A 55448-nucleotide genomic window follows, 5' to 3' on the forward strand; every position below is an offset into this window, starting at 1 on the left:
CAATAGATGTTCTTCAGTAGCGCCCAGTGACTGAATGCGCAGATGCTGAACCATCAGCGTGCCAGTCTGACCTCGCAGGGCTTCGATCACCGACACTTTGGCCCCGTAGGCCTCATAGTTGAGCACCAGCTTGCTCGGAGGCAACGTCGCCCGCTGGGCATAGTCAATCAAGCCTTGCGCGAGTGGGTGCGCCATGCGGTAGATGTGCGCATCTTCGCTCCGACGCGGCAGTTCGTAACGGCCCAATGGAATCGTGGTCGCGTTTCCGTCCTGCACGCCGTCGGGCAAGCTGCTGAGTTGAAAACCCGTATCGTCTTCATCAAAGCTGGCGTGCCCGTTGAGAGCGGCACGCGTGAAGCGCATCAACAGGCGTTCCAGCCTGCCGAGCGAGGCACGGGCATCCATGTTGCGCAGGCGCAGCCGCTCCTGCACGTCTTCGTCGAAGTTTTCCAGCAGCACCTTGCGGGCGTTGAGCATGGCGTCGGAAATCTCGCCCGCCAGATCGAGTTGCAGTTGCTCGAAGGCGGTATGAATGGCCTCGGGGTGGCGGCAGGTCTGGTATATCTCGGCAATGCGGCGCTCGAAATCGACGCCGGACTCCACGGCACCCAGCACTTCATCGCTGGCCCCGAAGACGCCATCGAATAGCTGGAACTTCTGCGCCAGCAGTTCATAGACGCGCCGGTCGGCGTCGTTGTCCCGGTTCAGGAAGTTGACGACGACAACATCGTACTTCTGGCCGTAGCGGTGACAACGCCCGATACGCTGTTCGATCCTTTGCGGGTTCCACGGCAGGTCATAGTTGATGACCATCGAGCAGAACTGAAGGTTGATGCCCTCCGCGCCGGCCTCGGTGGCGATCATGATGCGGCCCTGCTCTCGGAAGTAGTCGACCAGCGCGGCACGGGTGTCGGCAGTGCGCGAGCCGGATACCCGGCCGGTGCCGGCATGCCGGGCAATCCACTCGGCGTAGATTTCCTTGGCCTTGGCATCGGTGTTGCTGCCGTTGAAAAGCACCACGCCGGAGCCATGTGCGGTGCCTGCCAGAAGCTTGAGCAAGTATTCCTGCGTGCGGCGGGACTCGGTAAAGACGATGGCCTTTTTCGCTGCGCCGAGTTCGTCCAGCTTTTTGAACGCGACATCGAGGGCTTGCAGCAACGCGGTACCCTTGGCGTTCTCCGTGATCGAAATGGCCAGATTGCGGAACGATTCGAGTTCGCCCACTTCGGCCCGGATGGCGGAAATCTCTGCGGCGGTCGATACCTTGGTGCTGGCCTCGACAGCGGTACCCAACTCGTCAGCCAGTTCGTCGAGGGCTTCGTAGTCCTGGTCGAGTTCGCCGGCAAGGTCGGTCGTCGCGGCTTTCTCGTCGAGCGTCTGGCCGAGTCGTTTGATGAGCGTTTCCAGTGCCCCGGCAATGGCGAAGGTCGACGACGCCAGCAGCTTGCGCAGGACCAGCGTTATCAGTTGCCGCTGGCTGTTGGGCAGCGCGTACAACGATGGCCGTTGCAGGAATTCCGAGACATAGTTGTAGAGCGTGGTTTCGTCGGCACCGGGTACGAACTCTTGCAGCATCGGAATGCGCCGGGTGTATTTGACGTAGGCCTCCACCTGTCGGCGCAATGTGCGTTTACAGATCGGAGCAATGCGGTTCTTCAGCGCATCGAAGCCGGCGACATCCTTGAGTTGTCCGAATTGGGCACGGAAGCTATCCAGATCGCCGAACACGCGCTCGTCGACAAAGCTGACCAGTCCGTACAGTTCCAGCAAGGAATTCTGGAGCGGCGTTGCCGTCAGCAAGACCTTGTGCGGCAGTGTCAGTGCATCGCGCAGGAGGCGGGCCGTCTTGTTTTCCGGCTTATAGACGTTGCGCAGGCGGTGTGCTTCGTCGATGACCACCAAGTCCCACGGTACGGACTGCACGTCCTTGGCTTTGACCGCCGCGAACTGATACGAGCAGATGAGTGCCGTGGCGCCGTTGCCTGCGAGGTCGAACGGGTTTGTCGCACCGTTCTTGATGGCCTGCCGGTAGGACTTGGCTTCAAGCAGGCCAGCGGCGATACCGAACTTGTCCGCCAGTTCCTGATGCCACTGCTTGCGCAGGTTGGCTGGGGTAATGACCAGAATGCGGCGCTTGTGCTCGGCCCATTTCTGCGCGATCAGCAAGCCGGCTTCGATGGTTTTGCCGAGACCGACCTCGTCGGCAAGGATGACACCCTTTGACAGCGGGTTGCTCGTGGCGAACAGCGCGGCGTCGATCTGGTGCGGGTTCAAGTCGACTTGAGCATCCAGCAACGCACCGGCAACGCGGTCCATGGAATTGGACGCGGCACGGCGGGTCAATTGATGCGCGAAATACGCTAGCTGGTGCGGGCTGTAGCTCATTGCTTGTCGTTTTTATTCCCTGTATGACGGATAGTACTATGGCGTCGGCCTACCGCCCCCAATGCCCCTCGAAGTCGAAGGAAAGTTGCCGCTGATGCCAGATGGCGAGAAGGTAAGTCGCGTCGCCAATCGGCGCGTAGAGCAGCAGGTAATCCTTGAGGACGTATTCGCGCAGCGCCTCCGGGTCTGATGTCAGCGCCAACAACTTTGCGCGGAGCGTCGCCAAGGCATTGGTGGTCTCGACGGAGCGCGCTTGCCGGGCCAAAAACGGTCTGCCCATTCCCGGAAAACGCTCAAGGTTGGGGATCACCGTATCGAGCAGTTCATCCAGCAAGCCGTCGAAGGCCTGCGGTGCTTCCACTTCGGTCAGGAAAAGCTCGATGCCTTCGAGGTTGCGCTCGAAATTCGCGGTGAATTTGACGACAGGTATTCTTGCCATGCTTGTTGCCGTTCCTCGTCTGTATCCCAGGTTGCTCGGTAAGCATCGACGTAGGACGCCGTCGCTGCCGGGTCAATGTCCCAACAGTGGCGACACAGCCGACGGTAGAGTTCGAGCGCAGGTGCCAAGCCGCAATAGCTGAGCAGGCCATCGAGGGTTTGTTCGACAGGCCGTTTGTCCTGGCTGCGGGTGCGCAACATGGCCTCAACGAGGGGCGCACTCGCGCACCGCCTGTTGATTGATGGCTGCGATTTCGGCGGCAAGCTGCGCGATGCTATCCGGTATCGGATCAACTGCCACGCCAACAGCCCTTGAATACGGTTCCGCGAAACCGGTGATCTCGACCAATTACGCGCTACGCGGACGCTTGAGGGCGGCAGTGGCGCTACGGGCGTCCTTCACCTTGCCAGCCGCAACATCGTCGAGCCCCTTGGAAGCGTCGGCGATCAGCAGCAGGTGAATGCGCTCACGCTCCAACTGGTGGTAGTAGTCCAAACGGTTGGCGTCGATCAGGGCGATGTAACTCTCGCCGTTCTTGGTGATGATCTTCTCGGCGCCGCCCTTGACCTCTTCAGCCAGTTCGGAGAAGTTCGCTCGGGCGTGCGAGAGAGGAATGACGTCGCTTGCGGAAATACCCATGATGGCCTCCTTTGTCGCACACGATGTGCAGTATTTTGTACATCATACGCTTCGACAGTCAGAGGCGAAAGTCGAACCGGATCGGCTCCTTCAGGCGGTTGGCCGGGAAATGACGGAATACAGACGGCCCGCGATATGGCGATCCCGCGCGTCAAAGACATCGAATAGCGGGGTGTCGTCCCTGTAGCGGTTGATCCATTCTTCGTTTGAGAACGCCATCACCAAGTCCGCTTCGCGCTGGAGATGGCCCTATCAAGGGAGGTGGCCCCGACCTGCCACGAAATCGAGAAGCTCGGGATCGCGGTGCGTACATGCTGGCTGAAGTTGATCGAGCAGGCAGGGTTGATGGTGTGTTCGGTGCTCGCCTTCCCGGCCGTTCCCGGTGGCCTGACGAAAATGACGTGACGGCCGATCTCGGTTTCTGGGTCGATGAAGCTCCAATGGGCGAGGAGTCTGGCAATCAGGCGGTCGTCCATGAACGAGTACGGGTCATTTCAACCGGGGGAAGCGGCATGAAACTTTGCAGCACAACGCCAAGAACCACGGCGGCTCTGGCGCGTCTGATGAAACAGGAGCCTGTTGTCGCCGAATATGGGAAAATGCCTATTTATCACTAGGTTTAGGCGCGTCTTTCATCCGAAAAGTAGGCAGGCGGTTTCGGCAATGGTCGATGACGGCATCGGCGACGGTATCCGACGTAAGGCAGCGACAACTACCGCACGGATATGGCATCGTGACACTATTGAACGTAATCGCACGCCACTGTGAACGCCAGCTTGGCGCATCCGCCACCGACGAACAGATATCCATTGCTTGGAGAAACACCGAATGAACGAGCAGGAACAGAGGGCCATCCTCACGCTCAGCCTGATGGCGGCATTTGCCGACGGCAGCAAGGACGAGGCCGAGCGCACCGAGCTAAAACGCATCGCCGAAGCGCTGGATGGCGAGGCATCGATCAACTTGGCGGCACTCTATCAGGACGTGCTCCTCAAACGGGTATCGATGTCCTCGGCCGCGGCGATGCTGAGTTCACCGGAAGCCCGCCAGCTGGCTTTTGAAATGGCCGTTTGCGTATGCGACGCCGACGGCGTTCAATCGGGGCCCGAACAGGCTTTTCTCGCCGATCTGCGCCGCGCGCTGGCGCTCGACGCCGAGCAGTCGGCCGCCTATTCCCGACAGGCGGAAGCCATCGCCTCCTTGCCGGTCGCCGCTTCGCCGGGCGAGAGCGCGCCGTCGATACCGGCCAGTGGCTATGCGTCTACGATGAGCGACGCGGAGATCGACAAGCTGATCCTGAATGCCGCGATCCTCAATGGAGCGCTCGAACTGCTTCCCGAATCGCTGTCGACGATGGCGATCATCCCGCTGCAGATGAAGCTCGTCTATCGCATCGGCAAGTCCTACGGTTTCGAGCTCGATCGCGGTCACATCAAGGATTTCCTGGCCACGCTCGGCGTCGGCCTGACTTCGCAGTACCTCGAACAGGCCGGGCGCAAACTACTCGGCGGCTTGCTCGGCAAGCTCGGCGGCGGTCTGCTCGGCGGTCTCGGCAAGCAGGCGGTGAGTTCGGGCATGAGTTTCGCCAGCACTTACGCGCTCGGTCATGTCGCTCGGCGCTACTATGCCTCGGGTCGCAGCTTCTCGGCACCGATGCTGCGCGAGAGCTTCGACAGCGTGCTCGGCGAAGCGAAAGGTCTGCAGGCGAGGTACTGGCCCGAGATCCAAGCCAAGGCGCGCACGCTGGATACGGCGAAAGTCATCGAAATGGTCAGACAGGGCTGATTTTCTCTCGGCAGCCAAGCACGCTGCCGCATGCGTCGAAGTTGGATTTCCTGTCCGGACGCCTCCGATGTTGACCTTCGATAATCGCTTCCTGCGCGAACTGCCGGGAGACCCCGATCTGCGCAATGAACCGCGGCAGGTCTTCGGGGCCTGCTGGTCGCCGGTCGCGCCGACGCCGGTGGCGGCGCCATCACTGCTCGTCTATTCGCGCGAGATGGCCGCCGAGCTCGGCTTGAACGAGGAGGCGATGGCGGCCCCCGAGTTGCTGGCGGCATTGGCCGGCAATGGCCTTCTGCCGGGCATGGTCAGCTACGCCACTTGTTACGGCGGTCATCAGTTCGGACAGTGGGTCGGACAGTTGGGCGACGGCCGGGCGATCCTGCTTGGCGAAGCGATCAGCCGACAGGGGCAGCGCCTGGAATTGCAGATCAAGGGGGCTGGCCCGACGCCGTATTCGCGGCGGGCTGACGGCAGGGCGGTGCTCCGTTCGTCGATTCGCGAGTTCCTGTGCAGTGAAGCGATGCATCACCTGGGCGTGCCGACGACACGTGCCCTCAGCCTCGTCGGCACCGGAGAAACGGTCGTGCGCGACATGTTCTACGACGGCCACCCGGTCGCTGAACCGGGCGCGGTGGTTTGCCGGGTCGCCCCTTCCTTCACCCGCTTCGGGCATTTCGAGCTGCTCGCGGCGCGTGGCGAGTACGCCTTGCTTCGACGTCTGGTCGATTTCACGATCGCGCGCGACTTTCCCGAAATGCTGGTCGATGGCCAACCTGAATTGTCCCGGTGGTTCCTCGAAATCTGCCGACGCACCGCCCACCTGATGGTGCATTGGATGCGCGTCGGCTTCGTACACGGCGTGATGAACACCGACAACATGTCGATTCTCGGTTTGACGATCGACTACGGTCCCTATGGCTGGGTGGACAATTTCGATCCCGGCTGGACACCCAACACGACCGACGCGTCGAGTCGGCGCTACTGCTTTGCGCGGCAACCGGCGATCGCGCGCTGGAACCTCGAGCGGCTGGCCGACGCGCTGGCCGGGCTGATGCCCGATCCGGAAGCCTTGGCGGTTGCCATCGAGCACTACGATCACGTCTATGCCAGCGAGTTCTGCCGGGCCTTCGCCGCCAAGCTCGGTTTGCGCGACTGGCGGCATGACGATAGCGATCTGCTCGAGGATCTGTTCGAACTGATGCGGCTCTCGGAAATCGACATGACCGAGTTTTTCCGCAGCCTGGCGCGCCTGGATATCGAAAATCCCTCGCCCGATGTCGTACAAGGCGCTTTCTATCGGGAGGACCTGCGCCGGCGCTTTACCGGCGACCTGGCGCGCTGGCTTATCCGTTACGCGGCTCGCTTGCGACACGATGGGCAGCCGGCGGAACAGCGCGCGGCGCAGATGAACGATTGCAACCCACGCTACGTCCTGCGAAACTATCTGGCGCAGCAGGCGATAGACCTCGCCGAGCGAGGGGATGCGCAAATGATTTACGACCTGCTGGACGTTCTGCGCCGCCCTTATGAGGAACAGGCCGGGCGCCAGGCATTCAGCGCCAAGCGACCCGACTGGGCAAGACACAGAGCAGGTTGTTCGATGCTGTCGTGCAGCTCCTGAGTTTGGCGACCGCTGCTCGCGCTAGAATGTAGTCTCCCGGAACCACCGGTACCGTCGAACAAGGAATTGCCATGCCCTTTACGCCCGACCTGGTCGATGAACTCAACACTCTGATCCATTTTGATCTGGCGAGCACACAGCAGGGAATCAAGATTCACAAGACTGCCAGCCCGGAAATCATCGCCGCAACGCGCCGACTGCACGATAAGGGTTTGCTGACGCAGGTGGACGGCGGCTATCTCACCAGCCTCGGCCGGGATGCGGTGGAACATGTACACGCCGCGCTGACCATCCTCACGTCGCTTCCCCTGGCACGCCCGATCGACGCTTCGTGAACGGAGACATGAGCTGTAGGGGCAACGCCGAGCTGAACAAGCGGGCGTTCCCGGGATGGATGGCCTGTGGCTGGCTATCGGGTTCGGCCGGCCGGGCAATGACAAGGATGCAGGCATGAGCGAGAGCCAATTTCGGTCGGCTGCCGGCGACATCGCGCGGCAGATTGTGGTGACCATCCGGAACACCTTGGTCGCGGCCCCGCCCCGCGGTACGCCAGCGGTCGGGGCCGTCGGCCGGCACGCACCCATACGCTGGCTGCTGCTGTGCCTGCTGCTGGCCGCCGGAACGCTCGTGCACGCGGCAGGCGAAGCGGGACGGCCACGCATTGGTCTGGTGCTCGGCGGTGGTGGTGCCCGCGGTGCGGCACATATCGGCGTCCTCGAGGTGCTCGAGAAAATGCGCGTGCCCGTCGATTGCGTTGCCGGCACCAGCATGGGTGCGCTGGTCGCCGGTGCCTACGCCAGCGGGATGAGCGCCGCGCAGATGCGCGACGCGCTGGCGAAGGCCGACTGGGACGACTTGTTCCAGGATGACCCGGCTTTTTCGCAACAGAATTTCCGCAAGAAGGCGAAAGACCGGCGCTTCCTGCCAGCTTCCGAGACCGGTGTCGGCCCGGATGGCATGCGGTATCAGTCGGGTATTGTCACCGGCCAGAAGATCAAGCTGTTTTTCAATCAATTGGTGCGCGACTATATGGGGGAACGCGAAATTGCCTCGCTCCCGCTACCGCTGTCGATCGTCGCGACCGACATCGTCAGTGGCCAGCGGGTCGTTTTTCGCGAGGGCAGCCTGTCGCGCGCCATGCGGGCCAGCATGTCGGTTCCCGGATTGATGTCGCCGGTAGAAATCGACGGCGAAAAGCTCGTCGACGGCGGCTTGGTCGACAACGTGCCGATCGCTGAGGCACGTTCACGCTGTCAGGCCGATATCGTCATCGCCATCAACGTTGGCTCGCCCTTGCTCAAGGCCGACGAGATCGGCTCGCTGCTCAGCGTGTCGGCGCAAATGGTGAATATTCTGACCGAGCAGAACGTTACGCGCTCGCTGGCAACGCTCAAACCGACCGATATCTACATCAAACCCGATCTCGAAGGCATTACGGCCGGCGACTTCAAACGCACCGCGGAAACAGCGGACCGAGGTGTCACGGCGACCGAGGCGCTGGCCGACCGCCTGCGCCCGCTGGCGATCAGTGACGCCGCCTATACCACCTGGTCGGAGAAAATCCGGTTTGCCAAGCGCGACGCGCCATCCATCGACGATATCGAGATCGTTGGCCTCAAGCGAGTCAACCCGGCAATGGTTTCACGTTACATCGAGCTGGCGTCGGGAGACAAGATCGACCCGGACGTGGTCAGACGCGATCTGCTGCGCGCTTACGGCGATGGCTACTACGAGGGAATCGACTACGCGATGGACAGCACGCTGCGCGGTCGCAACATTCTGCGCGTCTCGCCCATCGAGAAGAGTTGGGGTCCCGACTACCTTCGCTACGGCCTCAACCTGAACACCAACTTCAAAGTCGATTCGACCTATACGCTGCGTCTGGCCTACGACAAGACGTGGCTCAACAGCCTGGGCGGCGAGCTTCTCGCCTTCGCGGAAATCGGCTCACGATCGGGCGTCGGGATCGACTTCTACCAGCCGCTCGAAGACCGTCAGCGTTACTTCGTAGAGACCAACTTCCGGTTGAGCAACAAACTCACCGGTCTTTACGAGAACGACAAGAAACTCGCCGACTACCGGATCATGCAGACTGACGTCCACTTGAGTGGGGGGATCAATCTCGGGTTGCTGGGGCAGCTTCATGCCGGCTGGCAGCAAACCTGGTACCGGGCCCAGGTCGATACGGGATCGCCCTTGTTCCCCGAGGAGTCGAAAAGCTATCACGGCTGGTTTACCGGGCTCGAAGTGGATCAGACCGATCGCCTGTACTTTCCGACCAACGGTTGGTCCACCTCGACACGGTACTTCGCTTCGCAAACCGATGACTACAGCAAACTTACCGCCGAACTGAAGGGCTACGGCAGCGTCGGCGACTGGGTTCTCGCCACCAGGCTTTCCTACCAGGGATCGCCGGTCGGCAAGCTGCCGTACTACGATCTGGGAAGCCTCGGCGGAATGTTGAACATGACGGCTTTTGCCGTCGGCCAGTTGAAGGGCGACGACATGAGTTACGGCCAACTGCGTGCCGAGAAGATCATCGGCCGGCTGCCTCTTGGCTTGCGCGGCGACATGCGCCTCGGCGCTGCGCTGGAAATGGCCAAGATCAGTCGGCCGTTTTCGGAGACCGAGCTGAAAGGCTGGATCAACTCGTCCTCCGTCTACCTCGGAGGCGAGACGCCTCTCGGTCCGATTTATCTGGGCTACGGCTACTCGAGTTCGGGTTCGACCGGCGGCTACTCGAACTTCTACCTGTTCCTGGGAACGCCCTGATCTTCGGCCTCCGCCGTGTTATCAGGGTGCCGACGCCGAGCGTATCGGCGGCGCCGGTCGCCGCGCTTCCTGGCAGAAGCCTCGCGGCGCGGCCGGCCGGCGGCGCCCCCGTGAGTCGCCCGGCGAAGTCGTCGGTGTCAGCGGCCCAAGCTGCTCACCACCTGCGAGAAGGTCTGCGCAATCTCCTCGGTCTGCGCTTCGAGTCCCATCTGGCGCTGGATCCGCGACAGCGAGAAAACGCCGCACAGGATGTGGTGGTCCTCCTCGTCATGGTCCACGACCAGGCAGAACGGCGTCCCGAGTTCTTTGAGGGTGGCGACGACGTTACCCACCCGGGCATGCGCGACATCCCTGAGGTGCAGCACGTCGGCATCATCATGCTTGTTGATCATGACGTCACCGACGACCAGTTCGCCGGGACGGACAGCCATCCGGTGTGCGATGGCCAGTGGTTGGTTGCCGCGGGTGCCGGCCTCGGTGACGATTCCCAGCAACTGTTGCTCGTCGGTCACCAACAGGTAGGGCACGCGGCACAGGGTCATCGCCCGGTTGGCGTCGTCGAGCGAGGCGTTGCGCGAGATGGTGACGGGACTCAGGCGGCGGAAGTCGGTCATCACCTCCAAGGCGGGGGAGTTGGCGTCTACCGGGACGCTTTGCGCGGCTTTCGGGAGATAGCACGGGACGCCTCTCTTGAGCCGGGTCCACGGCAACGGCTTGTAGCGATTCTCGGGCATTTGCTGTTCCCTCCTGTCTGTGGCAAGGCGGGAATTAATACACGGATGCGGCGCCGCTGACAAGCGCGGCGCATCGATGGCAGCCGGATGGCGAGCCCCTCGACCGGTGCGCGAACGGCCAGTTTGCCGGCCCGGCCGGCCGCTGCCGGCAGGCTCCGCCAGGCGACGGCAGAATTGCGTCGCGCGAGTGATGAAGGTAGTATCCATGCCGCGCGCCGTACGATCGTCCATTCATTTTGCGCCCCGGCGTCCAACTCCGGACCGCTCGCTACCTGGTCACGACGGAAAAGAACCGGCTCCGCCTGTTGGCTCGGGTCGACATATCAATAACTTGGCAACATCCTCAACCGTTCCCAGAATGATTTCCCGCCTACTCAAGAAGATTTTCGGCAGCCGCAACGACCGGCTGATCAAGCAGTACTCGCAGGTCGTGCGGAAGATCAACGCGCTGGAAGCATCGATTGGCGCCTTGTCCGATGACGGCCTGCGCGACAAGACGGCCGAGTTCAAGGCCCGCGTGGCCAGTGGCGAAACGCTGGACGCCATACTGCCAGAGGCTTTTGCTGTCGTTCGCGAAGCGAGTAAGCGCAGCCTGGGAATGCGTCATTTCGACGTACAGTTGATCGGCGGCATGGTCCTGCATGATGGAAAGATCGCGGAAATGCGGACCGGCGAGGGCAAGACGCTGGTCGCGACGCTGGCTTCCTATCTCAACGCGTTGTCCGGCAACGGCGTGCACGTGGTGACGGTCAATGATTATCTGGCCAATCGTGACGCCGAGTGGATGGGACGCCTGCATCGCTTTCTCGGCCTGACCGTCGGTGTGAACCTGTCGCAAATGGCGCACGAGGACAAGCAGGCGGCCTACGCCGCCGACATCACCTACGGCACGAACAACGAGTTCGGCTTCGATTACCTGCGCGATAACATGGTCTACTCGGCGAGCGAGCGGGTGCAGCGCAAACTCAGCTTCGCCATCGTCGACGAGGTCGACTCGATCCTGATCGACGAAGCGCGTACGCCGCTGATCATTTCCGGACAGGCCGAGGATCACACGGATCTCTACGTCCGCATGAACAAGGTCGCGCCGCTGCTCAAGCGCTGCGAGGAAGAGAACGGTCCGGGCGATTACTGGGTGGACGAGAAGGGACATCAGATCCTGATGACCGAGAACGGCCACGAACACGCCGAGGAACTGCTCGCCAGCGCCGGACTGCTGCCCGACGGCGGCAGTCTGTACGATGCCAGCAACATTCTCCTGATACACCATCTGTACGCCGCCCTGCGTGCCCACAACCTGTTCCTGAGGGACCAGCAGTACGTCGTACAGAACGGCGAAGTGATCATCGTCGACGAATTCACGGGCCGCCTGATGTCCGGCCGCCGCTGGTCCGATGGCCTGCATCAGGCCGTCGAAGCCAAGGAAGGCGTGCGCATTCAGAACGAGAACCAGACTCTGGCCTCGATCACTTTCCAGAACTACTTCCGCATGTACAGCAAGCTGTCCGGCATGACCGGCACGGCCGATACGGAAGCCTACGAGTTTCAGCAGATCTACGGTCTCGAGACGGTGGTCATCCCGACCAACCAGCCGATGCGGCGGACCGACAACAACGATCAGGTGTTTCGTACCGCCAAGGAAAAGCACGAGGCGATCGTCGCCGATATCCGCGGCTGCCGCGAACGCGGGCAACCGGTGCTCGTCGGCACGACATCGATCGAAAACTCGGAACTCCTGTCGGCGCTGCTCGACCACGAAAAACTGCCGCATCAGGTGCTGAACGCCAAGCAGCATGCGCGTGAGGCCGAAATCGTGCGCGATGCCGGCAGTCCGGGCGTGATCACCATCGCCACCAACATGGCGGGTCGGGGTACCGACATCGTGCTCGGCGGCAGCATCGAGAAACAGATCTCGCAGGTCCGCGACGACGAAACTCTTTCCGCTGCCGAAGTCGAGGCGCGTATAGCCGAAATCCGTGCGCAGTGGCAGAAGTTGCACGACCAGGTCGTTGCGGCGGGCGGTTTGCACATCATCGGTTCGGAGCGCCACGAGTCACGCCGGATCGACAACCAATTGCGCGGCCGCTCCGGTCGTCAGGGCGATCCGGGTTCCTCGCGTTTTTACCTCGCGCTCGATGATTCGCTCTTGCGAATATTCGCCGGTGACCGCCTGAAAGCCATCATGGAGCGGCTCAAGATGCCCGAAGGCGAGCCGATCGAGCATCCCTTGGTTTCACGTTCGCTCGAGTCGGCGCAGCGCAAGGTCGAAGCGCGCAACTTCGATATTCGCAAACAACTGCTGGAATACGACGACGTCGCCAACGACCAGCGCAAAGTCATTTACGCGCAGCGCAACGAATTGCTCGAGAGTGACGACATCAGCGAGACCATTGCCGCGATGCGCGAAGGCGTGTTGCACGACATGTTCAGACTGCACGTGCCGGCCGACACGGTTGAGGAGCAGTGGGATCTGCCCGGCCTCGAAACAGCCTTGGCCGCCGAACTGCAGCAACACCTGCCGATCGTCGAGTGGTCGAAGAGCGAGCCGAATCTCAGCGACCAGGAGATGCTCCGACGAATCGTCGATCAAGTTGGCGCCGCGTACGCCGAGAAGGTGGCGCTCGTCGGCGCCGAGAACTTTTATCCGTTCGAGCGCAATGTCATGCTTCAGAGCCTCGATACTCACTGGCGCGAGCATCTGGCGGCTCTCGATCACCTGCGACAGGGGATTCACCTGCGCGGCTACGCGCAGAAGAATCCGAAGCAGGAGTACAAGCGCGAGGCCTTCGAGCTCTTCCAGCGGCTACTCGACAGCGTTCGCGCCGACGTGACCCGCCTCCTGGTCACGGTACAGGTACGCGCCCAGGATGTCGAAGAGAGCGTCCCGCACGCCGAAGTGCAGAATGTCCGCTACCACCACGCCGATTACGACGAGGCCCTGGGACTGGGGAGTGAGGGTGAGGCGGAGACGGCGACGAGCGCACGCAAGCCGATGCCCCATGGCGCCAAGGTTGGGCGCAACGAGCCCTGCCCCTGCGGCTCGGGCAAGAAGTACAAGTTCTGTCACGGCAAGCTGTCCTAGTCGTCGCCTACGCCACGGTGCCGCCGCCTGACCCCGGCTCGCCGCGTAGTTTTTGCTTTCGAGGTTGCCATGCCCGTCAACTACCGCACCCCCGCTCCCGAACAACTTTTTCCGGTGGCGGGCGTCCGCCTCGGGGTTGCCGAGGCGGGGATCCGCAAGCTCGAACGGAGCGACTTGACACTGCTCGCACTCGATGCGGGTTGCCGCGTCGCTGGCGTGTTTACCGCCAATCGTTTCTGCGCGGCCCCAGTCAAGGTCTGCCGCCGGCACCTGGAAATCGGCAGTGACATCCGGGCGTTGGTGATCAACACGGGCGTCGCCAATGCGGGTACCGGGAAAGCCGGCTGGCAGGCGGCGACGGAAAGCTGCGCCGCCGTCGGGCGGCTATTGGGGATCGAGGATCGCCAGGTACTTCCCTTCTCGACCGGCGTCATCCTCGAACCCTTGCCGGTCGACCGCCTGATCGCCGGCCTGCCCCGCTGTGCGGCGGACCTCGCGGCCGATCGCTGGCATGCCGCGGCGCACGCCATCATGACCACCGACACTTTGGCCAAGGCCGCTTCCCGGCGCCTCGACGTGGCCGGCAGAACGGTCACCATCACCGGCATCAGCAAGGGGGCGGGAATGATCCGGCCAAACATGGCGACGATGCTTGCCTTCATCGCCACCGATGCCGGTATCGCCGAGCCCTTGTTGCGGGAATTGGTGCAGGAAGCCGCCGAGGAATCCTTCAACGGCATCACCGTCGATGGCGATACCTCGACCAACGATTCGTTCATGCTCATCGCCACCGGACAAGCCGGAATCGACTTCAGCGACGCGACGGCAGCGGGCTATGCCGAACTGCGTGATGCCGTGATCGGCGTCGCCGTCGAACTCGCGCAGGCCATCGTCCGCGACGGCGAGGGGGCCAGCAAGTTCATCTCGATTGTCATCGAAGGCGGTCGTGACCGCCAGGCATGCAAGCGTGTCGGCTACGCGATCGCACACTCGCCGCTCGTCAAGACGGCATTTTTCGCATCTGATCCCAACCTTGGGCGAATCCTCGGCGCGATCGGCAATGCCGACGTGGCCGAGCTCGATGTCGAACGCGTCCGCGTCTGGCTAGCCGGCGCCGGCCGCGAGATCCTGGTGGCCGAGAACGGCGGACGCGCCGCCACTTACCGGGAAGAAGACGGCGCGCTGATCATGCGCGAAAGTGAAATCGGCATCCGTGTCGACCTCGGCTGCGGTAGCGAGACAGCTCGCGTCTACACCTGCGATCTATCGTACGACTACGTCCGGATCAACGCCGACTACCGTAGCTAGGCGTCCGCGCTGCCGTCGGATGCTCGGCGTCGGTCGGCGAGCCAGCGAGGCGCGGCGTTTACGCCCGCCGCAAGCGAACCAGCCGGAACCAACCGCCCGCCAGCGCCGGATTGTCGCCTTCGAGCTGCAATAGCGGCGTCTGTGCGAGCAGATCCTCGAGAACCACGTCGAGGCGGGTCGCAACTCGGCGCAGCAAGGGATTGAGCAGGCGGCGCACTGGCGCTCGTTGCCCGGGACGAAGAAATTTGTCGAAAATCAGCACAGTACCGCCGGGAGCCAGGACCCGTGCCGTTTCGCGCAGGCCGGCCAGCGGGTCGGGCAGCACGGCCAGGATCAGGTGCAGTACGGCGTGGTCGAAACTGCCGTCGGCAAAAGGCAGGCGCTGCGAGTCGCCCTGCACCCACTGAACATCCAGATCGCCAGTGCGCAACATGGCCCGGCGAAGCATCGCGTGCGTCAGGTCGATACCGGTGTAGCGGTGGCGCGTCGCCGGCAGCAGCGGTAGATCGAGACCGGTGCCGACACCGTTCAGCAGGATGCGCGCTGGCTCTCTGGGCAAGCCCGCCAGACTGCGAGTTCGCTGACCGCGGCTGGCCGCCGCCAACAGCGCATCGTAGAACGGGGCGATCAGCGTGTAACTGTGCGCGAGATTCAAGTTCGGCGAGTCAATGCAGAACGTGCGGAACGGCCAAGGTGAATTCACGGATCTCGGCGTCGAACTGTTTCCCGTCGATGGCCGTCAGCTGGTAGCTGCCACGCATCGTACCGACCGGCGTGCTGAGCTGGCAGCCACTGGTGTAGGAGAACTTGTCTCCCGGCTGCAGCAGCGGCTGTTGGCCAACGACACCGAGGCCGCGCACCTCGCGTACCTCGCCGCCGGCGTCGGTAATGATCCAGTGGCGCGAGATCAGTTGCGCCGCAACGGTGCCGACATTTTCGATGGTGATCGTGTAGGCGAAAACGTAACTGTCGTTCACCGGATCGGATTGCTCGGCAACATACTGCGGAGCAGCGCTTACCGCGATCTCGTACTTCTTGCTTTCGGCCATTGGCGCTCGATGTCGGGTCGATGGGAAACCGCATTGCACACCAAACCGTGCAGGCTGGCAAGCCTGTCGCGCCAAGGCCTTCTCGAGCCAGCAAACGCATGGCTCCGGCCATGAGGGTGTTTCGCGCTAGAATAGACCCCTTCTCTCACGCGGCCTCCCTCCATGCATGTCATAGCTCCTAGTATCCTGTCGGCCGACTTTGCGAGGCTCGGACAGGAGGTCGTGGATGTCATCGCCGCCGGTGCGGACTGGATCCATTTCGACGTGATGGACAACCACTACGTACCCAACCTGACGATCGGCCCGCTGGTCTGCGCCGCGATCCGTCCGCTGACGCAGGCGCCGATCGACGTACACCTGATGGTCAAACCCGTCGATCGCATCGTTCCCGACTTCGCCCGCGCCGGTGCCAACTTGATCAGCTTCCACCCGGAAGCCTCAGAGCACGTCGACCGGACGCTCGCCCTGATCCGCGAGCACGGTTGTCGAGCCGGTCTTGTCTTCAATCCGGCGACGCCGCTCGAGTTCATGGACTACGTCATGGACAAGCTGGACATCGTCCTTCTGATGAGTGTCAACCCGGGTTTCGGCGGACAGCAGTTCATTCCCTCGACGCTCGCCAAGCTCAGGGCCGCGCGCGCGAGAATCGATGCCTATCGGCAGGTCAGTGGGCGCCGCATCCACTTGGAAGTCGACGGGGGCGTCAAGATCGACAACGTTGCCGCAATCGCGCGCGCCGGGGCCGACGCTTTCGTCGCCGGTTCGGCCGTTTTCGGCGCCGGCCTGGAAAGCGACGCCAATCGCTACGACACGGTGATCGCGGCGCTGCGCGCCCAACTGGGAGAACTCTGATGCGCTCGTTGCTCGCCGTGCGTGCTGTTCTGATCGATCTCGATGGCACGCTGCTCGATACGGTGCTCGACCTTCATGCGGCCGCCAACGCCATGCTGCGCGACCTCGGCCGCGAGGAGATCGCCGTGGCGACGATTCGCAGCTTTGTCGGACGCGGCATCCCGAATCTCGTCAAGCGAGTTCTGGCCGGCAAGATGGAGGCGGCCGACAACGCCGCCCCACCGCCGGACGAGGCGCTGAGCAGCTTCAAACGCCATTACGCGGCAGAGAACGGTCGTCGTGCGGCGCTCTTCCCGGGAGTCGTCGAAGGCCTTGAGGCATTCCGGGCGATGGGTTTGCCGCTCGGCGTCATCACCAACAAGGCCGAAGCTTTTACCCTGCCGTTGATCGAGCGTACGGGTCTGGCGCCATATTTCGGAGTCGTCGTCAGCGGAGACCTGTTGCCAAGACCGAAGCCCGATCCGATGCCCCTCCTTTGGGCCAGTGGGCGGCTCGGCATTTCGCCCGCCAACGTGCTCATGATCGGCGACTCGGTGCACGATTGGCATGCCGGACGGTCCGCCGGTTGCCGGGTTTTCCTGGTGCCTTACGGCTACAACGAGGGGCGTGATGTCCACGAGCTGGATTGCGATGGTATAGTCTCGACCCTCGCCGAGGCCGCCCAGCGCATCGCCCAGGAATGACGGCCGCCGGTGGCCGGCGCACACTTAGGTAGAGGCAGCGGCCCCCCTGGCATGGGCGCGCCTTTGCTCTGCCGCGCCTCCGTTTGCGCCATCTTTCCCTGTGGAGTTCCGATGACCGAAGCCTATTTCAATCGCCTGGCTGCCGAGGGCTACAACCGCATTCCGGTGACCCTCGAGACCTTCGCGGACCTCGACACGCCGCTGTCGATCTACCTGAAGCTGGCCAACGTCGCCTACACCTATTTGCTCGAATCGGTGCAGGGGGGCGAGCGCTTTGGTCGCTATTCGATCATCGGCCTGGCCAGCCCAACGCGAATCGTCGTCAATGGCCATCAGGTTCTGGTGCTGAACGGCAATCGCATCGCTGAACGCGAAGACGACACCAATCCGCTCGACTTCATCGGCAAATACATGAAGCGCTTTCGCGCGGCGCCGACAACCGGCCTGCCACGCTTCTGCGGCGGGCTCGTCGGCTGCTTCGGTTACGACACCGTGCGTTACATCGAGACCCGGCTGACGCGCTCGCAGAAACCCGACGACCTTGGCATACCCGACATCGTGCTGCTTCTCTCCGAAGAGATCGCCGTAGTTGACAACCTGTCGGGCAAGCTGACGCTGGTCGTTTATGCCGAACCAGGCGTTCCTGGCGCCTATCAGAAGGCACAGGCCCGACTGCGGGAACTGCTGGCGCGGCTACGCGAGCCGGTGCGCATTCCCCCGGAAACGCCGCAGTCGTCACAACCGGCAACGTCGATCTTCGGCGAAGCACAGTTCAAGCGCGCGGTGAGCAGGGCCAAGCGCTACATCGGTGACGGTGACATCATGCAGGTGGTCCTCTCGCAACGCCTGAGCAAACCGTTGACGGCCCGTCCGATGGCACTCTACCGCGCCCTGCGCTCGCTCAATCCGTCGCCCTACATGTTCTACTTCGACCTCGAGGATTTTCACGTCGTCGGCGCTTCACCCGAAATCCTGGTTCGTCTCGAAGGCGATACTGTGACCGTTCGGCCGATTGCCGGAACCCGTCGGCGCGGCGTTTCCTTCGAGGAAGACCAGGCGCTGGCCGCCGAATTGCTGGCCGACGAAAAAGAGCGCGCCGAGCACGTTCAGTTGCTCGACCTGGGCCGCAACGACGCCGGCCGAGTCGCCCGTGTCGGGACGATCAGGGTGACCGAAAACATGATTGTCGAGCGCTACTCTCATGTCATGCATATTGTGTCCAACGTCGAGGCCAAGCTACGGCCCGAGCTCTGTGCGCTCGACGTGCTCAAGGCGACATTCCCGGCTGGAACGGTCTCCGGCGCGCCCAAAGTGCGGGCCATGGAAATCATTGACGAGCTCGAACCGGTCAAACGCGGTGTCTATGCCGGCGCTGTCGGCTACCTCGGGTTCAACGGCGACATGGACCTGGCGATTGCCATCCGTACGGCCATCGTCAAGGACGGCCAGTTGCACGTCCAGGCCGGTGCCGGCATCGTCGCGGATTCGGACCCCGCCTCGGAATGGCAGGAAACCGAAAACAAGGCGCGTGCCGTGCTGCGTGCCGCCGAGTTGGCCGAGCAAGGCCTCGATACCCGCTGCTGAGCAGCGCGCGTACGCCGTAAACCTCCGCATCCCGGCTCCCTTCCAGCCGCGGCTCGACTCCGGTCAGCGTTGTTCAGCGTACATCGTTCAGGGCTCAGACGGACTTCCCACACAGTTTGGACACGTACCGTGAAAAGAGAGCTCGGCACGTTTGCAGCGAAATCCCTGCGGCAGCGTCGCGGCGATCGTCGGCTGCAGCGCTTCGAGGCAGAAGACGGTACCGCAACGGGCGCAATGAAAATGCGCGTGCCCATGTCCCTCATCGACCCCGGCGTTGAAACGCCAGACACGGTCGGTACCGGCCACGCGGTGCGCCAACTCGTGCGTCACCAGCCAGTCCAAAGTGCGGTAAAGGGTCACCCGGTCGTGCTCGACGGCGCCGCTGTCGAGTGCCGCCCCGACTTCGTCGTGCGAGAGTGGGCGACCAGCGCGACTCAGGATATCCAGGACGGCAACACGCGTCCGTGTCGCGCGTCCACCGCGCGATACGATGCGCGACGCGGTGTTGTTGGCAACTGTTTCGAGCGATAAAGTCATTGGAGGACAAGTCGTGTGCGGGTCGCCGCCAGCGGCAAACAAGCATGCCGCCCGCTGGCACCGGAAACGTCGCCGGCATTTGCCGGGGCCAGAAGCCGCACCTGCCAGGTTCGCGGTTCCAGCCGCTGAGATTCCAAGTGCCCGTATTATGCTTCCATCTGCGGCGCCTGCTCAATCAGCCAGCAAAAACGGGCTTCGGATTGCCGAGGGTAATGATGCCGGAAGCGATGATGGCCATCGTCAGAATGCGCATTCCGTCGCCGTTTCCGGGGCCGATACCCGCCCCCTTGAACAAGCGGCTCAGATCCCTCCGAGGAGACGTTTCTGCGCGTCTTCCGGGCGCTGGACCCGAAGCAATCTGAGGGGGCTGCTTCCCGCCGCTGGGTAGCCGGGGTGGTCGGTACGCTCAGGCTTGGCCAGCATTTCCTGGGGAACGATCCCGCGTCTGAGTAGAGACTCCAGCTGGTTGCCGCCATAGCTCTGCGCCTCCTCCTCGGTGTCGAACGTGAAGAAGAATGGGCATGGAAGCAGCTCGTGCTTCACGCGCAGCTGAAACTTCTCCCCACGTTTCTGGATGGACGCCATGCGGGGCGATTGTACTCGCCTACACGCCCTGCACGATCCGTTTCCAGGTAGCAGTGCTAACTGGATAAGGTAGCACGAAGCGGATTTGAACCGGAATTAAACCCAGGAAGAACCCGGCGCATGGTTCGGGAAACGCGCAGACGATTGATTTATATTGTATTTTCTGGAGGCGCGAGCGGGAGTCGAACCCACCTACACGGATTTGCAGTCCGGTGCATAACCGCTTTGCTATCGCGCCGCGCCCATCTGACGACAGGGCCGCCTCAAGTCCGCAGGATGCGGAGTGTGTGGCAGAAGACTTGGAGCGGGAGAAGAGTCTCGAACTCTCGACCTATACCTTGGCAAGGTATCGCTCTACCAACTGAGCTACTCCCGCATGAAGCGAGTGCGCATTATAAGGGCCTGCCGACGGCTGTCAACCGACTTCTTCCCCCAACCCTTCGCAAACTTCGCGGCACCGCCCCGCTCCTAACGCCTGCGGTCCTCTTCGATCAGGTGCGGCCAAGCCATTCGCATGTAGTAGCCCATCGACCACAGTGTCAGAGCGGCAGCGACGTAAATCAACCAAGTGCCGGCCAGGAAGGTATCGAAGCCAGCGATCGGCGCCCTAAAGAGGAGCAGCGGAATAGCTATCATCTGGGCACTGGTCTTGATCTTGCCGATCATCGACACGGCGACGCTGCGGTGAGCGCCTATCTGCGCCATCCATTCGCGCAAGGCAGAGATCGTGATCTCACGACCAATGATGATTGCCGCGAGAATGGCGTCGAGACGGTGGAGTTGTACCAGAACGATCAGCGCGGCGGCGACCATCAGCTTGTCGGCCACCGGATCCAGGAAGGCACCGAAGGCCGACGTCTGCCGCCAGCGGCGTGCGAGGTAGCCGTCGAGCCAGTCAGTAACTGCCGCCACGATGAAAACGGCGGTCGCTGCGAGGTCACGCCCGGCGCTCTGGAACCAGGAGTCGGGAACGTAGTAGACAGCGATCATCAGTGGAATCAGAATGATCCGCAGCCAGGTCAAGAGAATCGGAATGTTCAGTGGCATCAATGCAACGCTGCGTAAATTTTCTCGGCCAATTCCCGGCTGATTCCTGAAACGGCCGTCAACTGATCGACTCCGGCATCGACGATGCCCTGCCAGCCACCGAAACGGGAAATCAAGGCCTTGCGCCGCCTGGGCCCGATCCCTGCGATGTCCTCCAGTCGCGAAGTCCGTCCCGCTTTGCCACGCCTCGCCCGATGTCCGGAAATCGCAAAGCGATGCGCCTCGTCGCGAATTTCTTGGATCAGATGAAGAGCGGGATGTTCCGCCGTCAATTGTAACGGCTGGCGGCCGTCGACGAAAACCAGTGTTTCCAGACCCGGCTTGCGCACCTCCCCTTTGGCGACGCCGAGCAGCGCTAGCTGCGACAAACCGAGCTCTTCCAGCGCTTCGGCGGCGGCCCGCAACTGCCCACTGCCGCCGTCGATCAGGATCAGCGCCGGTGCCGCGCTGGCGCTGTCGAGCAGCTTCTCGTAACGCCGCCGCACCGCCTGCCGTATCGCAGCGTAGTCGTCACCCGGTTGGATGTCCCGAATATTGAAGCGTCGATAGTCCGCCTTGCGCATCCCACCGCGCTGAAAGACGACGCAGGCAGCAACCGTCGCGTCGCCTTGTGTGTGACTGATGTCGAAGCATTCGATACGACAGTCCTCGTCGACCTCGAGGCCCAGTATCCGGCAAAGCGCGTCGAGGCGCTCTTCCTGCCTGGACAATGCGTTGCGCCGCGCGGCGATGGCCAGCCGGGCGCTCTGTTCGGCCATCTCGATCCAGACGCGCTGCAACGAGTCTCTGGCCGCCGCGAGTCTGACCGGCCGACCCGCCATCTCGCTGAGCCAACCCGCCACCTCGGCGTCGACCGGCGACACATTGACGAGAACCCGCGCCGGGATCGCGTGCGCCAGATAGTGCTGATAGAGGAAGGCCGTCAAAGCCTCGGAGGCCGACGAATCCCCCGAGTTGGCGGGAAACTGCGGCCGATCACCGAGGTGCCGACCGCCGCGGACCATCGCCAGGTTGACGCAAAGCACACCGCGGTCGTCAACGGCCGCGACGATGTCTACGTCACCACCCTTGCCGCTCTCGACATACTGCTTTTCCTGTACTTGCCGCAGCGATTGGATCTGGTCACGATAAACGGCCGCCTGTTCGAAAGCCAGCCGCTCGGCCGCCTCGTCCATCGCGGCCGACAAGCGACCGATGACATCCTGCTGACGGCCCTGCAGAAACAGCGCCGCCATCTGCACGTCCCGGGCATAATCCTCGGCCGCGATCAACCCGACGCAGGGGGCCGAGCAGCGTTTGATCTGGTAGAGCAGACACGGCCGCGAGCGGTTGTTGAAGACGGCGTTCTCGCACGTGCGCAGGCGAAACATCTTTTGCAGAAGATGGACACTCTCGCGCACCGCGAGCGCCGACGGAAAGGGACCGAAGTAGTCCGCCCGCTTGTCGGTCGCTCCCCGAAAGAAACCCAGCCGCGGCGCACTGTCGCGCGTCAGAACGATGTAGGGATAGGACTTGTCGTCGCGAAAGAGGATGTTGTACCGCGGCGCAAGGCTCTTGATGAGATTGTTTTCGAGCAGCAGCGCCTCGCCTTCGGAGCGTGTCACTGTCGTTTCGACGCGAGCCACCTGCGCCACCATCAGAGCGATGCGCGGGCTGGGATGATTGTCCCGAAAGTACGAAGAGACCCGCTTCCTGAGATTCTTCGCCTTGCCCACGTAGAGCACCCGGTCGTCGCTGTCAAGCATGCGATAGACGCCGGGCAACTCAGCCAGGGTGGCGAGCAGGGATTTGGTGTCGAGAGTTTCGTTCATGAGCGTGCGGGCAGCCGTCGGCCAACGGACTGACGTAGTATGGCTAGTTCGATGTTAGCATGCCCGGCCATGCCATCCGCACCGCTCGCCCCCCCCCAATCGAGCTGCCCACCCGACTGGGATCTCTTCTGCCGGGTGATCGACAACCTTGGCGACATCGGCGTCTGCTGGCGGCTGGCTCGCCAGCTCGCGGCGGAACACGGTCTACGCGTACGCCTCTGGGTCGACGCCCTGGACAGTTTCCGCTTGCTCTGCCCGACGGTGAGCGCCGAGTTGTCGATCCAGCATCGGCAGGGGGTCGAAATTCGCCGTTGGGCACTCGATTTCCCCGAAGTCAGCCCGGCGGCGGCCGTCCTGGAGACCTTCGCCTGCCACCTTCCGGAGAGCTTCGTCGAACGGATGGCGGCCCAGTCGCCGCCACCGGTGTGGATCAATCTCGACTATCTGAGCGCCGAAGAGTGGGTTTCCGACTGGCACGCCCTGCCCTCGCCGCACCCCCGCTTGCCGCTCGTGAAGCACTTCTTCTTTCCCGGCTTCACGCGCACGACGGGCGGCCTGCTGCGCGAGCGGGACCTACCGACTCGCCGGCAGGAATTCGCCGGCAGCGCCGCGCAGCAACTCGCCCTGTGGAACGACATCGGCTTCGCTCCGCCGCCCGCAGATACGCTCCTGGTCTCTCTCTTCGCCTACGACAAGCCGGCCATCTCCGACCTGCTCGCTGCCTGGGAAGCGTCGCCTGCGCCCATCTGTTGCCTGGCTCCGTTAGCCGGCGCGCTGCCGGCGATCGAAGCCCATGCCGGGAAGGCTCTCCGCGCCGGCGACCGCTTCCGGCGCGGCGCACTCGACCTTCGCATCCTCCCATTCCTCGAACAGAGCCGCTACGACGAGTTGCTCTGGCTCTGTGAACTGAACTTCGTGCGCGGTGAAGACTCCTTCGTGCGCGCACAGTGGGCCGCACGACCCATGGTCTGGCAGATTTACCCGCAACAGGATGAGGCACACCGGCGCAAACTGGACGCCTTCCTACGGCGCTACTGTGCCGACCTGCCGGTAAGCACAGCCAGCGCTTTGGGCGACCTGTGGCGAGCATGGAATTTTGAGCGCGTCACTACAATGCAGTGGAAAAGCTTTGCCGCCAGCCTCGGCATCCTGCGCCAACACGCGCGCCACTGGGCAGGCGAACTCGCCCGGCAGGACGATCTGTGTAGCCGCCTGCTTTGCTTCAAGGCTTCCCAGTTATAATGGTGAATTGATTCTTACCTGTTTGTGGAACGTACGATGAAAACCGCACAAGAGCTTCGCGCAGGCAACGTCTTCATGGTCGGCAGCAACCCGATGGTGGTTCTCAAGTCCGAATACGTCAAATCGGGGCGCAACGCCTCGGTCGTCAAGATGAAGATGAAGAACCTTCTGACCGACTCGCCCAGCGAGACCGTGTATCGCGCCGACGACAAGTTCGACGTCGTCCAGCTCGAACGTAAGGAAGTCAGCTACTCGTATTTCGCCGACCCGCTCTACGTCTTCATGGACAGCGAGTACAACCCGTACGAAATCGAAAGCGACTGCATGGGCGACGCGCTGAATTATCTCGAAGACGGCATGCCTTGCGAGGCCGTTTTCTACAACGGCAAGGCGATTTCGATCGAACTGCCGACCAGCGTGGTACGCGAAGTGGTCTACACCGAGCCGGCGGTCAAGGGCGATACGTCGGGAAAGGTGATGAAACCCGCTCGCCTGGCGACCGGCTTCGAACTGCCGGTACCCGCCTTCATCGAAATCGGCGACAAGATCGACATCGACACCCGTACGCACGAGTACCGCTCGCGCGTCAGGTAACCGCCGCGCCCCAGGCGTCGAGCCAGCCAGCGAGAGCGGCCGGCAAAAAGCGGTCGCTCGGCGTCAGACCGACAGGCGTTCGGCCGCCGCGACGCCAGCCAGGTAGGCCGGATCGTGCTGCAGGGTCGACCAACCGACGGCCGGCCGGGACGGAACAAGACCTGCGCGCCGGCCTGCCCGTCGGGCATCGGGTGCCGGGCGCCAACCGGCCAGCAGTTCGCCAACGGCGTCGGTCGAGTTGCAAACCAGCAACATGTCGCAGCCGGCCTCCCACGCCGCCGCACAGCGATCGACGATGCCGCCGGCGACACCGGCCGCCGCCATCGACAGATCGTCGCTAAAGATCACCCCGTCGAAGCCCAACTCGTCACGCAGCAAGCGAATCCAGAAAGACGAAAAACCGGCCGGTCTCGGATCGACCTGCCGGTAGATGACGTGCGCCGGCATGACGGCCTCGAGAGGCAAACGGCGATAGGGCTCGAGATCGGGCGACAGCCGGCTCAGGCCGCGTTCGTCCACTGGCAGAGCGACATGCGAATCTGCCTCGACCCAGCCATGTCCGGGAAAATGCTTGCCGCAGGCGATCATGCCGGCGCGGCGCAGCCCTCCGACCAGGGCCTCCGCCAGAGCGACGACGACCGCTGGATCGCGATGCAGGGAACGATCGCCAATCACCTGGCTGCGTCCCCAGTCGAGGTCGAGGACCGGCGTGAACGACAGATCGACGCCGCGAGCGCGCAGTTCGGCCGCCAGCACGTAGCCCAGTTGGCCCGCCACGGTGAGCGCAACGTCCGGTTCGCGATCCCACAATTCACCGAGACGCCGCATCGCTGGCAAGCGTGTGAAACCTTCCCGGCAGCGTTGCACCCGCCCACCTTCGTGGTCGATGGCGATCGGCAACGGCGGGTAACGCAGGTCATGAACCTCGGCCGTCAGCCGGCAGAGCTGCTCCGGCGACACGTAGTTGCGGGTAAACAGGATCAGCCCACCGACCAGCGGATGGCAGAGACGCTCTTTTTCGAAATCGGCCAGTTGCGAGCCGGCGATATCGATCATCAGTGGTCCCAGAGGAAGCTGGCGGGCGGTATTCATACCTGCTCCATGATCACGAAGGCAATCGCGTAGTCACGCTCGTCGCTGATCGAGAGGTGGGCCACCACGCCGCGCTGGACGAGAACAGCTGCCAGCGGCGCGGCGTACTCGAACACTGGGCGCCCTAACGCATCGTGCGCTACACCGATGCTCAACAGGGTAGCCGGGGCGACCAGCCCGGTACCGAGCGCTTTGCCGAAAGCCTCCTTGGCGGCAAAGCGCTTGGCCAGAAAGCGTCCCGGATCGCGCACCGCGACGAACTCGGCACACTCCCTCGCCGTCAGCAGTCGGTCGGCGGCGCGCTGACCGTGTCGCGCGTGGAATGCCGTGAGGCGAGCGACGGCGACGATGTCGGTACCGACGCCGGTAATCATTTGGCGCGCACCTGCGCCTCGCGCAGCAGGCGCTTCATCTCGCGGACGGCTTCTCGCAAGCCGACGAAGACGGCTCGACTGATGATCGCGTGACCGATATGCAGTTCCCGAATCCCCGCTAGCGTCGCCACCGGTTGGACGTTGAAGTAATTGAGCGCGTGACCGGCATTGAAGCGCATGCCGAGCTGGCGAACGGCCTCGCCGGCCCGGCGAATCTTCGCGAGTTCCTCGAGCACGGCTGGACTTTCGGCGTCACGCCCCTGGTGATAGAAGGCGTGCGCATACGGGCCGGTATGTATCTCGCACACCCGCGCACCGATGCGGGCGGCGGCTTCGACCTGCGCTACCTCGGCATCGATGAAGACGCTGCTGAGGATTCCGGTCTCGCCGAGGCGAGCGACCACCTGACGCAGCCGAGCTTCCTGGGCAAGGATATCGAGCCCGCCCTCCGTCGTCACCTCGTGTCGGCCTTCGGGCACGAGCATCGCCATTTGCGGCCTGATCCGGCAGGCAATGGCAATCATCTCGTCGGTCGCCGCCATCTCCAGATTGAGCTTGATCTGGGCGAGATCACGCAGCTTTTCGACGTCGCCATCCTGAATGTGTCGCCGATCCTCGCGCAAGTGGATGGTAATTCCGTCGGCCCCGCCCAGATGCGCTTCCACCGCTGCCCAAACCGGATCAGGCTCGTAAGTGCCGCGCGCCTGCCGAATCGTCGCCACGTGGTCGATGTTCACGCCAAGTTCGATCATAATTCTTGTAACTCCTTGAAAATCCGGCGGCTGGTCAGGCTCCTGCCGCCGGTATAGTGGCCGATCAAGGTGCGCATCAACTGCTTTGCTTCGCCCAGCGAGCGTGGATCGGAGAAATCATCGCGCGCCAGGTCGATCAGTGTCCGGCCGCTCACCGCGAGCGGCGAACTACCGGGTTGCAACAGGCGCACCGGACCGCGTTCGATCTCGTACGCGTAATACGCGTCGACCTCGACCGCCAGTCCGTTGGCATCCCTTTCGAGGAGCAGGCCGTAACCTAGCTCCTGCAGCAAAGCCCGTTCGAAGCAACGCAGATCGGATTCCTGAGCACTATCGGCCAGGCGGCGCAAGGTTTCGGCGTAGGCCAGGAAGAGGCGAGCATGCGCATCCTCGCGGGGTAACAAGTGCATCAGCAACTCGTTGAGATAGTAGCCACAGAACAAAGATCTACCAGAAAGCAGCGGCTGGCCGCCCTGCCACTCGGCTTTCATCAGCGTCTGCACCTCGCCCTTTCCGGCCCAACCAAGTTCGAGCGGCTGAAAAGCCAGCAAGATGCCGCGCAACAGCGACCGTGGTCGCCGCGCACCGCGCGCGAGCAGCGCGACACGACCAAAATCGCGCGAGAAGACGTCGACAATCAGGCTGGTTTCGCTGTAGGGGTAGGCGTGCAGCATGAACGCCGGCTGGCCATCGACTCTCTGCCGCTGCGTCACTTGCCGATTCGCTCGCCAAGCATCAAGCGGACCGCTGGCTACTCGTAGCCCAGGCTTTTGAGCAAACGCTCATCGTCGGCCCAGCCTGACTTGACCTTGACGAAGACCTCGAGAAATACTGGGCCGCCAAACATCCGCTCCATGTCCTGGCGCGCCTCCGACGCGATCCGCTTGATCGTCTCGCCGGCGCTGCCTATGATGATCGCCTTGTGACCTGTCCGATCGACCAGAATCGCCGCACTGATGCGACGCAACTCGCCCGTGACGACGAATTGTTCGACGACCACCGTCGCCGCATAGGGCAGTTCGTCACCGATCAGGCGGAACAGCTTTTCACGGATGAACTCGGCGGCCAGAAACCGCTCGCTACGATCCGTGATTTCGTCCTCGCCGAACAATAAGCCGGGGTTCGGCAAGTGCTTGCGCGTTTCGCCGAGCAAGGCGTCGAGTTGCGCCGCACGCGTCGCGCTGACCGGAACGATGGCCGCAAAATCGCCCTCCTTGGCCAGTTCGGCATGGAAGGGCAGCAAACGGGTCTTGTCCTTCAACTGATCGATCTTGTTGACGACGATGATCAGCGGACAATCGGCCGCGACGAGTTGACGCACCGCCCGGTCGCGGTCGTCGAAGCGACCGGCCTCGACCACGAACAAGGCGACATCGACCTCGGCCAGCGCCTGTCTGACACTGCGGTTCATCACCCGATTCAGCGCGTTGCCGTAGCGCGTCTGAAAACCCGGTGTATCGACGAAAACGTATTGCGCGTCGGGCGTTGTGAGGATGCCCAAGATGCGATGGCGAGTCGTCTGCGCGCGTCGCGAAACGATGCTGAGCTTTTCGCCGATCAGCGCATTGAGTAGGGTCGACTTGCCGACGTTGGGGCGACCGACGATGGCGACCCGTCCGGAGCGGATTTCGCTCATCCTGCCGCCATCGCTTGCAAGGCACGTTCGGCGGCCATCTGTTCGGCCGCCCGGCGGCTCCCGCCGCTGCCCTCGGTACGGATGCCCAGGCCACCGATCACGCAAGCCACCGTAAACTGCTGCGCATGGGCCTCGCCGACGCTGCCGGTCAGCGAATAGAGCGGCAGGGCCAGCCTCCGGCCTTGCAGGTATTCCTGCAGGCGCGTCTTGGCATCCTTGCTGTCTTGCCCCGGAATCAGCCGATCGAGCGTTTCGTCATACAGCCGGTTGATTACCTGGCTCGCCACATCGAAACCTCCGTCCAGCCACAGCGCCCCGAACACGGCTTCCAGAGCGTCGGCCAGAATCGATGGCCGCTGCGGCCCACCGCTGCGTTGCTCGCCCTCGCCTAGACGCAAAAACTCGCCCAGCGAGAGCCGCAAGGCCTGCTGGTGCAGACTGTCCTGACGCACGAGTTGGGCGCGCAGGCGCGAAAGATCGCCTTCCGCAAGGAGCGGGAAGCGCTCGAGCAAGCGGCGCGCGATGACGGCGTTGAGAACGGCGTCGCCCAGGAACTCGAGTCGCTCATTGTGCGGCGAACTGTAACTCCGGTGCGTCAGAGCGGTCTGCAAGAGCCCCCGATCGCGGAACGTGTAGCCAAGCCCCTTTTCGAGTGGTGAATCGGTCATTGGCCGCGACTGCGCCCCGTGGACGAGCCACTGAAATCGATCAACAGGCTGACGTTGGCCAGCAGCGGAATCCGCTTCTCGTAAGAAAACGCGATGACCACTTGGTTGTCTTCCTTGAAGATATCCAGATCGGCCGGCGCGAGGCTCTGCACATGCTCGACTTCGATGTACTTGCCGAAAGCCTGCCGAATCTCGGGCACCGTCTTGCCACCCGCATCCGCGGCGACGGCTTTGACCGCCTGCCGGATCTTGTAGTAGTCGATGACCTCCGGAAGAATCCGGATGGCGAGAATGGACACCAGGGCAATGAGCACGCCCCAGAGCAGCAACGCCGAAAGAGCCAAACCACGCTGACGATTCATGACCGGCACTCCTTACCTGAACGAGCCAATCCGTTTGAAGTCACTGAAATTCCACCAGATGAAGAAAGCCTTGCCGACGATATTCTCCTCCGGAACGAAGCCCCAGAAACGGCTGTCCTTGCTGTTGTCGCGGTTGTCGCCCATCACGAAGTAGTTCCCAGGCGGCACCGTACAAGCGACACCCAGTGCATTGTAGGAACAATTCTGACGATTGGGGAATTGCGCCGGGCCGGGAACGAACGGCGGGGCATCGTCGTCGTTGAGCGTCCGGAATTCCGCTTCCCCCAGCTTTTCGACGAATTGCCGGGAGTAGTAGAGCCGCTCGGAGTGCACATAGTCGTCTGCCTTGCTGCTCGGCACCGCTTGCCCGTTGATCGACAGTTTCTTGTTGTAGTAAGCGATCCGGTCGCCTGGCAGGCCGACTACCCGCTTGATGTAGTCGAGCGACGGGTTTTCCGGATAGCGAAAAACCATCACGTCGCCGCGTTGCGGGCTATTGAGGTCGATAATTTTCCAGTTGGCGACCGGCAGACGGATACCGTAGGTGTATTTGTTGACCAGAATGAAGTCGCCATCCTGCAACGTCGGCATCATCGATCCGGAAGGAATCCTGAACGGTTCGACGAGAAACGAACGGAGCAGGAAGACAACCAGGATGACCGGAAAGAAACTCGCCCCGTACTCGACCCACCACGGCTCCTTGGCGTCGGCCGGCCGGCGTCGGCGCAGGACAAGGGCGTCCGCCGCCCAGATGGCTCCGCTGAGCAGCAAGAGGATCAACAGGATCAATGCAAAGTTCACTCGCTCTCCTTTTACTTGCCGACGCGCAACACCGCCAAAAACGCCTCCTGCGGTATCTCGACCGAGCCGACCTGCTTCATGCGCTTCTTGCCCGCTTTCTGTTTTTCGAGCAGTTTCTTCTTACGTGTGATGTCGCCGCCATAACACTTGGCCAGCACGTCCTTGCGCATGGCCTTGACGTTCTCCCGAGCGATGATGTTGGCGCCGATCGCCGCCTGGATGGCGACATCGTACATCTGCCGCGGAATCAGCTCGCGCATCTTGGCGGCCAGTTCGCGCCCACGATAGATCGAGTTGGCGCGATGCAGGATGACAGACAAAGCGTCGACGCGCTCGCCGTTGATCAGGATGTCGAGCTTGACGACGTCCGAGGCGCGATACTCCTTGAAATCGTAGTCGAGCGAGGCGTAGCCGCGCGACACCGACTTCAGGCGATCGAAGAAATCCATCACTACTTCGGCCATCGGCATCTCGTAGACCAGTTGTACCTGGCGACCATGGTAGGTCATGTCGACCTGGTTGCCGCGCTTCTGATTGCACAAGGTGATGACGTTGCCGAGATAATCCTGCGGCACGAAAACTGTGATCGTGATGATCGGTTCGCGGATCTCCTCGACCTTCGACAATTCGGGAAGCTTGGCCGGATTCTCGACGTTGAGCAGGCTGCCGTCACGCAACAGGACCTCATAGACGACGGTTGGCGCGGTCGTGATCAGATCCTGGTCGAACTCGCGCTCGAGACGCTCCTGGACGATTTCCATGTGCAGCAGACCGAGAAAGCCGCAGCGGAAACCGAAGCCAAGCGCCTGGGAAACCTCGGGCTCGTAGCGCAAAGACGCATCATTGAGTTTGAGTTTCTCGAGCGACTCGCGCAGCGAATCGTACTGGTTGGACTCGACCGGATAGAGACCGGCGAAGACTTGCGACTTGATTTCCTTGAATCCCGGCAAGGCCTGGACGGCCGGCCGGTCGACCAGGGTCAGCGTATCGCCGACCTTGGCGGCCTGCAGTTCCTTGATTCCCGAAATCACGTAGCCGACCTCGCCAGCGCGCAGGGCGTCACGCGCTACCGCCTTGGGAGTGAACACGCCGACCTGCTCGCAAAGATGCGTCGACCCGGAGGCCATCAAGCGAAGACGATCCTTGGGGCGTAAGCTACCGTCAAAGACCCGTACCAGCATCACCACGCCGACGTAGTTGTCGAACCAGGCGTCGACCAGCAGTGCCTTGAGTGGTGCGTCCGCCTCCCCCGTTGGCGGCGGAACACGGGCGATGATCGCTTCCAGAATGTCTTCGACGCCCAAACCGGTCTTGGCCGAGGCCAGTACCGCCTCCGAGGCGTCGATGCCGATCACGTCTTCGATCTCCTGGCGCGCGTTGTCCGGCATCGCCGAGGGCAGATCGATCTTGTTCAGGACCGGCACGACATCGACGCCGAGTTCGATGGCAGTGTAGCAATTGGCCACCGTCTGCGCCTCGACACCTTGCGACGCATCGACCACCAACAGCGCTCCCTCGCAGGCAGACAGCGAGCGCGACACCTCATAGGAGAAGTCGACGTGCCCAGGCGTGTCGATCAGGTTCAGGTTGAAGATCTCGCCGCTACGTGCCCGATACTGCAGTGCCGCCGTTTGCGCCTTGATCGTGATGCCACGCTCGCGCTCGATGTCCATCGAGTCCAGCACCTGCGCCTCCATCTCGCGATCGGAAAGACCGCCGCATAGATGGATGATGCGATCGGCCAGCGTCGACTTGCCGTGATCGATGTGCGCGATGATGGAAAAATTGCGGATGTGTTGCATGGGCATCTTATTGGCTCGGTGGCGACCGCGCCGTCGCTGAAAAAAAGGGTGCCGGCCGCGGGCACCCTTCGTCAAACTGCCTGAAGGCGCGGATTCTAGCGGATTTCGCCCAAATAATCACGGACTTTGCGCACATCGAGGAAGTAGTGGCAAAGTTCCTGGCCGGCATGCAGAAGTACCGGCACGAGTTGGTCATAGCGAGCCTCGAGCGCCGAATCAGCATCGACGTCGAGCACCTCGACGGTGAAACCGAACTCGGCGGCGAGCGGTCGCAAGGCGGCTTCCATCTCCTCACAGAGATGGCAGTAGCGCCGTGAAATCAGGGTCAGTATCGAGGCGGCACTCACTCGGTGCGACGCTCCGGCAAACCTTTGACGGTGACGAAGGTCTGCATCTCGCCACGACGGACGAGCAGCGTAACGTTCGCCGTCTTGTCGAACTGCGCCAGCAAGCCATTGAACTGCTGGGCACTGCGTATCTCCGTGCTCTCGCCGCGCGCGATCAGGGCCAGAATCACGTCGCCCGGGCGCAGGTCGGCGCGCGCCGCATTGCTGCGCACTTCCACGATCAGCAGGCCGCCGTTGACCTTGAGATCCCGCTTCTGCTCGGCCGTCAGTTCAGCGACCACCAAACCCAGCCGGTTGGCGCTGCGCTCAAGCGGTTTGGCCGGACGACCGCTACCGGCAAGCCGCTTCTCCTCCGGGCTCTCGGCGACCACCAGGCTCAGATCCCGGCTCGCCCCCTTGCGCCAAACCTGAAGCGTCACCTTACTGCCCGGCCGGGTGGCCCCGACCAGTCGTGGCAGGTCGCCGGAACTGTTGATCGGCTTGCCATCGAATTTCAGGATGACGTCGCCCGCCTCAACTCCTGCCTTCTCCGCCGGACCGCCTTTCTCGACCGCATTGACCAGGGCCCCCTGCGCCTTGCCCAGGCCAAACGAATCAGCCAATTCCTTCGAAACTTCCTGGATGACCACACCTATCCGCCCACGGCTGACCTTGCCAGTGGCGCGCAGTTGGGTTTGCACCTCCATCGCTACGTCGATCGGAATGGCGAAGGAAATCCCCATGAAGCCACCTGAACGGCTGTAGATCTGCGAGTTGATGCCGACCACTTCGCCTTTCATGTTGAACAACGGTCCGCCCGAGTTGCCGGGGTTGACCGCCACATCGGTCTGGATGAAGGGCACGTAGTTCTCCTGCGGCAGCGAGCGCCCCTTGGCGCTGACGATACCTGCGGTGACGCTGTTGTCGAAGCCGAACGGAGAACCGATCGCCACCACCCACTCACCCACCTTGAGAACGCCGGGGTCTCCCAGACGAACCGTCGGCAGGGACGTCGCTTCGATCTTGATCAGCGCGACATCGGTCCGCTTGTCGGCACCGATCACCCGCGCCTTGAACTCACGCTTGTCGGTCAGGCGAATCAGAATCTCGTCAGCGGAGTCTACGACGTGCGCATTGGTCAGGATGTAGCCATCCGAACTGACGATGAAGCCCGACCCGAGGGAACGACTCTCGAAATCGCGTGGCGCACCAAATCCGGGCCCGCCCGGCTGACGGGGAATGAAGCGCCGAAAAAACTCGTACATCGGGTCGTTTTCGTCGAGCGGAAAGGGCGGCGCACCACGCCCATTGCTGCGCACGGACTGCGTCGTGCTGATGTTGACCACTGCCGGCCCTTGCTTCTCGACCAGTTCGGTAAAGTCCGGCAAACCGCGATTCTGTGCTTGCGCCAGCAGCGAGAAGCAGGTGAAAAGAAAGATCGAAAGCAATCGTTTCATGACACCAAAAACCTCCTGAGTGACACTGAAATCAAGGCGGGAGCCAATGCCTAGATTTGCCGATGTCCGGTCAAAAATCAAGAGCGAATCGACGGCTGGAAGCGTCGCTCGTGAGAACACCGCAACTGGGCGTGCCGCAATCCCAGCCAGCCGACCAGCAGGCCGACGAGCGCGCCAGCCATCGCGCCGGCCTCGCCGGCCAGCACCGACCCGAACAGCGCGCCGCCGAGTAGCGCCAACAGCGGCACACCATAGGCATGAAACGCACTGCGGCCGAGCGAGCCGTCGCCAACGCCAACCTGGACCCGCTCACCGACGCCGCGACGAGTCGGATTGGCGACCTGGAAAACGCGCGGCGCACGGCACAACAGATGGCCGAAGTGAGCACCGCCGCAGCCGCCTGGCTCCCGGCAGCGGCCGCAACCCACGTCGTCCATCCGAATCGTCGCCTGCTCACCATCGACGGCAGTGATCGTCCCCCACGCATCGGCCATGGCAATTCTCCTGTCGCGGCTACCACCGGCGATCAGCGGAAACGTCGAGCAAAGGACGCAGCTTTTCGGCCACCGCTTCACGCGCGCGAAAGATCCGCGAACGTACGGTGCCTATCGGGCAATGCATCGCCTCAGCGATCTCCTCATAGCTTAGCCCTTCGATCTCGCGCAACAGGATCGCGCTACGCAGTTCGTCCGGCAGATCGGCCATCGCCGCACTGATCGTGTCACCCATCTGTCTGGATTGCAGGATGCTCTCCGGAGTATTGATATCGCGCAACTGACCGGCATCCTCGAAACCCTCGGCTTCGTCGGCATCGAACTCGGTAGAGGTTGGCGCGCGTCGCCCCTGCGCGACGAGATAGTTCTTGGCCGTATTGATGCCTATCCGGTAAAGCCAAGTATAAAAAGCGCTATCGCCACGAAACGAAGGCAAGGCCCGATAAGCCTTGATGAACGCTTCCTGCGCAACGTCCTCGACTTCGGCCTGATCGCGGATGAAACGCGACAACAAGCGTCCGAGTTTGCGCTGGTACTTGTCAACCAGTATCTCGAAGGCGTGTTTGTCGCCGGCCTGTGCGCGCTCGACCAGGACCTGATCAACTTCGCGTTCGCTCATAGTCTGTGCTTGTCCTGTCGCGACGGTATCATCGGGTGCGCGGAAGTATAACGCAAGCATCAAAACGCCAACGTAACAGTACGTAAGGGCTTGTTCCGAGTGCCTCCCCGGGCAGGTCTCAGCGACCGACACAAACTTATCGCCGCGCGACACCCGTGCTATAGTGGCAGCCCTTTTTGGGCGGGATCTCCAGCGTGACGATTCGCTTCGACGTTCTCATCATCGGCAGTGGACTGGCCGGCCAAGCCGCCGCACTGCGGCTGGCACCCACCCACAAGGTAGCGCTGATCAGCAAGCGCACGCTCGAAGACAGTGCGTCAAGCTGGGCGCAAGGCGGCATCGCCGCGGTGCTCGACAACCGTGATTCAATCGAGGCGCACATTCGCGACACGCTCACCGCCGGCGCCTTCCTCAATGACCCGAAGGCCACCCGCTTCGTGATCGAAAACGGCCGGCGTGCGGTGGACTGGCTGATTGAACAAGGTGTTCCGTTTACGCGCGACGCGGCCGGCTACCATCTGACTCGCGAAGGCGGACATAGCGCCCGTCGCGTGATTCACGTCGCCGACACCACCGGCCGGGCCGTGCAAACGACGCTGACCGGCAAACTTCGCCAGCAAGCTAACCTCACCCTCCTCGAGCACCATATCGCCATCGACCTGATCACCGGCGACAAGTTGGGACTGGCCGAGCAGCGCTGTTATGGGGCCTATGCGCTCGATAGCGTCAGCGGTGAAGTCCTGACCCTGGGTGCTCGACACACACTGATCGCCACCGGCGGCGCCGGCAAGGTCTACCTGTACACCACCAATCCCGACACCTCGACCGGCGATGGTATCGCCATGGCTTGGCGCGCCGGTTGCCGGGTGGCCAACATGGAGTTCATCCAGTTTCATCCGACCTGCCTCTACCACCCGCAAGCCAAGTCATTCCTGATCTCCGAGGCCGTACGCGGCGAAGGCGGGCGGCTCCTCCTGCCCGACGGACGCCGCTTCATGCCCTGGCACGACCCACGCGGCGAACTTGCGCCGCGCGACGTGGTCGCGCGAGCGATCGATTTCGAAATGAAAAAGCGCGGTCTGGACTGCGTCTACCTCGACATCTCGCACAAACCGGCCACTTTCCTGGCCGAACATTTCCCGAACATCCTGGCACACTGCCGCGAACTCGGCATCGACATCACTCGCCAGGCTATCCCCGTCGTGCCGGCAGCGCACTATACCTGTGGCGGAGTCGTTACCGACCTGCGCGCACGCACCGACCTCGCTGGCCTCTATGTCGCCGGTGAAGCGTCCTCGACCGGACTGCACGGCGCCAACCGCCTGGCCAGCAACTCGCTGCTCGAATGCCTGGTGTTCGCCGAAGCGGCAGCCCGGGACATCCAGCAGCAGCCGGCCGGCGAACTGCCCGAACTCCCCTCGTGGGACGCCAGTCGTGTCAGCGACCCAGACGAAGAGATCGTCATCGCCCACAACTGGGACGAGCTGCGCCGTTTCATGTGGGACTACGTCGGCATCGTGCGCACCACCAAGCGCCTGCAACGGGCACAGAACCGCATCCGACTGCTGGTCCGCGAAATCGATGATTTCTACTCGCACTTCCGGGTCAGCCACGACTTGATCGAACTGCGCAACCTCGTCGTAACCGCCGATCTGATCGTCCGCTGTGCCCTGCGGCGCCACGAGAGCCGAGGTCTGCACTTCAGCCGCAACTATCCCGAGACTCTCCCACGGGCTCGCAACACGGTGCTCAGGCGTCGCCTGCGGCGTGATCGCTAGGCCCGGCACGCCAACGCAACCACAGGCGAAGCACCCGAAAGTGCCCGGTCGACACACTGTCGGGCAACAGCACGAGCGTTCGGAGTCGTCTCCCGCTATCGTCGCGCAAACGTAGAACGATCAACTGACTGAATACCGCTGTACCCGATTGTATGGCCACCGCCAGCGGCTCACCGTTCACTAGCAGCAAAAGCAGCGCGCCATCTTGCTGAAGGCGCAAACCGGCAACCGAGGATGGGCGCAGCGTCCACCATGCCGAGACGGCGACCACCGCCAGCAGGGCGCCTCTCGGCAGCAGCGGCCACGGCAGAACCCACAGGCAAGCGGCAGCCGTGGCGTGCAGCGAGACGAGCAGGGAAGCAAGAAGGCGCGAACGGCGCAGGGCGATGCGAAGCGGGAACTGCACGCCGCCTGCGCTACGGCGCTAGAGCCTCTTGAAGGCGACCGTGGCGTTCGTGCCGCCAAAGCCGAAAGAGTTCGAAATGCCCGCCTCGATGCTCATCGGCCGCGCCTCATTGGCGCAATAATCGAGGTCACAGGCCTCGTCCTGGTTGAAGATGTTGATCGTCGGCGGCGAAACCTGATGATGGATGGCCAGGATCGTGAACAAGGCCTCGATACCTCCGGCGGCGCCAAGCAGGTGCCCGGTCATCGACTTGGTCGAATTGACGACGAGCTTTTTCGCGTGCTCGCCGAAGGCACGCTTTACGGCGACCGTCTCGGCAATGTCACCGAGTGGTGTCGACGTGCCGTGCGCATTGACGTATTGCACATCCTCGGGGTTCAGCCGGGCATTGCGCAAGGCGTTGACCATACAGCGCGCCGCACCTTCGCCGTCCTCGCACGGTGCCGTGATGTGGTGCGCATCGGCGCTCATGCCGAAACCGGCCAGTTCACAGTAGATCCTCGCGCCACGCGCTTTCGCGTGCTCGTACTCCTCGAGGACAGCGACGCCGGCACCTTCGCCGAGCACAAAACCATCGCGCTCTCGGTCCCAGGGGCGGCTCGCAGTCTGCGGATCGTCGTTGCGCGTGGACAAGGCCCGCGGCGCACAAAAACCCCCTAACCCAAGCTTCGAGACACAAGCCTCGGCACCACCGGCGATCATGATATCCGCATCACCGTACTCGATCAGGCGGCCCGCGTCGCCGATGCTGTGGGTGCCGGTCGAACACGCACTGACCAGCGAGATGTTGGGTCCTTTGTAACCATACATGATTGACAGATTGCCCGAGATCATGTTGATGATCGACCCGGGAACGAAGAAAGGTGACACCTTGCGCACGCCGCCAGCGGCAAAGTCGTCGCAGGTACTCTCGATCATCGGCAGGCCACCGATACCGGAACCGATCGACAGACCGATCCGCTCGGCATTGATCGGGCGGGCTTCGAGACCCGCGTCTTGGATCGCCTGAATACCGGCCGCCATACCGTAGTGGATGAACACATCCATCCGGCGAGCTTCCTTCGGCGACAGGTACTGACCGAGGTTGAAGCCGCGGACTTCTCCGGCAATCTGTACCGGAAAACCCGAGACATCGAAACGGGTGATCCGGTCAATCCCGGAGCGACCAGCCAGAATGTTCTGCCATGCTTCGGCTACGGTATTGCCCACCGGAGAAACGATACCCAGGCCAGTGATGACGACTCTGCGACGTGTCAACTTGTGCTCCGAAAACGGAAAGGGATGGAAGCCGTGCTTCCTTGTCAGAACCATCCCTGCCGAACTCTTCCGCTCACGGAAGTCGCCCGCAGGGCCCTGAATCCAGCCGATTACTTCTTGTGCGCGAGCACGTAGTCGATGGCTTGCTGGACCGTGGTGATTTTCTCGGCTTCGTCGTCCGGAATCTCGCAATCGAATTCCTCTTCGAGAGCCATCACCAGTTCCACCGTGTCCAGGGAATCCGCGCCGAGATCATCGACAAACGATGATTCATTCTTGATGTCGGCTTCATTGACACCGAGTTGTTCAGCGACGATCTTCTTGACACGTTGCTCGATATTTTCCATCAGACTGCTCCTTCCAGAGGTTCAGGTGTAAAACAAAAATGTGTCATTCTAACAAACTGACTGCAACTTACCAATCATCCGTCCCAAGAGCGGCGGCGCCTTTCCGGATCGACGGCGATCACTCCATGAACATGCCGCCGTTGACGTGAATCGTCGTCCCGGTGATGTAACCCGCTGCCGCTGAAGCGAGGAAGGCAACGGCGACCGCCACGTCGTGTGGCGAACCAAAACGACCAAGCGGAATACCGGCCAGCAGCGCCTCCCGTTGGCGTTCGTCGAGCGCCCGTGTCATGTCGGTGTCGATCAGGCCTGGCGCCACGCAGTTGACCGTGATATTGCGACTTGCCAGTTCCCTCGCCAAGGCCCGGCTCATGCCGGCGACGCCGGCTTTCGCCGCACAGTAATTGGCCTGACCGGCATTCCCGGCATGCCCGACGACCGAGGTGACGTTGATGATGCGCCCGCGCCGAGCTTTCATCATGCCTCGCATGACTCCCTTGGCGAGACGGAAAACGGCTTTCAGATTGGTGTCCATGACCACATCCCAGTCGTCGTCCTTGAGCCGCAACGACAGGTTGTCACGCGTGATTCCGGCATTGTTGACCAGTACGGTCACCGCACCATGAGTCTTTTCGATGCGACTGATCAAGGTCTCGACCTGCGCCGCGTCGCGCACCTCCAGGAGCGCGCCTTCGCCTTTGCTTCCGGCCGCCGCCAAAAAGGCTGAAATGCTCGCCGCACCCTCGCCGCTCGTCGCCGTGCCGATCACTGTCGCGCCAAGGCGGCCCAGTTCCAGGGCAATCGCCTGGCCGATGCCGCGCGACGCACCGGTCACGAGAGCAAGCTCCCCGTCAAGCATTTTCCTTACTCCAGGTTGCCAACGGCAGCTTCGATCGACGCCAGATCCGCCAGTGCGACACTGCCCAGTTTGTCCGCACAACGCTTGGTGAGACCGGCCAGAACTTTGCCTGGCCCGCATTCCGCCACCGTCGCGACATCCATGACCGCCATTCTCCGAATCGTCTCGACCCAGCGCACCGGCGAGTACGCCTGGCGAACCAGGGCATCCTTGATCCTCGCGCTGTCGGACTCGATCGCCACATCGGCGTTGTTGATGACCGGGATCTGCGGCGCCGCGAAACTCAACTCGGCCAGGCGCGCCGCCAGTTTATCAGCCGCCGGTCTGATCAGCGACGAGTGGAACGGCGCCGACACGGGCAGGAGCAGCGCGCGCTTGGCGCCGCGCGCCTTGCACGCATCACAGGCCCGCTCGACTGCCGCCTTGCTGCCGGCAATGACGGTCTGACCGGGCCCGTTGAAATTGACCGGTTCCACGACCGCTCCCGCGCCTGCCGCAGCCGCCGCTTCGACACAGGCATCAGCAATCTTCTCGTCATCGAGACCGAGAATCGCCGCCATCGCACCGGCACCGGCCGGCACGGCCTCCTGCATCGCGGCGGCGCGCAGCCGAACCAGCGGTACGGCATCACGGAAGGCGATAACCCCGGCCGCGACCAGCGCCGAGTACTCGCCGAGACTGTGCCCGGCAACTACGGCCGGTGGCCGGCCACCCTTTTCGAGCCAGAGACGATAGGCGGCAACGCCGGCGGTCAACATGACCGGCTGCGTATTGACGGTCTGCGCCAGAGCTTCGGCCGGTCCCTCGGCAAGCAACCGCCAAAGATCCTGCGACAGCTCCGCCGACGCTTCGTCGAAGGTCGCGCGCACGACGGGCGACTCACCATAAGCCGCCATCATGCCAACCGACTGAGAGCCCTGGCCCGGGAAAACGAAAGCAAACGCCATGAATCTTTCCCCTCTCTAGAATGCGAGCAGAACAGCGCCCCAGGTGAACCCCCCACCAACGCCTTCGAGCATGACCTTCTGTCCGGTGACGATCCGCCCGTCGCGCACCGCCTCGTCGAGCGCCAGCGGCACCGAGGCGGCGGACGTATTGCCGTGCCGATCGACGGTGACCACGACCTTCTCCATCGGTAGCTTCATTCTCTTGGCCGTCGCCTCCAGGATGCGAATGTTGGCTTGGTGCGGGATCAACCAGTCGAGGTCGGCCGGCGCGACGCCCGCCGCCTGGCAGCATTCGTCGGCCACCTCCGCCAGCACCCGCACGGCGAACTTGAAAACCGCCTGCCCGTCCATACGCAGGAAGGGATCGCCGATCACCTTGCCACCGCAGATACTCCCCGGGACCGACAGGATCCCGTGGTGAGCGCCGTCGGCATGCAGGGCCGAGGACAGGATGCCCGGTGTCTCCGACGCCTCGACGACGACCGCACCGGCGCCATCGCCAAACAGAACGCAGGTCGCGCGATCCGACCAGTCGAGAATGCGCGAAAACACTTCGGCGCCGACCACCAGCGCACGCCGGTGACTTCCCGAACGGACGAACTTGTCGGCAATCGTCAGAGCATAGACGAAACCGCTGCAAACCGCCTGGATATCGAAGGCTGTCGCACCGTGATTGCCAAGCTTGCTCTGCAACAGGCAGGCCGTGCTGGGAAAAATGAAGTCGGGTGTCGAAGTGGCGACAACGATGAGATCCAGATCAGAGGCGGCCAAACCCGCCGCCGCGAGAGCCCGGCGACTGGCTTCGAGCGCCAGATCACTCGCGCTCTGGCCGCCTTCCGCGAGATGGCGGAACCGGATGCCGGTCCGACTGGTCACCCACTGATCGCTGGTGTCGATTCCCCGGCGCGCCAGATCATCGTTGCTGACCGGTTCTCCAGGCAGAAAACCGCCGATACCGGTAATGCGGGAGAACATGTTATGCGGTCTCCTGAAGCGGTTGTTGTTGGGCGACTCGTTCGCTGATGCGAGCGAGAACACCGCTCCTGGCCTCTTCCTCGGCACGCTGCAAGGCGTACCGGAAGGCGAAGGAATCGGCTGAGCCATGGCTCTTGACGACGATACCCTTCAGGCCGAGCAGGCTGGCGCCGTTGTATTGACGATGGTCCACGCGGCTCTTGAAGCGCTTGACGACCGGCATCGCCACCAATGCCGCCAGCTTGGTAAACAGGCTGCGCTTGAACTCCTGGCGCAGAAAAGTGGCCAGCAATTGCGCCAAGCCTTCCGAGACCTTCAACGCGACATTGCCTACGAAGCCGTCGCAGACAATGACATCGGCTTCGCCCTTGTAGACCCCGTCTCCCTCGACGTTGCCGACGAAATTCAGGCCTGATTCCCACAACAATTCGGCGGCGCGCTTGACCACGTCGTTGCCCTTGATCTCTTCCTCGCCGATGTTCAGCAGGCCTACCGTTGGCCGGTCGCGATGCTCGATCGCCGCCACCAGAGAAGCGCCCATGATTCCGAACTGCAGCAGATGCTCGGGGCTGCAGTCGACGTTGGCACCCAGGTCGAGAACATGCGTATGCCCGGTCAGAGTGGGCAGAACGGCGCAGATGGCCGGCCGATCGATCCCCGGCAGCATCTTCAGCACGAAGCGCGAGATGGCCATCAGCGCGCCGGTATTGCCAGCCGAAACACAAGCATCCGCTTCGCCGTTCTTGACCAGATCGACCGCCACTCGCATCGACGAGTCCTTCTTGCTACGCAACGCCAGCGCCGGCGACTCGCCCATTTCGACCACCTCGCTGGCGTGGCGAATCGCCACGCGGCCGACGGCCGCGTCGCCGACGAAAGGCCGAATGCTATCCGCCAGGCCGACGAGAATCACACGCACGTCGGTGTGATCACGCACGAATTCCAGGGCAGCCGGCACGGTGACCCGGGGACCGTGGTCCCCGCCCATGCAGTCGATGGCGACGGTAATGCTCATTCGATGGCGGACAAAAGAAAAGGCAGGCAGATCACCCTCGCGGCAACCTGCCTGCCCCATCCCGTCGAATCACTCGGCCGAACCCTTGACCACCTTTTTGCCGCGATAGTAACCGGAAGGGCTGATGTGGTGGCGCAGATGCACCTCACCGGTGGTCGGCTCGACAGCCAGCGGCAGACTGCCCAGGGAATCGTGCGAACGATGCATGCCGCGCTTGGAGGGTGACTTCTTGTTCTGCTGTACAGCCATGACGAACTCCTAGAATCAAACCTACTGAAGCCGGCCCTGCAGGCCGGCCAAGACCGAAAACGGTGACACATTCAAATCTTCCCGCCCGGCGCCGGGCAAGGCGCAGTCGGTGTGGCGCGGCACCGTGGGCAGGGCAAGAATGAGTTCATCCTCGATCAGCCCGGCCACGTCCAGCGCTTTCTGCAACGGCAAATAGTCCCTGGAGTCATCCTCCAGTTCCTCTTGCGTCAGGTCGCTGTCGCTGTCGACGAACTCCAGCAGACTACGCAACTCGACCCTGTACGGCAGAACTTCGAGACAACGCTGGCAACGCAGCGACAGATCTCCGTCCACTTCGACGCGCAACTCAGGCCGCTTGCGCTCACCAATCGCGCCCCTGATCCGATACGTCAGACAGCCGCCGAAATCGCACAACGAATCGTGCAAACGCGTCAGCGCGGCGACCTCCAGTTCGCCTTGCAGCGAACCCCCCTCGCTTCCAAAAGCCAGACAGTCGATAAGGACGCGTCGCGACATAAGGCGCGCATGATATTATCTTCAGCTTTTGAAGTCAAAGAACGCGCTCGGAAAAGTGCGGAGATCTCCGGATTTGCCGACGCCTACCGTTTTCTGGCGCACTGATCGACCCCCTGATGCCGACTCCCCCGCTAGTTCTTGCCTCGACTTCCCCTTTCCGGCGCGAGTTGCTGGCACGCCTCGGCCTGCCCTTCGCGGTCGCCGACCCGGCGGTCGACGAAACTCTTCTGCCCGGCGAAAAACCCGAGACCAGCGCCCTGCGACTTTCCGAAGCCAAAGCCCGCGCCGTCGCCACCCGATATCCGACAGCCCTGATCATTGGCAGCGACCAGGTCGCCAGTCTCGACGGACGGGTTTTTGGCAAACCGGGCAATCACGCCAACGCCAAACGCCAGTTGCAAGCGATGCGTGGCCGCCAGGTCAGTTTCTTCACCGGCCTGTGCCTCCTCGATGCCGGCAGCGGCAGAGCCCACTTGCGTGGCGTCCCGACGGTCGTCACTTTCCGCGCCTTGACGGACGACGAAATCGAGGGCTACCTGCGCAAGGAACAGCCCTACAATTGTGCCGGCAGCGCTCGCTCGGAGGGACTCGGAATCGCCTTGATCGCCAGGATCGACGGCGAAGACCCCAACGCGCTGATCGGGCTGCCACTGATCGCTCTTTGCGACCTGCTGCGCATCGAGAAGGTCGCTGTCTGTTGACCAACGCTTGACGTTCCCCAGGCCAGGCAAGTCATGAAGAGGGGTCGGCTTTATCTGATTCCGGTGCCGCTCGGGCCGACGACGGCGGCCGATGTCCTGCCAGCCCCGGTGCGCGCCTGTGCGCAAAGCCTGAACCACTTCGTCGCCGAGAACGCCAAATCGGCGCGTGCCTTCCTGAAGTCGTTGCCCTCCGCCTGGTCCCTGCAGGAAATCGAGATTCACGAACTCAACGAACACACGGCCACGGCTGACTTGCCGCGACTGCTGGCGCCGGCACTCGCCGGCCAGGACCTCGGCCTGATCTCCGAAGCGGGTTGCCCGGCCATCGCCGACCCTGGCGCCGCCCTCGTCGCGCTGGCGCATCGGGAGGGCGTCCAGGTGCTGCCGATGATTGGCCCGTCATCGATTCTGCTGGCCCTGATGGGCTCGGGACTGTCCGGTCAGAACTTCGCTTTCCACGGCTACCTGCCAAGTAGCGCCGACGAACGCGAAAGACGCCTGAAGGAACTGGAGAGACAATCGCAGCGCGAGAAGCAAACGCAGATTTTCATCGAAACGCCCTACCGCAACCGGCAAATGCTCGACTCACTGCTCGCCACCTGCGCCCCCGGGACGCGCCTCTGCGTCGCCACCGACCTCACCCTGGCCGGCGAGCAGATCCGGAGCGGCCGCGTCGCCGACTGGCGAGGCCAGGCACTGCCCGACATCAACCGCCGGCCGACGGTGTTCCTCCTTCTGGCCTGACGATCGCCCTCAGGCGTGGCATGAAACGCCGCTCACTCTAACGGAAGACGGGGCGGCCGCTGCCCAGCAAGGCGCCGACGCCCTGCGTCGCGTCGGCACGCAGGCGCTTGGCAAAGCGCTCGGCGATGTTCTCCTTGATCGTGAAATCGACCATCCGCTCGGCCTTGATCACATCGCGCGCGACCGAGCCGACGGTACCGAAGCCGTCCGCCAAGCCTAGTTTGACACTCTGGCTCCCGGTCCACATCAGGCCGCTGAACATTTCCGGCGTTTCATTGAGTCGCGAGCCGCGTCCCCGCCGGACGACCTCGATGAACTGTTTGTGGATCTCGCGCAGCAAGACCTGCGCATGCTCCTTCTGTTTCGCGTCCTGCGGCGAAAACGGGTCGAGGAAGCCCTTGTTTTCCCCGGCGGTCAGCAGACGCCGCTCGACGCCGAGTTTGTCCATTGTCCCGGTGAATCCGAAACCGTCCATCAGGACGCCGATCGAGCCGACGATGCTGGCCTTGTCGACGAAGATCTGGTCAGCCGCGACGGCGATGTAATAACCGCCCGAGGCACAAAGATCCTCGACCACGACATAGAGCGGGATTTGCGGATGCTTGGTACGCAGGCGACGGATCTCGTCGTGCACGATGCCGGCCTGCACCGGACTGCCGCCCGGGCTGTTGACCCGCAGGATCACGCCGGCCGTGCCCTTGTCGCCGAACGCCGCCTGCAGAGCATCGTTGATGTTCTGCGCGCTCGCCTCGCCGCTGGCTTCGATCGTACCGTGCAGATGGATCACCGCCGTGTGCCGGCCGTCGGCGAGTTGCTCGGAGCCGCCCCAATCGACCACCATGACGAGTACCGCCACCAGATACGACAGGACGACCAGCTTGAAAAAGATTCCCCAGCGCCGTTTCGCCCGCTGCTCCTGCAGCGCCGCAAAAGCGATCTTCTCCAGCAACTGCCGTTCCCATGGTGTCTCGTTTTCAGGGGTATTCAAGATATCTGCTCGCCTGGGATAAAATAGACCTCGCCATCCCGCTCTTCGACGGGTAGCGGCGTCAGGCCCCTGCCATTGCAGCGGCCACCGAGGCAACGGCCGTCCTCTGGAGAGTAGAGGGCGCCGTGCGTCGCACAGATCAAGTATACCCCGGAATCATCGAAGAATTCCCCCGGTTGCCAGTCGAGTTCGATCGGCACGTGCGCGCAGCGGTTGAGATAGGCCGCCACCCGACCGCGAAAACGGACGGCAAACGCCACTTCCTCGAGGCCGGACCGCTGCACGGCAAAGCGCACCCCCGGACCGCCGTCGACCAGATCGGCGGCGCGACAGATCAGGCGTACGTGCGCAGCCATTCGGCCATTTCCGCCACATCCCGCAGACGCGCCAGCGGAGCGAAGGCGTCCAGGGCGGCCGCCGGATGCGCGCCATAGGCGACCGCCAGGCAGGCGACACCGGCGTTACGCGCCATCTGCAGGTCATGCGTCGTATCGCCGATCATCAGCGTACGCTCCGGAGCGACCGACAGTTCGTCCATCAACTCGGTCAGCATCTGCGGATGCGGCTTCGAAAAGCACTCGTCGGCACAACGCGACGCATGAAAATGCTGCCCCAGGCCGCTGATCCGCAGCGCCCGTTCGAGGCCGAGCCGGCTCTTGCCGGTCGCCACGGCCAGCAGGAATCCTGCCCCGGCGAGTTCGCCAATGAGTTCCGCGACACCGCCGAACAACAGCAGTTCGTGGTCGCGCGACAGGTAGTGATGGCGGTAGCGTTCGACCATCTGTGGGTAGCGCTCGGCGGGCAGGTCCGGCACGGCGTGCTGCAGAGCATCGCGCAAGCCCAGGCCGATGACGTGCCGCGCCTGACCGTCGCTCGGCACCGGTACCCCCAGATCGTCGCACGCCGACTGAATGGCGTCGACGATCGCGGCAGCCGAATCGAGCAGCGTGCCATCCCAGTCGAAAACCAGCAGATCAAAAGCTCGCGCCATAATCCTGTTCCTCCTTGGCCGAGAGATTCTGCAGAAAGCGACGCAAGGCCGCCGGCAACGGCGCCTCGACCACCAGTTCGCGCCCCTCCAGCGGATGCGGCAGGCGCATCCGGCTGGCGTGCAGAAACATGCGCTTCAGGCCTTGGCGCAGCAGTTCCCGGTTGAGCGCGAAATCGCCGTACTTTTCGTCTCCAGCCACCGGATAGCCCAGATGCGCCAGATGAACCCGGATCTGGTGGGTGCGCCCGGTCCTCAACTGGGCTTCGAGCAGGCTAAAGCCTTGCCAACGCGCGAGCAAGCGGAACACCGTATGCGACACCTTGCCGTCGTCGGCGACCCGCACCCGACGCTCGCCCGAGGGCTGCAGATACTTGAGCAGCGGGGCTCTGACGCTACGCACCGGATCCATCCAGCGCCCAGCAACGAGAACCTGATAGCGCTTGTCGGCCCCCGGCCCGCCACCGCTACCGGCGCGGAACATCTCGTGCAGCGCAACGAGCGCGCTGCGCTTCTTGCCGAACAACAGGATGCCCGACGTTTCACGGTCGAGACGATGCGCCAGTTCGAGAAAACGCGCCTGCGGCCGCTGCCGGCGCAGCGCTTCGATCACCCCGAAGCTCTCGCCGCTACCGCCGTGCACCGCGATTCCGGCTGGTTTGTCGATCACCAACAGGCCTTCGTCCTCGTAAAGAACAGGCAGTTCCACTTTCCGCTCGGCGCCGGCAACGATTTCCTGCTCGTCCTCGGCCACCCGCAACGGAGGAATGCGCACCAGGTCGCCGGCCTGCAGGCGATACGACACGTCCGCGCGGTGGCCATTGACCCTCACCTGCCCGCTGCGCACGATGCGATAAACGTGGCTCTTCGGCACCCCCTTGCATTTTCTCAGCAGCAGGTTATCGAGCCGCTGGCCGTGTTCATTCTCGGTGATCAATGCCTGGGTTACAGAGCTTTTGCTAACTTCGGCCATTTTGAATATACTTCCACTCGATTTGCGTCTTGGGTTGAAAGAGGCGCTGACCCGTTAGACCGTCGAGCGACGCCGATTCTGAAACACTTGCGACGCACTTTCCGGCAGGCCTCAGCCGCCTCGCTTGCGCCAGCCTGCGCAAGATCACTCAACGTCGATCACCTGGTTAAGTACGCTCACCACGAAGTAGCGATACTACTTGAACTGCGCGCGCCTAGCACCCGTGGAGCGGCCAGGTCGGCTTCCCGAGTCCTTGACTTTCAAGGCCCGACGAGTCACCGGGTCGGCGAGATACCCCTATTGGTTGCACTGTCGGAAAGCCCTTCGGGCAGCCCCCCCACAACTGATCCGTTGCTGCCTGCACGAGGCATGTCTCCACCGTGAAAGCGCGCGGGAGACCCATCCATGAAACGAATGCTTTTCAACGCAACACAGGTCGAGGAACTGCGTGTTGCCATTGTCGACGGTCAGAAGCTCATCGACCTGGACATCGAATCGGCCGCCAAGGAACAAAAAAAGAGCAACATTTATAAAGCGGTCATTACCCGCATCGAACCCAGCCTGGAAGCCGCCTTCGTCGACTACGGATCCGAACGGCACGGTTTTCTGCCATTCAAGGAAGTATCCCGCGCCTTTTTCCAGCCGGGAGTGGAAACCAGCCGCGCGACGATCAGGGAAGCGCTGCGCGAAGGCCAGGAACTGATCGTGCAGGTCGACAAGGACGAGCGCGGCAACAAGGGAGCGGCACTGACAACCTTTGTCAGTCTGGCCGGCCGCTATCTGGTCCTGATGCCGAACAACCCGCGCGGCGGGGGCGTCTCACGCCGCGTCGAGGGCAACGAGCGCACCGAGCTGCGCGAAGTGATGGACCAGTTGCCGGTACCACAGGGCATGAGCCTGATCGCCCGTACCGCCGCGATAGGGCGCAACAGCGAGGAACTGCAATGGGATCTCAACTACCTGTTGCAGTTGTGGAAAGCCATTGAAGAAGCGGCACAGCAGCAGAAGGGCGCTTTCCTGATCTACCAGGAAGGCAGCCTGGTCATCCGCGCCATCCGCGACTACTTCCAGCCCGACATCGGCGAGATCCTGATCGACACCGACGAAGTCTTCGACCAGGCGCAGCAGTTCATGGCCCACGTCATGCCCGGCACGGTCAATCGCATCAAACGCTACCGTGACGACGTGCCGCTCTTTTCGCGCTTCCAGATCGAGCATCAGATCGAGTCGGCGTACTCGCGCCAGGTGAGCCTGCCTTCGGGTGGCGCCATCGTCATCGACCACACCGAAGCGCTGGTTTCGGTCGACGTCAACTCGGGTCGCGCCACACGGGGTGCGGACATCGAGGAGACGGCCCTGAAAACCAACCTCGAAGCGGCCGAGGAAGTCGCGCGCCAACTGCGCCTGCGCGACCTCGGCGGCCTGATCATCATCGATTTCATCGACATGGAAAGCCCGCGCAATCAGCGTGAAGTCGAAGGCCGCGTGCGCGACGCCCTGCGCTTCGACCGCGCGCGCGTGCAAACCGGCAAGATCAGTCGCTTTGGTCTGCTCGAACTGTCGCGCCAGCGCCTGCGCCCGGCACTCGCCGAAACCAGCTACATCCCCTGCCCGCGCTGCTCGGGAACAGGCCACATCCGGAGCACCGAATCGGCCGCCTTGCACATCCTGCGCATTCTCGAAGAGGAAGCGATGAAGGACAACACGGCGGCCGTTCATGCCCAAGTGCCGGTGGATGTGGCGACCTTTCTGCTCAACGAAAAGCGCACCGATCTGCAGGCGGTCGAATTGCGGCACAAGGTCAACATCCTGCTGATTCCCAACATCCACCTCGAAACGCCGCAACACACGGTGGTTCGCGTGCGCCACGACGAACTGGCGCAGGACGAGTTGCAGCAACCGTCCTACCGGATGGTCGACATGCCGACCGAGGACAGCGGCAGCGATGCCACTCCGGCGGGCGACGCCCGTGGGGGGCGCGCGGAAGCAGCAATCAAGGGCGTCACCGCGTCGCAGCCGGCACCGATAGTTGCCGAGCGGCAGCCGGCGGCGCCAGCCGAATCAAGCAGCCTGGCCGGCAACCGCTTCCTGACCAGGATTCTCTCGTGGTTCCGCCGCAAGCCACTGGCCGACCCCGAGCCCGTGGCCGATCCGCTGCCGGCCCCGCGCGCCGCCGCGCCGCGCGACCCGCGGCGCAGCACTACGCGGCCCAACCGCCGTGACGAGGCGCGCGAGCTTCCCGAAGCGCGCCTCGCCCGCGAGCCGACTGACGCCGCGCCGCCATCCTCCACCGCACCGAGCCGCGGAGAAGCCTCGAAGCCGCGCCAGCCACGCGACGCGCGCGAGCCGAGCGAGGCGCGCGAAGCGCGCCGACCGCGCGCCGCACCACGCCCCGAACGCCGCGAACCGCCCGCCACGCCGGTGGTCGAGGCAAAGACCGTGGTCGCGCCGGCCGCCGCCGGCCCGGCCAGCCTGCCGCTGGCCGACCCATCGCCCACGGGCGACGAGAGCGCCGGCACGGCGCGCCGTCGCGGGCGTCGCGGCGGGCGCCGTGAGCGCGGCGAAAGGATGGAGAACGCTGGCGAGCTTCAGAACGGCGCAAGCGCCGCGACGACGACCAGCGGCAGTGGCCGACAAGCTTCCGTCTCAGCACCGCCGCCGCTTGCCGCAGGCGAAGCGTCCAGCCAAGTCGCCACGCCCGCAGTGGACCAATCCAGCCCAGCGCTTGCTGCCGCGCAACCGGTAACCGTCGTCCCGGCCGCCGCGCCGATCGTTTCCGTCGAGGCCCAAGCCACCAGCCCGGCGGCCCTTCCGGAGACCATGGTCGACGGCCCAGCCCGGCCGGCGTCTTCGCCAGACGTCGACCTCCCCGCCAGCGCGGATACGCCAGCCCCGGTCGACGCCAGGACCAGCAGCGAAGCGTCGCCGATCGTCGAAACACGGCCGCTCGCCGAAGCGCCAGCGCTCGCCGAAGTGGCGGTGGTCGACGAAGCTGCGGCCGTGAACCTGGCACCGACAGCAGCAGAGTCGCCAGATCCTGTCGAGCCGGAGAGCGTCATCGCGCCGCCCACGCTCGACATCCAGCGATTGATCGAGAGCAGCGGTCTGATCATGGTCGAAACGAGCCGCGACCAGGCTCGGACAAGCGCAGCGGAGGTTCTCGAAAACACCGTTGCTCACCCGCCGCGGCGCAGGCGATCGCCGGTGGTCGTCGCCGACGAGCCACTGATCCTCGTCGAAACACAGAAGTAAGGCTGCACGGCACCTCCCGGTCGGACGAACGCCGTGCGACCGGGAATTCCGGCCCTCCGGAAATCGGGCCCGGTGTTCAGTGAACCAAGGGAGCCGCCGATCCCGTGGCGGCTTCGGACCGCGACGCTACGGCACCGCCGCCACGAAGTTCGCGTCGATCGACTGTTTCACTTTGCTTGCCCGGTTCCAGTGGCGGGTCGGCACCCGCTTTCAGCGCATCGCCGCATCGAGCGCATCGGCCAGGCGGCGCACGCTGCGCTCCGGGTTGTGCAGCTTTTCGAGCCCGAACAGGCCGATCCGGAAGCTCCGGAAATCAGCCGGCTCGTTACATTGCAGGGGTACGCCGGCCGCCGTCTGCACGCCGACCGCAACGAATTTCCTTCCCGACTGGATGTCCGGGTCGTCGGTGTAGCTGACGACCACACCCGGCGCCTGGAAGCCTTCGGCGGCGACGCTACGGAAACCCTTGCCGACCAGCATTTCGCGCACCCGTCGGCCGAGTTCCCGCTGTTCTTGGCGCACACGTTCGAAACCGTAGCTCTCGGTCTCCAGCATCACATCGCGCAAGGCGGCCAGGGCATCGGTCGGCATCGTTGCGTGATAGGCGTGACCGCCGTTCTCGAAAGCCTCCATGATCTGCATCCACTTTTTGAGGTCGCAGGCGAAACTGGTACTGCTGGTCGCGTCTATCCTGGCGCGCGCCCGCTCGCCGAGGACGACCAGCGCACAGCACGGCGAGCCGGCCCAGCACTTTTGGGGGGCACTGATCAGCACGTCTACCCGGTTGGCGACCATGTCCACCCATAGCGCTCCGGAAGCCACGCAGTCGAGCACGAACAGCCCGTCCACCGCGCGCACCGCTTCACCGACAGCCTGCAGGTAGTCGTCCGGCAGAATCATCCCCGACGCGGTTTCGACGTGTGGCGCAAACACCAGCGCCGGCTTTTCGTCGCGAATGCAGGCGACGACCTCGGCGATCGGCGGCGGCGCGAACGGCGCCTGAGGCTCGTCGGCCAGCCGACGAGCCTGGAGCACGATGCTGGACGAAGGAATCCGCCCGCTCTCGAAAATCTGCGTCCAGCGGTAGCTGAACCAGCCGTTGCGAATCACCAGACACTTCCGGTCGGTGGCGAACTGGCGAGCCACCGCCTCCATGCCGAAAGTGCCGCTGCCGGGAACGATGATCGCCGTGTGGCCTTTGTAGACCGTTCTCAGAATGCGCGAAATATCCTTCATGACGCCCTGAAAGCGTTTCGACATGTGGTTCAGCGCCCGGTCGGTGTACACCACCGAGTATTCGAGCAGGCCGTCGGGATCGGGTTGGGCTAGCAGAGCGGGCACGATTGCCTCCAGTGGGTCGAGCGAGTGGGTCGAATGCGTCGCGACGCGAGACGGGGAGGATAACCCCAAGACGCCGCACGGCGCCAGTCGGCGAGCACCGTCTCGACCGGCTGCGGACCAGCGCGGACCGGCGAAGCGAACGGACGACCCCTTTTCCACTAGAATTCGGCCCATCCGCTCGCTGCCGCCCATGCGGCAGCGCCCAACTCAAGACCGGGAACCTCGATGGCCGGAGCCAGCCTGCTTGCCCTGATAGACGACATTGCGACGATCCTCGACGACGTCGCTCTGATGACCAAGGTCGCTGCCAAGAAGACGGCCGGCGTACTGGGCGACGATCTGGCCTTGAACGCGCAACAGGTATCGGGCGTGCGCGCCGAGCGCGAGTTGCCCGTCGTCTGGGCAGTCGCCGTCGGATCGCTCAAGAACAAACTGATTCTGGTTCCGGCGGCGCTCGCCATCAGCCGCCTGCTGCCCTGGGCGGTCATACCGCTGCTCATGCTGGGCGGCCTCTACCTGTGCCTGGAGGGAGTCGAAAAACTGCTGCACCGCTGGCGGCATGCTGCCGCGCCCGGTGCCGCACCGCCCACTCGGGAAATGGCAGCGGTCGACGAAAGCATCGACCTCGCCGAACTGGAAGCCGACAGGATCAAGGGAGCGATCCGCACCGATTTCGTCCTCTCGGCCGAAATCGTCGTCATCGCCCTCGGCACGGTGGCCGAAGCGTCCTTTGCGACGCAGGCGGCGGTGCTTTCGGCCATTGGACTGCTGATGACGGCCGGCGTCTATGGCGTCGTCGCGGGCATCGTCAAACTCGACGATCTGGGGCTCCATCTGCTGACCCGCCGCGGCGCGCTGGCGCACGCTGTCGGCCGCGGACTGCTGCTTGCCGCGCCGCGCCTGATGCGAGCGCTGACCGTAATCGGCACGGCAGCCATGTTCCTGGTCGGTGGCGGCATCCTGGCACACGGCATCCCGCCAGTGCATCACTGGATCGCGCAGACAGCCGCGCTGGCCGGCGCCGCGGCGCCCGCTGGCGGCGTCCTCGAGGCCACCAGCGGGCTGCTGCTCGAGGCTGCCGTCGGGGCCGTCGGTGGCGGCCTGACGCTGCTCGTCGTGCAAGCGGCGACGGCGCTGCGCGCCAGGCTCGGCCGCGCAAAACCTTAGACAAGACGGCCGGCCGCGCCGCTACCGGCCAGACCGCTCATCGGACCGCCGTCAGCCACTCCCGGTGACGCTCGTCCCGCCCGCCGACACAGTCGAAGTAGCGACGCTGCAGTTCCCGGGTCCACGGCCCCGGCGCACCACTGCCGATGCGTCGGCGGTCGATCTCGACGACCGGCGTGATCTCGGCGGCGGTTCCGGTGAACAGCACTTCATCGGCGCAGTACAGTTCGTCGCGCGTGATGCGCCGCGCGACGACGGGGAGGCCCGCTTCGGCGGCCAACGTGAGAAGCGTCCGGCGCGTCACGCCGTCGAGCGCGGAGGTCATTTCCGGTTCATGGAGGATTCCCCGTTTGATCATGAAGACGTTCTCGCCGGCGCCTTCGGCGACGAAGCCCTGGGTGTCGAGGAGCAGCGCCTCGTCGTAGCCGTCGGCCTTCGCCTCCCGCGTCGCGAGAATCGAGTTCGCATAGGTCGACACCGACTTCGCGCGGCACATCTGCACATTGACGTGATGGCGGGCGAAGGACGACACCTTGACGCGGATGCCCCTTTCCAGAGCGCCTTCGCCGAGGTAGGTCTGCCACGGCCAGGCGGCGACCACGGCATGCACCTCGGTGCCCAGCGGGTCGATGCCCAGCTTCTCGGCACCGAGGAATAAGAGCGGCCGGATGTAGCCCGCCAGCAGGCGGTTGCGGACCAGAACCTCGCGGCAGGCGGCGGCCAGCGCGGAGCGTTCGAAGCGATGAAGCAGACCGAGGATATGCGCCGAATCGAACAGCCGGTCGAGGTGATCGTCGAGCCGGAAGATGGCCGCCCCGGCAGGGCCCTGGTAAGCGCGTATCCCCTCGAATACTCCGAGGCCATAGTGCAGCGTGTGGGTCAGCACATGCACCCTGGCTTCGCGCCAGGGAACGAAGCTGCCGTTCATCCAGATCCATCCGTCACGCTCTGCCATGTCCATCCTTGTTCTCCTCGGGTCGCCATGGCGTGCAGCATCGCTTGTCCGCCGCGCGCCGGCAAACGAATTGATTGCATGACCGGATGAACGAAATTCACCGGCTGGAGACGAGCCGGCCACGCGGTGGCCCCGTCGCCGATACGGCGCCGAACCGTTCACCGAGCGATGAATTCGCTGCATCGGAGTCATGAAAAAGCCTCGCCCCAGACGCCCGCCGGGCGACCTAGGATAAGGCCTCGATTCCCACCGTCAGGAGAACAGCATGGAAGACCAGCAAAACAAGGACCTCTTGTCTATCCCCGGCCTGGCCGTCCTCGGGGTGCTCAGCGGCGCTCTGTTCATCGCCGCCGGACAGGCCAACGACCAGAAGCGCCTGGTCGGCTTCGACGCGCAGCGCTCGCTGGTTGCCCATTGCCTCCCGGGCAAGGCCACCGTGTTCACCAATGGTGAACGCCAGGCGGTCTTCTTCGAAAGGCCGAACGGTCGTGTCGCCGCGCAACCGATCTTCCGCGACCCGGCGATCAGCCGCCTGCAATGCGACGCTGTGAAAGGCGAAGTGATCGTCACCACGGCGCGCGGCGAGGAAAGGCTGGCGCTCGCCCAGGTGCGCAGCGCCAGCCACACGCTGGCCATGATGCCCTGAGCGCTCAGGCCTCGGCGGGCGAAGCGCCGGCCGGCCTGGCTGCGGCGATCAGCCAGTTGGCGAAAGCCATCACCCACGGCCGGTCGACCGACTCCGGAGTGAGCACGACGTGGTAGCCGCGGTCTTGCGGTGCAAAAGGGAAAGGCATGATCAGGCTGCCGGCCGCGAGATAGGGCTCGACGAGTTTGCCCGGACTGAGCGCGACGCCGTTA

The 55448-nt window shown here is 63.3% G+C and carries 58 protein-coding genes and 2 tRNA genes (1 of these 60 running past the window's edge); 19 read left to right on the forward strand and 41 right to left on the reverse strand.

Going from position 1 to position 55448, the window contains the following annotated elements:
- The 3 genes from Q1M07_RS02520 to Q1M07_RS02530 form a co-directional block, all read right to left on the reverse strand.
- Positions 1-2385 (reverse strand): SNF2-related protein (locus Q1M07_RS02520; RefSeq protein ID WP_366983892.1); only part of this gene is annotated, 2385 nt, incomplete at its 3' end.
- 49 nt (positions 2386-2434) lie between these two features.
- Entirely contained in the window at positions 2435-2824 is a 390-nt protein-coding gene (locus Q1M07_RS02525; RefSeq protein WP_300450246.1) for a type II toxin-antitoxin system RelE/ParE family toxin, read from the reverse strand.
- Between the two features lie 348 nt (positions 2825-3172).
- The gene (locus Q1M07_RS02530; RefSeq protein ID WP_300450249.1) at positions 3173-3463 is read right to left on the reverse strand and encodes a type II toxin-antitoxin system Phd/YefM family antitoxin; all 291 of its coding nucleotides are present in this window, start codon (positions 3461-3463) and stop codon (positions 3173-3175) included.
- A 243-nt stretch (positions 3464-3706) separates the two neighbouring features.
- Between Q1M07_RS02530 and Q1M07_RS02535 the strand changes: the two genes are divergently transcribed.
- From Q1M07_RS02535 to Q1M07_RS02560, 6 genes are all read left to right on the forward strand, one after another.
- The gene (locus Q1M07_RS02535) at positions 3707-3868 is read left to right on the forward strand and encodes a hypothetical protein (RefSeq protein WP_300450252.1); all 162 of its coding nucleotides are present in this window, start codon (positions 3707-3709) and stop codon (positions 3866-3868) included.
- The gene (locus Q1M07_RS02540) at positions 3865-4080 is read left to right on the forward strand and encodes a hypothetical protein (protein WP_300450255.1); all 216 of its coding nucleotides are present in this window, start codon (positions 3865-3867) and stop codon (positions 4078-4080) included. Before Q1M07_RS02535 ends, Q1M07_RS02540 begins: the two co-directional genes overlap by 4 nt.
- Positions 4081-4291: 211 nt before the next feature.
- Positions 4292-5248, forward strand: coding sequence for a DUF533 domain-containing protein (locus Q1M07_RS02545; RefSeq protein WP_300450258.1), 957 nt, complete (start codon positions 4292-4294; stop codon positions 5246-5248).
- 67 nt (positions 5249-5315) lie between these two features.
- Positions 5316-6869, forward strand: coding sequence for a protein adenylyltransferase SelO family protein (locus tag Q1M07_RS02550; protein ID WP_300450261.1), 1554 nt, complete (start codon positions 5316-5318; stop codon positions 6867-6869).
- A 71-nt stretch (positions 6870-6940) separates the two neighbouring features.
- Positions 6941-7204 carry a TIGR02647 family protein gene (locus Q1M07_RS02555; RefSeq protein WP_300450265.1) on the forward strand — a complete coding sequence of 88 codons (264 nt, stop codon included), beginning with the start codon at positions 6941-6943 and terminating at the stop codon, positions 7202-7204.
- A gap of 115 nt (positions 7205-7319) precedes the next feature.
- Positions 7320-9641 (forward strand): patatin-like phospholipase family protein, encoded by a 2322-nt coding sequence (locus Q1M07_RS02560; RefSeq protein ID WP_300450268.1) that lies wholly within the window; start codon positions 7320-7322, stop codon positions 9639-9641.
- Between the two features lie 137 nt (positions 9642-9778).
- Here the strand turns inward: Q1M07_RS02560 and Q1M07_RS02565 are convergent, their stop codons facing one another.
- Positions 9779-10375, reverse strand: coding sequence for a CBS domain-containing protein (locus Q1M07_RS02565; protein WP_300450271.1), 597 nt, complete (start codon positions 10373-10375; stop codon positions 9779-9781).
- A gap of 358 nt (positions 10376-10733) precedes the next feature.
- On the opposite strand from Q1M07_RS02565, the gene secA reads away from it, so the two are divergent.
- Positions 10734-13457, forward strand: a complete 2724-nt coding sequence (secA, locus tag Q1M07_RS02570; RefSeq protein ID WP_300450274.1) for a preprotein translocase subunit SecA — start codon at positions 10734-10736, stop codon at positions 13455-13457.
- Positions 13458-13526: 69 nt separating this feature from the next.
- Entirely contained in the window at positions 13527-14765 is a 1239-nt protein-coding gene (gene argJ / locus Q1M07_RS02575) for a bifunctional glutamate N-acetyltransferase/amino-acid acetyltransferase ArgJ (protein ID WP_300450277.1), read from the forward strand.
- Between the two features lie 58 nt (positions 14766-14823).
- Here the strand turns inward: argJ and Q1M07_RS02580 are convergent, their stop codons facing one another.
- A complete protein-coding gene (locus tag Q1M07_RS02580; protein WP_300450280.1) occupies positions 14824-15420 on the reverse strand; it encodes a class I SAM-dependent methyltransferase in 597 nt (198 codons plus the stop codon).
- Positions 15421-15430: 10 nt separating this feature from the next.
- Positions 15431-15814, reverse strand: coding sequence for a Co2+/Mg2+ efflux protein ApaG (gene apaG, locus Q1M07_RS02585; protein WP_300450283.1), 384 nt, complete (start codon positions 15812-15814; stop codon positions 15431-15433).
- A 162-nt stretch (positions 15815-15976) separates the two neighbouring features.
- On the opposite strand from apaG, the gene rpe reads away from it, so the two are divergent.
- The 3 genes from rpe (at position 15977) to trpE (ending at position 18933) form a co-directional block, all read left to right on the forward strand.
- Entirely contained in the window at positions 15977-16666 is a 690-nt protein-coding gene (rpe, locus tag Q1M07_RS02590) for a ribulose-phosphate 3-epimerase (protein ID WP_300450286.1), read from the forward strand.
- Positions 16667-16674: 8 nt separating this feature from the next.
- Positions 16675-17349 carry a phosphoglycolate phosphatase gene (locus Q1M07_RS02595; protein ID WP_300450517.1) on the forward strand — a complete coding sequence of 225 codons (675 nt, stop codon included), beginning with the start codon at positions 16675-16677 and terminating at the stop codon, positions 17347-17349.
- Between the two features lie 111 nt (positions 17350-17460).
- Positions 17461-18933: an anthranilate synthase component I gene (trpE, locus tag Q1M07_RS02600; RefSeq protein ID WP_300450289.1), complete on the forward strand. Its 1473-nt coding sequence runs from the start codon at positions 17461-17463 to the stop codon at positions 18931-18933.
- Between the two features lie 87 nt (positions 18934-19020).
- Here the strand turns inward: trpE and Q1M07_RS02605 are convergent, their stop codons facing one another.
- The 6 genes from Q1M07_RS02605 to uvrC all read right to left on the reverse strand — a co-directional run bounded on the left by Q1M07_RS02605 (position 19021) and on the right by uvrC (position 22913).
- Positions 19021-19470, reverse strand: coding sequence for a Fur family transcriptional regulator (locus tag Q1M07_RS02605; RefSeq protein ID WP_300450292.1), 450 nt, complete (start codon positions 19468-19470; stop codon positions 19021-19023).
- 300 nt (positions 19471-19770) lie between these two features.
- Positions 19771-20055 (reverse strand): hypothetical protein, encoded by a 285-nt coding sequence (locus Q1M07_RS02610; protein WP_300450295.1) that lies wholly within the window; start codon positions 20053-20055, stop codon positions 19771-19773.
- 164 nt (positions 20056-20219) lie between these two features.
- Positions 20220-20293: transfer RNA gene (locus Q1M07_RS02615), tRNA-Cys, on the reverse strand.
- A 62-nt stretch (positions 20294-20355) separates the two neighbouring features.
- Positions 20356-20431: transfer RNA gene (locus tag Q1M07_RS02620), tRNA-Gly, on the reverse strand.
- Between the two features lie 92 nt (positions 20432-20523).
- Positions 20524-21102: a CDP-diacylglycerol--glycerol-3-phosphate 3-phosphatidyltransferase gene (gene pgsA, locus Q1M07_RS02625; protein WP_300450297.1), complete on the reverse strand. Its 579-nt coding sequence runs from the start codon at positions 21100-21102 to the stop codon at positions 20524-20526.
- Positions 21102-22913 (reverse strand): excinuclease ABC subunit UvrC, encoded by a 1812-nt coding sequence (gene uvrC / locus Q1M07_RS02630; protein WP_300450300.1) that lies wholly within the window; start codon positions 22911-22913, stop codon positions 21102-21104. Before uvrC ends, pgsA begins: the two co-directional genes overlap by 1 nt.
- Before the next feature lie 69 nt (positions 22914-22982).
- Here uvrC and earP point away from each other — a divergent pair, with 69 nt between their 5' ends.
- Positions 22983-24155, forward strand: a complete 1173-nt coding sequence (gene earP, locus Q1M07_RS02635; protein ID WP_300450303.1) for an elongation factor P maturation arginine rhamnosyltransferase EarP — start codon at positions 22983-22985, stop codon at positions 24153-24155.
- Between the two features lie 36 nt (positions 24156-24191).
- On the forward strand, positions 24192-24749 hold the full coding sequence (efp, locus tag Q1M07_RS02640) for an elongation factor P (protein ID WP_300450306.1): 558 nt from the start codon (positions 24192-24194) through the stop codon (positions 24747-24749).
- A 63-nt stretch (positions 24750-24812) separates the two neighbouring features.
- On the opposite strand, the gene nagZ is transcribed toward efp, so the two are convergent.
- The 13 genes from nagZ to rpoE form a co-directional block, all read right to left on the reverse strand.
- Positions 24813-25841: a beta-N-acetylhexosaminidase gene (gene nagZ, locus Q1M07_RS02645; protein ID WP_300450308.1), complete on the reverse strand. Its 1029-nt coding sequence runs from the start codon at positions 25839-25841 to the stop codon at positions 24813-24815.
- Positions 25838-26215 carry a holo-ACP synthase gene (acpS, locus tag Q1M07_RS02650; protein ID WP_300450310.1) on the reverse strand — a complete coding sequence of 126 codons (378 nt, stop codon included), beginning with the start codon at positions 26213-26215 and terminating at the stop codon, positions 25838-25840. The genes nagZ and acpS overlap by 4 nt, the downstream gene beginning before the upstream one ends.
- Positions 26212-26967, reverse strand: coding sequence for a pyridoxine 5'-phosphate synthase (locus Q1M07_RS02655; protein WP_300450313.1), 756 nt, complete (start codon positions 26965-26967; stop codon positions 26212-26214). The genes acpS and Q1M07_RS02655 overlap by 4 nt, the downstream gene beginning before the upstream one ends.
- On the reverse strand, positions 26964-27680 hold the full coding sequence (gene recO, locus Q1M07_RS02660; RefSeq protein ID WP_300450316.1) for a DNA repair protein RecO: 717 nt from the start codon (positions 27678-27680) through the stop codon (positions 26964-26966). Before recO ends, Q1M07_RS02655 begins: the two co-directional genes overlap by 4 nt.
- Positions 27681-27718: 38 nt before the next feature.
- Positions 27719-28603 carry a GTPase Era gene (gene era / locus Q1M07_RS02665; RefSeq protein ID WP_300450319.1) on the reverse strand — a complete coding sequence of 295 codons (885 nt, stop codon included), beginning with the start codon at positions 28601-28603 and terminating at the stop codon, positions 27719-27721.
- Positions 28600-29271 carry a ribonuclease III gene (rnc, locus tag Q1M07_RS02670; protein ID WP_300450321.1) on the reverse strand — a complete coding sequence of 224 codons (672 nt, stop codon included), beginning with the start codon at positions 29269-29271 and terminating at the stop codon, positions 28600-28602. The genes era and rnc overlap by 4 nt, the downstream gene beginning before the upstream one ends.
- Entirely contained in the window at positions 29268-29633 is a 366-nt protein-coding gene (locus Q1M07_RS02675; protein ID WP_300450324.1) for a DUF4845 domain-containing protein, read from the reverse strand. Before Q1M07_RS02675 ends, rnc begins: the two co-directional genes overlap by 4 nt.
- A 12-nt stretch (positions 29634-29645) precedes the next feature.
- Positions 29646-30434 carry a signal peptidase I gene (gene lepB / locus Q1M07_RS02680; protein ID WP_300450327.1) on the reverse strand — a complete coding sequence of 263 codons (789 nt, stop codon included), beginning with the start codon at positions 30432-30434 and terminating at the stop codon, positions 29646-29648.
- Between the two features lie 11 nt (positions 30435-30445).
- Positions 30446-32236, reverse strand: coding sequence for a translation elongation factor 4 (gene lepA / locus Q1M07_RS02685; protein WP_300450330.1), 1791 nt, complete (start codon positions 32234-32236; stop codon positions 30446-30448).
- Between the two features lie 95 nt (positions 32237-32331).
- Positions 32332-32583 (reverse strand): glutaredoxin family protein, encoded by a 252-nt coding sequence (locus tag Q1M07_RS02690; protein WP_300450333.1) that lies wholly within the window; start codon positions 32581-32583, stop codon positions 32332-32334.
- Positions 32580-34019: a DegQ family serine endoprotease gene (locus tag Q1M07_RS02695; RefSeq protein WP_300450336.1), complete on the reverse strand. Its 1440-nt coding sequence runs from the start codon at positions 34017-34019 to the stop codon at positions 32580-32582. The genes Q1M07_RS02690 and Q1M07_RS02695 overlap by 4 nt, the downstream gene beginning before the upstream one ends.
- Before the next feature lie 77 nt (positions 34020-34096).
- Positions 34097-34513, reverse strand: coding sequence for a SoxR reducing system RseC family protein (locus Q1M07_RS02700; protein WP_300450339.1), 417 nt, complete (start codon positions 34511-34513; stop codon positions 34097-34099).
- 19 nt (positions 34514-34532) lie between these two features.
- Positions 34533-35132, reverse strand: coding sequence for an RNA polymerase sigma factor RpoE (gene rpoE, locus Q1M07_RS02705; protein ID WP_300450342.1), 600 nt, complete (start codon positions 35130-35132; stop codon positions 34533-34535).
- Between the two features lie 194 nt (positions 35133-35326).
- Between rpoE and nadB the strand changes: the two genes are divergently transcribed.
- Positions 35327-36910, forward strand: coding sequence for an L-aspartate oxidase (nadB, locus tag Q1M07_RS02710; protein WP_300450345.1), 1584 nt, complete (start codon positions 35327-35329; stop codon positions 36908-36910).
- Here the strand turns inward: nadB and Q1M07_RS02715 are convergent.
- The 9 genes from Q1M07_RS02715 to Q1M07_RS02755 all read right to left on the reverse strand — a co-directional run bounded on the left by Q1M07_RS02715 (position 36882) and on the right by Q1M07_RS02755 (position 43481).
- Entirely contained in the window at positions 36882-37316 is a 435-nt protein-coding gene (locus tag Q1M07_RS02715; protein ID WP_300450348.1) for a protein YgfX, read from the reverse strand. The genes nadB and Q1M07_RS02715 overlap by 29 nt on opposite strands.
- Before the next feature lie 18 nt (positions 37317-37334).
- Positions 37335-38573 (reverse strand): beta-ketoacyl-ACP synthase II, encoded by a 1239-nt coding sequence (gene fabF, locus Q1M07_RS02720; RefSeq protein ID WP_300450351.1) that lies wholly within the window; start codon positions 38571-38573, stop codon positions 37335-37337.
- A gap of 110 nt (positions 38574-38683) precedes the next feature.
- A complete protein-coding gene (gene acpP, locus Q1M07_RS02725; protein ID WP_300450353.1) occupies positions 38684-38920 on the reverse strand; it encodes an acyl carrier protein in 237 nt (78 codons plus the stop codon).
- A gap of 118 nt (positions 38921-39038) precedes the next feature.
- Positions 39039-39779, reverse strand: coding sequence for a 3-oxoacyl-ACP reductase FabG (gene fabG / locus Q1M07_RS02730; RefSeq protein WP_300450356.1), 741 nt, complete (start codon positions 39777-39779; stop codon positions 39039-39041).
- 5 nt (positions 39780-39784) lie between these two features.
- Complete coding sequence (fabD, locus tag Q1M07_RS02735) at positions 39785-40726, reverse strand: ACP S-malonyltransferase (RefSeq protein WP_300450359.1); 942 nt, start codon at positions 40724-40726, stop codon at positions 39785-39787.
- Between the two features lie 15 nt (positions 40727-40741).
- Positions 40742-41701 carry a beta-ketoacyl-ACP synthase III gene (locus Q1M07_RS02740; protein ID WP_300450362.1) on the reverse strand — a complete coding sequence of 320 codons (960 nt, stop codon included), beginning with the start codon at positions 41699-41701 and terminating at the stop codon, positions 40742-40744.
- Position 41702: 1 nt separating this feature from the next.
- Positions 41703-42716, reverse strand: coding sequence for a phosphate acyltransferase PlsX (plsX, locus tag Q1M07_RS02745; RefSeq protein ID WP_300450364.1), 1014 nt, complete (start codon positions 42714-42716; stop codon positions 41703-41705).
- A gap of 69 nt (positions 42717-42785) precedes the next feature.
- Positions 42786-42965: a 50S ribosomal protein L32 gene (gene rpmF, locus Q1M07_RS02750; RefSeq protein ID WP_300450367.1), complete on the reverse strand. Its 180-nt coding sequence runs from the start codon at positions 42963-42965 to the stop codon at positions 42786-42788.
- A gap of 21 nt (positions 42966-42986) precedes the next feature.
- Entirely contained in the window at positions 42987-43481 is a 495-nt protein-coding gene (locus Q1M07_RS02755; protein WP_300450371.1) for a YceD family protein, read from the reverse strand.
- A gap of 116 nt (positions 43482-43597) precedes the next feature.
- Between Q1M07_RS02755 and Q1M07_RS02760 the strand changes: the two genes are divergently transcribed.
- On the forward strand, positions 43598-44182 hold the full coding sequence (locus tag Q1M07_RS02760; RefSeq protein WP_300450374.1) for a Maf family nucleotide pyrophosphatase: 585 nt from the start codon (positions 43598-43600) through the stop codon (positions 44180-44182).
- A 33-nt stretch (positions 44183-44215) separates the two neighbouring features.
- Positions 44216-44926, forward strand: coding sequence for an SAM-dependent methyltransferase (locus Q1M07_RS02765; RefSeq protein WP_300450376.1), 711 nt, complete (start codon positions 44216-44218; stop codon positions 44924-44926).
- Positions 44927-44963: 37 nt separating this feature from the next.
- Here the strand turns inward: Q1M07_RS02765 and Q1M07_RS02770 are convergent, their stop codons facing one another.
- From Q1M07_RS02770 to Q1M07_RS02785, 4 genes are read right to left on the reverse strand one after another with little or no spacing between them, the layout of a single operon-like run.
- A complete protein-coding gene (locus Q1M07_RS02770) occupies positions 44964-45914 on the reverse strand; it encodes a S49 family peptidase (protein ID WP_300450379.1) in 951 nt (316 codons plus the stop codon).
- Entirely contained in the window at positions 45911-46270 is a 360-nt protein-coding gene (locus Q1M07_RS02775; RefSeq protein ID WP_300450382.1) for a Rieske 2Fe-2S domain-containing protein, read from the reverse strand. Before Q1M07_RS02775 ends, Q1M07_RS02770 begins: the two co-directional genes overlap by 4 nt.
- Positions 46249-46905, reverse strand: a complete 657-nt coding sequence (locus Q1M07_RS02780) for an HAD-IA family hydrolase (RefSeq protein ID WP_300450385.1) — start codon at positions 46903-46905, stop codon at positions 46249-46251. The genes Q1M07_RS02775 and Q1M07_RS02780 overlap by 22 nt, the downstream gene beginning before the upstream one ends.
- Positions 46889-47875, reverse strand: a complete 987-nt coding sequence (locus Q1M07_RS02785) for an RluA family pseudouridine synthase (protein ID WP_300450387.1) — start codon at positions 47873-47875, stop codon at positions 46889-46891. Before Q1M07_RS02785 ends, Q1M07_RS02780 begins: the two co-directional genes overlap by 17 nt.
- A gap of 405 nt (positions 47876-48280) precedes the next feature.
- Here Q1M07_RS02785 and Q1M07_RS02790 point away from each other — a divergent pair, with 405 nt between their 5' ends.
- Positions 48281-51127, forward strand: coding sequence for an Rne/Rng family ribonuclease (locus tag Q1M07_RS02790; RefSeq protein ID WP_300450390.1), 2847 nt, complete (start codon positions 48281-48283; stop codon positions 51125-51127).
- A 210-nt stretch (positions 51128-51337) separates the two neighbouring features.
- On the opposite strand, the gene Q1M07_RS02795 is transcribed toward Q1M07_RS02790, so the two are convergent.
- Positions 51338-52468 (reverse strand): aminotransferase class V-fold PLP-dependent enzyme, encoded by a 1131-nt coding sequence (locus Q1M07_RS02795; protein ID WP_300450393.1) that lies wholly within the window; start codon positions 52466-52468, stop codon positions 51338-51340.
- 225 nt (positions 52469-52693) lie between these two features.
- On the opposite strand from Q1M07_RS02795, the gene Q1M07_RS02800 reads away from it, so the two are divergent.
- Entirely contained in the window at positions 52694-53635 is a 942-nt protein-coding gene (locus Q1M07_RS02800; RefSeq protein WP_300450396.1) for a DUF808 domain-containing protein, read from the forward strand.
- Positions 53636-53672: 37 nt separating this feature from the next.
- Here the strand turns inward: Q1M07_RS02800 and Q1M07_RS02805 are convergent, their stop codons facing one another.
- The gene (locus Q1M07_RS02805) at positions 53673-54596 is read right to left on the reverse strand and encodes a branched-chain amino acid transaminase (protein WP_300450400.1); all 924 of its coding nucleotides are present in this window, start codon (positions 54594-54596) and stop codon (positions 53673-53675) included.
- A gap of 259 nt (positions 54597-54855) precedes the next feature.
- Here Q1M07_RS02805 and Q1M07_RS02810 point away from each other — a divergent pair, with 259 nt between their 5' ends.
- On the forward strand, positions 54856-55236 hold the full coding sequence (locus Q1M07_RS02810; protein ID WP_300450403.1) for a hypothetical protein: 381 nt from the start codon (positions 54856-54858) through the stop codon (positions 55234-55236).
- Between the two features lie 4 nt (positions 55237-55240).
- Here the strand turns inward: Q1M07_RS02810 and gcvA are convergent, their stop codons facing one another.
- A protein-coding gene (gene gcvA, locus Q1M07_RS02815) for a transcriptional regulator GcvA (RefSeq protein ID WP_300450406.1) crosses the window boundary here: on the reverse strand, positions 55241-55448 show its 3' end. 692 nt of this gene lie beyond the right edge of the window; 208 of the gene's 900 nt are visible here — the last part of the coding sequence; the start codon falls outside the window, past its right edge; its stop codon occupies positions 55241-55243.

The sequence above is a fragment of the Accumulibacter sp. genome, from assembly GCF_029255285.1.
GTDB lineage: Bacteria > Pseudomonadota > Gammaproteobacteria > Burkholderiales > Rhodocyclaceae > Accumulibacter.

What these genes read in the sequence shown, in the direction of transcription:
- acpS (WP_300450310.1), bottom strand. Translation starts at nt 26,215, where the DNA reads ATGATTACCGGCGTCGGTACCGACATCGTCGCCGTCGCTCGCCTCACG.
- Q1M07_RS02525 (WP_300450246.1), bottom strand. Translation starts at nt 2,824, where the DNA reads ATGGCAAGAATACCTGTCGTCAAATTCACCGCGAATTTCGAGCGCAAC.
- Q1M07_RS02785 (WP_300450387.1), bottom strand. Translation starts at nt 47,875, where the DNA reads ATGGCCGAAGTTAGCAAAAGCTCTGTAACCCAGGCATTGATCACCGAG.
- plsX (WP_300450364.1), bottom strand. Translation starts at nt 42,716, where the DNA reads ATGAGCATTACCGTCGCCATCGACTGCATGGGCGGGGACCACGGTCCC.
- Q1M07_RS02550 (WP_300450261.1), top strand. Translation starts at nt 5,316, where the DNA reads ATGTTGACCTTCGATAATCGCTTCCTGCGCGAACTGCCGGGAGACCCC.
- Q1M07_RS02695 (WP_300450336.1), bottom strand. Translation starts at nt 34,019, where the DNA reads ATGAAACGATTGCTTTCGATCTTTCTTTTCACCTGCTTCTCGCTGCTG.
- Q1M07_RS02555 (WP_300450265.1), top strand. Translation starts at nt 6,941, where the DNA reads ATGCCCTTTACGCCCGACCTGGTCGATGAACTCAACACTCTGATCCAT.
- fabD (WP_300450359.1), bottom strand. Translation starts at nt 40,726, where the DNA reads ATGGCGTTTGCTTTCGTTTTCCCGGGCCAGGGCTCTCAGTCGGTTGGC.
- acpP (WP_300450353.1), bottom strand. Translation starts at nt 38,920, where the DNA reads ATGGAAAATATCGAGCAACGTGTCAAGAAGATCGTCGCTGAACAACTC.
- Q1M07_RS02530 (WP_300450249.1), bottom strand. Translation starts at nt 3,463, where the DNA reads ATGGGTATTTCCGCAAGCGACGTCATTCCTCTCTCGCACGCCCGAGCG.
- Q1M07_RS02655 (WP_300450313.1), bottom strand. Translation starts at nt 26,967, where the DNA reads ATGATCGAACTTGGCGTGAACATCGACCACGTGGCGACGATTCGGCAG.
- efp (WP_300450306.1), top strand. Translation starts at nt 24,192, where the DNA reads ATGAAAACCGCACAAGAGCTTCGCGCAGGCAACGTCTTCATGGTCGGC.
- rpe (WP_300450286.1), top strand. Translation starts at nt 15,977, where the DNA reads ATGCATGTCATAGCTCCTAGTATCCTGTCGGCCGACTTTGCGAGGCTC.
- lepA (WP_300450330.1), bottom strand. Translation starts at nt 32,236, where the DNA reads ATGCAACACATCCGCAATTTTTCCATCATCGCGCACATCGATCACGGC.
- rpoE (WP_300450342.1), bottom strand. Translation starts at nt 35,132, where the DNA reads ATGAGCGAACGCGAAGTTGATCAGGTCCTGGTCGAGCGCGCACAGGCC.
- Q1M07_RS02755 (WP_300450371.1), bottom strand. Translation starts at nt 43,481, where the DNA reads ATGTCGCGACGCGTCCTTATCGACTGTCTGGCTTTTGGAAGCGAGGGG.
- Q1M07_RS02740 (WP_300450362.1), bottom strand. Translation starts at nt 41,701, where the DNA reads ATGTTCTCCCGCATTACCGGTATCGGCGGTTTTCTGCCTGGAGAACCG.
- trpE (WP_300450289.1), top strand. Translation starts at nt 17,461, where the DNA reads ATGACCGAAGCCTATTTCAATCGCCTGGCTGCCGAGGGCTACAACCGC.
- Q1M07_RS02675 (WP_300450324.1), bottom strand. Translation starts at nt 29,633, where the DNA reads ATGAATCGTCAGCGTGGTTTGGCTCTTTCGGCGTTGCTGCTCTGGGGC.
- earP (WP_300450303.1), top strand. Translation starts at nt 22,983, where the DNA reads ATGCCATCCGCACCGCTCGCCCCCCCCCAATCGAGCTGCCCACCCGAC.
- Q1M07_RS02800 (WP_300450396.1), top strand. Translation starts at nt 52,694, where the DNA reads ATGGCCGGAGCCAGCCTGCTTGCCCTGATAGACGACATTGCGACGATC.
- argJ (WP_300450277.1), top strand. Translation starts at nt 13,527, where the DNA reads ATGCCCGTCAACTACCGCACCCCCGCTCCCGAACAACTTTTTCCGGTG.
- Q1M07_RS02805 (WP_300450400.1), bottom strand. Translation starts at nt 54,596, where the DNA reads ATGGACATGGCAGAGCGTGACGGATGGATCTGGATGAACGGCAGCTTC.
- Q1M07_RS02775 (WP_300450382.1), bottom strand. Translation starts at nt 46,270, where the DNA reads ATGGCTGCGCACGTACGCCTGATCTGTCGCGCCGCCGATCTGGTCGAC.
- nagZ (WP_300450308.1), bottom strand. Translation starts at nt 25,841, where the DNA reads ATGAATACCGCCCGCCAGCTTCCTCTGGGACCACTGATGATCGATATC.
- Q1M07_RS02810 (WP_300450403.1), top strand. Translation starts at nt 54,856, where the DNA reads ATGGAAGACCAGCAAAACAAGGACCTCTTGTCTATCCCCGGCCTGGCC.
- Q1M07_RS02760 (WP_300450374.1), top strand. Translation starts at nt 43,598, where the DNA reads ATGCCGACTCCCCCGCTAGTTCTTGCCTCGACTTCCCCTTTCCGGCGC.
- Q1M07_RS02790 (WP_300450390.1), top strand. Translation starts at nt 48,281, where the DNA reads ATGAAACGAATGCTTTTCAACGCAACACAGGTCGAGGAACTGCGTGTT.
- Q1M07_RS02610 (WP_300450295.1), bottom strand. Translation starts at nt 20,055, where the DNA reads ATGGCGTCCATCCAGAAACGTGGGGAGAAGTTTCAGCTGCGCGTGAAG.
- Q1M07_RS02700 (WP_300450339.1), bottom strand. Translation starts at nt 34,513, where the DNA reads ATGGCCGATGCGTGGGGGACGATCACTGCCGTCGATGGTGAGCAGGCG.
- secA (WP_300450274.1), top strand. Translation starts at nt 10,734, where the DNA reads ATGATTTCCCGCCTACTCAAGAAGATTTTCGGCAGCCGCAACGACCGG.
- uvrC (WP_300450300.1), bottom strand. Translation starts at nt 22,913, where the DNA reads ATGAACGAAACTCTCGACACCAAATCCCTGCTCGCCACCCTGGCTGAG.
- Q1M07_RS02560 (WP_300450268.1), top strand. Translation starts at nt 7,320, where the DNA reads ATGAGCGAGAGCCAATTTCGGTCGGCTGCCGGCGACATCGCGCGGCAG.
- Q1M07_RS02780 (WP_300450385.1), bottom strand. Translation starts at nt 46,905, where the DNA reads ATGGCGCGAGCTTTTGATCTGCTGGTTTTCGACTGGGATGGCACGCTG.
- rpmF (WP_300450367.1), bottom strand. Translation starts at nt 42,965, where the DNA reads ATGGCTGTACAGCAGAACAAGAAGTCACCCTCCAAGCGCGGCATGCAT.
- Q1M07_RS02765 (WP_300450376.1), top strand. Translation starts at nt 44,216, where the DNA reads ATGAAGAGGGGTCGGCTTTATCTGATTCCGGTGCCGCTCGGGCCGACG.
- rnc (WP_300450321.1), bottom strand. Translation starts at nt 29,271, where the DNA reads ATGACCGATTCACCACTCGAAAAGGGGCTTGGCTACACGTTCCGCGAT.
- apaG (WP_300450283.1), bottom strand. Translation starts at nt 15,814, where the DNA reads ATGGCCGAAAGCAAGAAGTACGAGATCGCGGTAAGCGCTGCTCCGCAG.
- Q1M07_RS02565 (WP_300450271.1), bottom strand. Translation starts at nt 10,375, where the DNA reads ATGCCCGAGAATCGCTACAAGCCGTTGCCGTGGACCCGGCTCAAGAGA.
- pgsA (WP_300450297.1), bottom strand. Translation starts at nt 21,102, where the DNA reads ATGCCACTGAACATTCCGATTCTCTTGACCTGGCTGCGGATCATTCTG.
- fabG (WP_300450356.1), bottom strand. Translation starts at nt 39,779, where the DNA reads ATGCTTGACGGGGAGCTTGCTCTCGTGACCGGTGCGTCGCGCGGCATC.
- Q1M07_RS02535 (WP_300450252.1), top strand. Translation starts at nt 3,707, where the DNA reads ATGGCCCTATCAAGGGAGGTGGCCCCGACCTGCCACGAAATCGAGAAG.
- Q1M07_RS02545 (WP_300450258.1), top strand. Translation starts at nt 4,292, where the DNA reads ATGAACGAGCAGGAACAGAGGGCCATCCTCACGCTCAGCCTGATGGCG.
- Q1M07_RS02605 (WP_300450292.1), bottom strand. Translation starts at nt 19,470, where the DNA reads ATGACTTTATCGCTCGAAACAGTTGCCAACAACACCGCGTCGCGCATC.
- era (WP_300450319.1), bottom strand. Translation starts at nt 28,603, where the DNA reads ATGAGCGAAATCCGCTCCGGACGGGTCGCCATCGTCGGTCGCCCCAAC.